The 40,978-nt window shown below is 68.2% G+C and carries 38 protein-coding genes and 2 pseudogenes; 11 read left to right on the top strand and 29 right to left on the bottom strand.

Annotated features, from left to right (window positions below):
• From WS62_RS36390 to WS62_RS38125, 4 genes and pseudogenes are all read right to left on the bottom strand, one after another.
• Positions 1-170, bottom strand: a pseudogene (locus WS62_RS36390) (multidrug transporter); the annotation flags it as partial.
• A 3-nt stretch (positions 171-173) separates the two neighbouring features.
• A complete protein-coding gene (bpeB, locus tag WS62_RS14010) occupies positions 174-3,374 on the bottom strand; it encodes an efflux RND transporter permease BpeB (RefSeq protein WP_066571573.1) in 3,201 nt (1,066 codons plus the stop codon).
• Between the two features lie 15 nt (positions 3,375-3,389).
• A complete protein-coding gene (locus WS62_RS14005) occupies positions 3,390-4,664 on the bottom strand; it encodes an efflux RND transporter periplasmic adaptor subunit (protein ID WP_066571571.1) in 1,275 nt (424 codons plus the stop codon).
• A gap of 19 nt (positions 4,665-4,683) precedes the next feature.
• Positions 4,684-4,822: pseudogene (locus WS62_RS38125) on the bottom strand (chemotaxis protein); the annotation flags it as partial.
• 248 nt (positions 4,823-5,070) lie between these two features.
• Between WS62_RS38125 and bpeR the strand changes: the two are divergent.
• Entirely contained in the window at positions 5,071-5,706 is a 636-nt protein-coding gene (bpeR, locus tag WS62_RS14000; RefSeq protein WP_066571569.1) for a TetR family transcriptional regulator BpeR, read from the top strand.
• Positions 5,707-5,853: 147 nt separating this feature from the next.
• Here the strand turns inward: bpeR and WS62_RS13995 are convergent, their stop codons facing one another.
• From WS62_RS13995 to WS62_RS13970, 6 genes are all read right to left on the bottom strand, one after another.
• Positions 5,854-6,582, bottom strand: coding sequence for a CoxG family protein (locus tag WS62_RS13995; RefSeq protein ID WP_066571567.1), 729 nt, complete (start codon positions 6,580-6,582; stop codon positions 5,854-5,856).
• A 27-nt stretch (positions 6,583-6,609) separates the two neighbouring features.
• Positions 6,610-6,969 (bottom strand): DUF427 domain-containing protein, encoded by a 360-nt coding sequence (locus WS62_RS13990; protein ID WP_066571565.1) that lies wholly within the window; start codon positions 6,967-6,969, stop codon positions 6,610-6,612.
• Between the two features lie 128 nt (positions 6,970-7,097).
• Complete coding sequence (locus WS62_RS13985) at positions 7,098-7,523, bottom strand: carboxypeptidase-like regulatory domain-containing protein (RefSeq protein ID WP_066571563.1); 426 nt, start codon at positions 7,521-7,523, stop codon at positions 7,098-7,100.
• A 141-nt stretch (positions 7,524-7,664) separates the two neighbouring features.
• Positions 7,665-9,152, bottom strand: coding sequence for a DegQ family serine endoprotease (locus WS62_RS13980; protein WP_066571561.1), 1,488 nt, complete (start codon positions 9,150-9,152; stop codon positions 7,665-7,667).
• 284 nt (positions 9,153-9,436) lie between these two features.
• Entirely contained in the window at positions 9,437-10,753 is a 1,317-nt protein-coding gene (locus tag WS62_RS13975; protein ID WP_066571559.1) for an ATP-binding protein, read from the bottom strand.
• Positions 10,754-10,756: 3 nt separating this feature from the next.
• Positions 10,757-11,419: a response regulator gene (locus WS62_RS13970; RefSeq protein WP_004189255.1), complete on the bottom strand. Its 663-nt coding sequence runs from the start codon at positions 11,417-11,419 to the stop codon at positions 10,757-10,759.
• A 174-nt stretch (positions 11,420-11,593) separates the two neighbouring features.
• On the opposite strand from WS62_RS13970, the gene dacB reads away from it, so the two are divergent.
• From dacB to WS62_RS13955, 3 genes are all read left to right on the top strand, one after another.
• The gene (gene dacB, locus WS62_RS13965) at positions 11,594-13,138 is read left to right on the top strand and encodes a D-alanyl-D-alanine carboxypeptidase/D-alanyl-D-alanine endopeptidase (RefSeq protein ID WP_066571558.1); all 1,545 of its coding nucleotides are present in this window, start codon (positions 11,594-11,596) and stop codon (positions 13,136-13,138) included.
• 317 nt (positions 13,139-13,455) lie between these two features.
• On the top strand, positions 13,456-14,373 hold the full coding sequence (locus WS62_RS13960; protein WP_066571556.1) for a sterol desaturase family protein: 918 nt from the start codon (positions 13,456-13,458) through the stop codon (positions 14,371-14,373).
• 84 nt (positions 14,374-14,457) lie between these two features.
• A complete protein-coding gene (locus WS62_RS13955; RefSeq protein WP_066571554.1) occupies positions 14,458-15,594 on the top strand; it encodes an SGNH/GDSL hydrolase family protein in 1,137 nt (378 codons plus the stop codon).
• A gap of 256 nt (positions 15,595-15,850) precedes the next feature.
• Here WS62_RS13955 and WS62_RS13950 read toward each other — a convergent pair whose 3' ends face one another.
• The 9 genes from WS62_RS13950 to WS62_RS13910 all read right to left on the bottom strand — a co-directional run bounded on the left by WS62_RS13950 (position 15,851) and on the right by WS62_RS13910 (position 25,389).
• Positions 15,851-16,876 (bottom strand): L-threonylcarbamoyladenylate synthase, encoded by a 1,026-nt coding sequence (locus WS62_RS13950; protein ID WP_066571552.1) that lies wholly within the window; start codon positions 16,874-16,876, stop codon positions 15,851-15,853.
• A gap of 11 nt (positions 16,877-16,887) precedes the next feature.
• On the bottom strand, positions 16,888-18,084 hold the full coding sequence (locus tag WS62_RS13945; protein ID WP_066571550.1) for a 5-(carboxyamino)imidazole ribonucleotide synthase: 1,197 nt from the start codon (positions 18,082-18,084) through the stop codon (positions 16,888-16,890).
• Between the two features lie 78 nt (positions 18,085-18,162).
• Positions 18,163-18,681: a 5-(carboxyamino)imidazole ribonucleotide mutase gene (gene purE, locus WS62_RS13940; protein WP_066571548.1), complete on the bottom strand. Its 519-nt coding sequence runs from the start codon at positions 18,679-18,681 to the stop codon at positions 18,163-18,165.
• A gap of 35 nt (positions 18,682-18,716) precedes the next feature.
• A complete protein-coding gene (locus WS62_RS13935; protein WP_066571546.1) occupies positions 18,717-19,607 on the bottom strand; it encodes a phosphoribosylaminoimidazolesuccinocarboxamide synthase in 891 nt (296 codons plus the stop codon).
• Between the two features lie 138 nt (positions 19,608-19,745).
• Complete coding sequence (gene fba, locus WS62_RS13930; RefSeq protein ID WP_066493846.1) at positions 19,746-20,810, bottom strand: class II fructose-bisphosphate aldolase; 1,065 nt, start codon at positions 20,808-20,810, stop codon at positions 19,746-19,748.
• A gap of 271 nt (positions 20,811-21,081) precedes the next feature.
• Positions 21,082-22,518 (bottom strand): pyruvate kinase, encoded by a 1,437-nt coding sequence (gene pyk / locus WS62_RS13925; protein WP_066571543.1) that lies wholly within the window; start codon positions 22,516-22,518, stop codon positions 21,082-21,084.
• A gap of 341 nt (positions 22,519-22,859) precedes the next feature.
• Positions 22,860-24,053 carry a phosphoglycerate kinase gene (locus WS62_RS13920; RefSeq protein ID WP_066571541.1) on the bottom strand — a complete coding sequence of 398 codons (1,194 nt, stop codon included), beginning with the start codon at positions 24,051-24,053 and terminating at the stop codon, positions 22,860-22,862.
• A gap of 254 nt (positions 24,054-24,307) precedes the next feature.
• Positions 24,308-24,631, bottom strand: a complete 324-nt coding sequence (locus WS62_RS13915) for an AzlD domain-containing protein (RefSeq protein ID WP_066571539.1) — start codon at positions 24,629-24,631, stop codon at positions 24,308-24,310.
• Complete coding sequence (locus tag WS62_RS13910; protein ID WP_066571537.1) at positions 24,628-25,389, bottom strand: AzlC family ABC transporter permease; 762 nt, start codon at positions 25,387-25,389, stop codon at positions 24,628-24,630. Before WS62_RS13910 ends, WS62_RS13915 begins: the two co-directional genes overlap by 4 nt.
• Before the next feature lie 221 nt (positions 25,390-25,610).
• On the opposite strand from WS62_RS13910, the gene WS62_RS13905 reads away from it, so the two are divergent.
• The 6 genes from WS62_RS13905 (at position 25,611) to WS62_RS13880 (ending at position 30,177) form a co-directional block, all read left to right on the top strand.
• Positions 25,611-26,534: a branched-chain amino acid transaminase gene (locus WS62_RS13905; protein ID WP_082720955.1), complete on the top strand. Its 924-nt coding sequence runs from the start codon at positions 25,611-25,613 to the stop codon at positions 26,532-26,534.
• 61 nt (positions 26,535-26,595) lie between these two features.
• Positions 26,596-26,793, top strand: a complete 198-nt coding sequence (locus tag WS62_RS13900; protein WP_066493840.1) for a zinc-finger domain-containing protein — start codon at positions 26,596-26,598, stop codon at positions 26,791-26,793.
• A gap of 124 nt (positions 26,794-26,917) precedes the next feature.
• Entirely contained in the window at positions 26,918-27,958 is a 1,041-nt protein-coding gene (gene waaF, locus WS62_RS13895) for a lipopolysaccharide heptosyltransferase II (RefSeq protein ID WP_066571534.1), read from the top strand.
• 129 nt (positions 27,959-28,087) lie between these two features.
• Positions 28,088-28,534 (top strand): nuclear transport factor 2 family protein, encoded by a 447-nt coding sequence (locus WS62_RS13890; protein ID WP_066493838.1) that lies wholly within the window; start codon positions 28,088-28,090, stop codon positions 28,532-28,534.
• A gap of 19 nt (positions 28,535-28,553) precedes the next feature.
• Positions 28,554-29,588 carry a hydrolase gene (locus tag WS62_RS13885; RefSeq protein ID WP_066571533.1) on the top strand — a complete coding sequence of 345 codons (1,035 nt, stop codon included), beginning with the start codon at positions 28,554-28,556 and terminating at the stop codon, positions 29,586-29,588.
• Entirely contained in the window at positions 29,581-30,177 is a 597-nt protein-coding gene (locus tag WS62_RS13880; RefSeq protein ID WP_066571532.1) for a DUF2946 family protein, read from the top strand. Before WS62_RS13885 ends, WS62_RS13880 begins: the two co-directional genes overlap by 8 nt.
• Before the next feature lie 107 nt (positions 30,178-30,284).
• Here WS62_RS13880 and WS62_RS13875 read toward each other — a convergent pair whose 3' ends face one another.
• Positions 30,285-32,045 (bottom strand): M48 family metalloprotease, encoded by a 1,761-nt coding sequence (locus tag WS62_RS13875; RefSeq protein WP_066571530.1) that lies wholly within the window; start codon positions 32,043-32,045, stop codon positions 30,285-30,287.
• A 153-nt stretch (positions 32,046-32,198) separates the two neighbouring features.
• Between WS62_RS13875 and moaC the strand changes: the two genes are divergently transcribed.
• Positions 32,199-32,687 carry a cyclic pyranopterin monophosphate synthase MoaC gene (gene moaC / locus WS62_RS13870; protein WP_066571528.1) on the top strand — a complete coding sequence of 163 codons (489 nt, stop codon included), beginning with the start codon at positions 32,199-32,201 and terminating at the stop codon, positions 32,685-32,687.
• A 165-nt stretch (positions 32,688-32,852) separates the two neighbouring features.
• Here the strand turns inward: moaC and WS62_RS13865 are convergent, their stop codons facing one another.
• The 9 genes from WS62_RS13865 to WS62_RS13825 form a co-directional block, all read right to left on the bottom strand.
• Positions 32,853-33,218 carry a TonB family protein gene (locus WS62_RS13865; RefSeq protein ID WP_066571526.1) on the bottom strand — a complete coding sequence of 122 codons (366 nt, stop codon included), beginning with the start codon at positions 33,216-33,218 and terminating at the stop codon, positions 32,853-32,855.
• Between the two features lie 238 nt (positions 33,219-33,456).
• Positions 33,457-33,921, bottom strand: coding sequence for a DUF2501 domain-containing protein (locus WS62_RS13860; protein WP_066571525.1), 465 nt, complete (start codon positions 33,919-33,921; stop codon positions 33,457-33,459).
• A gap of 10 nt (positions 33,922-33,931) precedes the next feature.
• Positions 33,932-34,348 (bottom strand): hypothetical protein, encoded by a 417-nt coding sequence (locus tag WS62_RS13855; protein WP_156440980.1) that lies wholly within the window; start codon positions 34,346-34,348, stop codon positions 33,932-33,934.
• A 6-nt stretch (positions 34,349-34,354) separates the two neighbouring features.
• Positions 34,355-36,142, bottom strand: coding sequence for a PglL family O-oligosaccharyltransferase (locus WS62_RS13850; protein ID WP_066571521.1), 1,788 nt, complete (start codon positions 36,140-36,142; stop codon positions 34,355-34,357).
• A gap of 221 nt (positions 36,143-36,363) precedes the next feature.
• Positions 36,364-36,882: a pilin gene (locus WS62_RS13845; protein ID WP_082720956.1), complete on the bottom strand. Its 519-nt coding sequence runs from the start codon at positions 36,880-36,882 to the stop codon at positions 36,364-36,366.
• A 222-nt stretch (positions 36,883-37,104) separates the two neighbouring features.
• Positions 37,105-37,818 (bottom strand): TerC family protein, encoded by a 714-nt coding sequence (locus tag WS62_RS13840; protein WP_066571519.1) that lies wholly within the window; start codon positions 37,816-37,818, stop codon positions 37,105-37,107.
• Positions 37,819-37,967: 149 nt separating this feature from the next.
• Positions 37,968-38,849: a succinate--CoA ligase subunit alpha gene (gene sucD / locus WS62_RS13835; RefSeq protein WP_010101873.1), complete on the bottom strand. Its 882-nt coding sequence runs from the start codon at positions 38,847-38,849 to the stop codon at positions 37,968-37,970.
• Between the two features lie 143 nt (positions 38,850-38,992).
• Positions 38,993-40,174 carry an ADP-forming succinate--CoA ligase subunit beta gene (gene sucC / locus WS62_RS13830; RefSeq protein WP_269435280.1) on the bottom strand — a complete coding sequence of 394 codons (1,182 nt, stop codon included), beginning with the start codon at positions 40,172-40,174 and terminating at the stop codon, positions 38,993-38,995.
• A gap of 64 nt (positions 40,175-40,238) precedes the next feature.
• Entirely contained in the window at positions 40,239-40,850 is a 612-nt protein-coding gene (locus tag WS62_RS13825) for a DUF2889 domain-containing protein (protein WP_066571516.1), read from the bottom strand.
• Between the last annotated feature and the right edge of the window lie 128 nt (positions 40,851-40,978).

Raw genomic sequence — 40,978 nt, 5'->3', positions numbered from 1 at the left:
ACGTTCGCGCTGCGCGCGCCGGACGCGGCGCCCGGCTGCGCGGCGTAGACGCCGTCGGTCGGGAACGCGCCCGACACGGGCGCGGCCGGACGCTCGTAGCGCGGCGCGAGCGTGCAGCCCGTCGCGAGCAGTGCGACTGCGAGTGCAGTCAAAGCATGTTTTCGCTTCATCACTTATTCCTTCTTGCCAGCGTCGTCGCCGTGCTCCGGCTTTTCGTCACGATGCATATGCTCATGCGCGAGGCGCAATGCTTCGTCGGCATCTTCCTTCTCGCCGCTGAACACCGCCCGCACCTTCACGAAGAACATCGGGATCATGAAGATCGCGAGGAACGTCGCGGTGATCATCCCGCCGATCACGCCGGTGCCGATCGCGTGCTGGCTCGCCGAGCCGGCGCCGTTGCTGATCGCGAGCGGCAGCACGCCGAGAATGAACGCGAGCGACGTCATCAGAATCGGACGCAGCCGCAGCCGCGCCGCTTCGAGCGCCGCCTCGATCGGCCCCATCTTCTCCGACTGCTGCAGATCGCGCGCGAATTCGACGATCAGAATCGCATTCTTCGCGGACAGACCGACGGTCGTCAACAGACCGACCTGGAAGAACACGTCGTTCTCGAGCCCGCGCAGCGTCGCGGCGAGCAGCGCGCCGATCACGCCGAGCGGCACGACCATGATCACCGAGAACGGAATCGACCAGCTCTCGTACAGCGCCGCGAGACACAGGAACACGACGAGGATCGAGATCGCATACAGGATCGGCGCCTGCGAACCCGACTGGATTTCCTGGAACGACAGCCCCGTCCACGAATAGCCGATGCCGTTCGGCAGCTGCTTCGCGAGCGATTCCATCGCCGTCATCGCCTGGCCGGTACTCTTGCCCGGCGCGGCCTGGCCCTGGATTTCCAGCGCCGAAACGCCGTTGTAGCGCTCGAGCTTCGGCGAACCGTAGGTCCAGTGGCCGGTCGAGAACGCCGAGAACGGCACCATCCCGCCCGAACCGTTGCGCACGTACCAGATGTTCATGTCGTCCGGCGTCATCCGGAACGGCGCGTCGGACTGCACGTACACCTTCTTGATCCGGCCGTCGGTGTCGAGGAAGTTGTTCACGTAGCTGGACGCCCATGCGATCGAGAACGTCTGGTCGATCGCCGATGCCGTGACGCCGAGCGCGTTCGCCTTCTCGCGATCGATATCCACCTTGTACTGCGGCGTGTCATTCAGGCCGTTCGGGCGCACGCCCTGCAGCGTCGGATCCTTCGCGGCCAGCATTAGCAGCTGGTTACGCGCCGCCATCAGCGCGTCGTGGCCGTGGCCCGCGTTGTCCGTCAGCTCGAAGTCGAAGCCGGCGGCCGTGCCGAGTTCCGGAATCGACGGCGGGTTGAACGGAATCACGAGCGCGTCCTTGTAGCCCGCGTAGCGCCCGAACATCCGGCCGATCAGCGCCTGCACCTTCTGGTTCGCGTGCTGACGCTGCGCGTAGTCCTTCAGCCTGACGAACACGAGACCCGAGTTCTGGCCGCGGCCCGCGAAGCTGAAGCCGTTGACCGTGAACGCCGATTCGACGATCTCCTTCTCGTCGTTCAGCAGGTAGTCCGAGATGTTCGCGAGCGTCTTCGCGGTCGTTTCCTGCGTCGAGCCGGACGGCGTCTGTACGATCACGAACATCAGGCCCTGGTCCTCATCCGGCAGGAACGACTTCGGCAGGCGCACGAACAGCAGGCCGACCGCGACGATCACGACCAGGTAGATGATGAGCCAGCGGCCCGAACGCTTGATCACGTGGTGCACGCCGACGTGATACTTGTCGCGGCTCGCGTTGAAGTTCCGGTTGAACCACCCGAAGAAGCCCTTCTTCTCTTCGTGATGGCCCTGCGGGATCGGCTTGAGGATCGTCGCGCACAGCGCCGGCGTCAGAATCAACGCGACGAGCACCGACAGCACCATCGCCGTCACGATCGTCAGCGAGAACTGACGATAGATCGCACCGACCGAACCGCCCGAGAACGCGACCGGCACGAACACCGCCGACAGCACGAGCGCCACGCCCACCAGCGCGCCGGTAATCTGCCCCATCGCCTTGCGGGTCGCTTCCCTCGGCGATAGCCCTTCTTCCGCCATCACCCGCTCGACGTTCTCGACCACCACGATCGCATCGTCCACCAATAGGCCGATCGCGAGCACGAGACCGAACATCGATAGCGTGTTGATCGAGAAGCCCACCATCGACATGATCGCGAACGTGCCGAGCAGCACGACCGGCACCGCGATCGTCGGGATGATCGTCGCCCGCAGGTTCTGCAGGAACAGATACATCACGAGGAACACGAGCACGATACCCTCGAGCAGCGTCTTGACCACTTCCTCGATCGACAGGCGCACGAACGGCGTCGTGTCATACGGATACTTGACGACGAGGCCGTGCGGGAAGTACGTCGACAGATCGTCGATCTTCGCGCGCACTGCCTTCGCGGTCGCGAGCGCGTTCGCGTTGGTCGCGAGCTGGATACCCAGCGCCGCGGTCGGCTGGCCGTTGTACTTCGTGTCGAAGCTGTAGTTCTCGCCGCCGAGGCTGACCTTCGCGACGTCCTTCAGGCGCACCTGCGAGCCGTCCTGATTGACCTTCAGCAGGATGTTGCCGAACTGCTCGGGCGTCTGCAGCAGCGTCGACTCGGTGATCGTCGCCTGCAGCACGGTGCCCGGCACGGCCGGCGTACCGCCGATCTGGCCGCCCGCGATCTGCACGTTCTGCTGCGTGATCGCAGTCGTGACGTCCACCGGCGTGAGGCCGTAGTTCGTCAGGCGGTTCGGGTCGAGCCAGATCCGCATCGCGTACTGCGAGCCGAACAGCGTGACGGTGCCGACGCCGTTGATCCGGCTGATCGGGTCCTTCACGTGCGACGCCACGTAGTTCGCGAGGTCGTACTTGTTCATGCTGCCGTCTTCGGAGTTGAAGGCGAGCACGAGCAGGAAGCTGCTGCTCGACTTCGTCACCGACAGGCCGAGCTGCTGAACCACCTGCGGCAGGATCGGCGTCGCGAGCGACAGCTTGTTCTGCACCTGCACCTGCGCGATATCGGCGTTGGTGCCCGGCGCGAACGTCAGCGTAATGGTGGCGTTGCCCGAGTCGTCACTCGTCGACGACATGTACAGGAAGTTGTCGAGGCCGCTCATCTGCTGCTCGATCACCTGCGTGACCGTGTCTTCCACCGTCTTCGCGGAAGCGCCCGGGTAGCTCGCGGTGATCTGGATCGACGGCGGCGCGATCGTCGGATACTGCGAGATCGGCAGCGTGAAGATCGCGGCGATACCGGCCAGCATCAGGATGATGGCGATCACCCATGCGAAGATCGGGCGATCGATAAAAAACTTTGCCATGAAACAGGCCCCCTGTTATTGCGCGCTCGACGCTGCGGCGGCACTCGCTGCCGTGCTCGACGACGCGGCGCCCGATGCGGCCGCGCTCGCTGCCGCGGCCTGAGCCGGCGCGGCGCCGGCGGGCGATGCCCCCGACGACGCGGCGGCCGCGGCCGGCAGTTGCGCGGCGGCGGTCTTCACCGTCATGCCCGGACGCACCTTGTCGATGCCCTGCACGATCACGCGGTCGCCCGCCTGCAGGCCGCCTTCGATGACCCAGTCCTGGCCTCGCATGCCGCTCGTCGTGAGGACGCGCGGCTCGACCTTGCCCTTCGCGTCGACGATCATCGAGATCGCCTGGCCCTTCGAATCGTGCGTGACGCCGATTTGCGGGACGAGGAACGCGTTGTCGTTGACACCCTCTTCGATGCGCGCACGCACGAACATGCCCGGCAGCAGCACGCGCTGCTTGTTCGGGAAGATCGCGCGGATCGTGACCGAGCCCGTCGTCTGGTCGACCGTCACGTCGCTGAACTGCAGCTTGCCCTGCTCCGAATACGGCTTGCCGTCTTCGAGGATCAGCGTGACCTTCGCCGCGCCCGGACCTTCCGTCTTGATGCGCCCGCTCTGGATGTCCTGACGCAGCTTGAGGCCCTCGAGGCTCGACTGCGTGAGGTCGACATACACCGGATCGAGCTGCTGGACGGTCGACATCAGCGTCGCCTGGCTCGCCTGCACGTAGGCGCCCGGCGTGACCTGCGAGATGCCGACGCGGCCCGAGATCGGCGACACCACGTCGGTGTAGCCGAGGTTGATCTGCGCGGTCTCGACCGCGGCCTTGCCGGACGCGACGTCGGCGGACGCCTGCCCTTGCGCGGCGAGCGCGTCGTCGTATTGCTGCTTGCTGACCGCGTTCGCGGCGACGAGCACCTTGTAGCGCGCGACGAGCGCGTTCTGCGTGGCGAGGTTCGCCTGCGCCTTCGCGAGCGTCGCCTTCGCGCTGTTCAACGCCGCGATGTACGGCGCGGGATCGATCTTGTAGAGACGCTGGCCGGCCTTGACGTCACTGCCTTCGGTGAACTCGCGCCGCAGCACGATGCCGTCGACCCGCGCCCGCACCTGCGCGACGAGGTACGCGCTCGTGCGGCCCGGCAGTTCGGAGACGACCGGCACGGATTGCGGCTGGACTGTGACGACGCCGACTTCCGGCGTTTGAGGGGGCGGAGCCGATTCTTTTTTTCCGCACGCGGCCAGAAAAACGGCAGCCGTCGCGACAGTGATTAAGCGGTATGGAACCCGTTCGACGCGCATGGAGCGACCTCGTTTGTAACTAGATGAAATAAGTGCCGGCCCTCGAGGACACAACACGAACGCGCCTTGCGGCGCGGATCGGACAACTGAATTGCTTGACTGCGAATACAACGGCGGCACGCGACTGCCGTGCCGGGATGCCGCCGCGCGGTACGCGCGGAACAACAATGGGGAGGGAAATCAGCAGAGACGGATATTAACCGATTGCCTCGAAGGCCATTCGGCCGTAAGCTGGCATTGTATATACATTCGCGAATGTATGTAAAAGTCCTTCATGCACCGCACAATTTCTTACACATTACCAAGGTTTACAAGACGTCGAACGGGGCCACTCACGTGCGGCACCCATGATACAACCCTTATTATTCACGCAATGACCTCGACCTTGCATACGATGAGCTCCTGAATGGCCAGACGCACGAAGGAAGAAGCGCTCGCGACACGCGACCGCATCCTCGACGCCGCCGAGCACGTCTTCTTCGAAAAAGGCGTGTCGCACACGTCGCTCGCCGACATCGCCCAGCACGCGGGCGTCACGCGCGGCGCGATCTATTGGCACTTCGCGAGCAAGAGCGAACTCTTCGACGCGATGTTCGACCGCGTGCTCTTGCCGATCGACGAGCTGAAGGCCGGCGCGGACGCGCCGCACGCCGATCCGCTCGGCCGGATCCGCGAAATCCTGATCTGGTGCCTGCTCGGCGTCGCACGCGACCCGCAACTGCGGCGCGTGTTCAGCATCCTGTTCATGAAGTGCGAGTACGTCGCGGACATGGGGCCGCTCCTCCAGCGCAACCGCGAAGGAATGCGCGACGCGCTGCGCAACATCGAAGCGGATCTCGCGCAAGGCGTCGCGAACGGCCAGTTGCCGGCGGATCTCGATACGTGGCGCGCGACGCTGATGCTGCATACGCTCGTCAGCGGCTTCGTGCGCGACATGCTGATGCTGCCGGGCGAGATCGATGCGGAGCGGCACGCGGAAAGGCTCGTCGACGGCTGCTTCGACATGCTGCGCACGAGCCCCGCGATGCGCAAGGACGACTGAGCCGGCCGGGCGACCGGATCGAGCCCGCACGCGATGAACGGCCGCCATTCAGCGGCGAATCGGAAGGGAAATCGGAAAATCCACGACGCGGCTTGCCGGGCGAGGCGCCGTGCCCGGCAAGCGGCGTCGCGGCAAAAGCCGCGCGGCTCAGCCGCCGTTGAACCAGCGCGCCGCATAGAGCAGCAGCGCGACGAAGACGATCATCGCGGCCCACGCCCACAACGGCACCGGGTTCGATTCTCGATGGTGGAGCGCGCTCGCCGCGCGCCCGGTCAGCGCGCCGCCCAGGTGCTGCGCGTGCGCGCGGCGCGCGACGCCCTTGAATCCCGCGGGCCGCAGGAACACGTGCTGCCGCTGCGGCACGCCATCTCGCGCGCGGTTCGGCGCAAGCCCGTGCTTCGCCTGCACGACCGCGCAGAACTCGGTGAAGAAATCGTCCGCGAGCTCGTGCAGCGCGTTCCGGATCTGGCGGCCCGGCAGTTCGGCGAGCGGGCCGGACGCCGTCGCCCACACCGCGTATTCGACGCGCGTCGCGGGGACGCCGCGGCCGGCGTCCGATGCGTCGCCGGCCGGCGCGAGCACGACGTCGATCTGCCCGCGCAGCGCGCCGATGCCGTCTGCGCGGGCCCGGAAGTTCAGCGTGCGCCTCGTGTGCTCCGGTTCGTCGCTGCGCTCGCTGACGACGTGCGCGCGCACGTCGTAATGCGCCCGCAACGGGCCGAGCGGCACCGTCAGTGCGAGCGTGTACTCGCCGCGCGCGAGCCGCGAAAACGACTCGCAATGATCGAGGCTCGCGCGCACGAGCGCGAGATCCTGCAGCGCGTCCCGGACGACGGACGGCGCGAGCGGAATGAACAACGCGTCGCTCAGTTCCATGATCGCCTCCCCCGATGAACCGCCGCGTCAGGACGTCACGTCGATGCGGTCGACGCACGCGGCATCGAACGCGACATATTGCCGGATCGCTTCCGCGACCGCCAGCGGCGCCTCGTAACTCCACGCGGCGTTCTCGATGACGCCGTTTTCAGTATGCAGATGAAAATAGGTCGCCTGCCCCTTTTGCTCGCAGTACGTCACGTGATCGGACGGCGTGAGCCGCGACATGTTGACGTCGCCGCGCGGCAGGTATTGGACGTGGGGCAGGTCCGGTTCTTTCAGCGTATAGGCGGCATGCGAATCGGCATAGGTGATCCCCTGGTGGATCACGCGAACGCGATGGCGATTCGGCTCGATTTCGATGCGATGACCTGCGGCGTCGGACATCGGTTTCCCCTGCGGCCGCCGCGCGCACGCGCCGGCCGGAAATAAGCATGGCCGCGGCGAAACGCCGCTTATAGTCGCATTATCGGCCAAACCGCCGCAAATTGCGCGGCGTCATCGTCGCAGCGGGGTCACTGCGCCTTCCACGAGAACGCGGCCTTCACGCCGCCCTTCGCCGGCACCGTGACCGCATGGGTCTGCTCGTTGCCGTTGTAGCTCGCATGCACGGTGTAGCGCCCCGGCTGCAGCCTGACGAGCATGTAGGGGCCGCGCGCGTCGGTCTTCAGCACTTCGCCGCCGTGCGCATCGAGCACGGACACGTGGACGTCGGCGAGATACTCGCCGCCCGCGCCCGTGAAGCGCAGCGCGAGCGGCCAACTGCTTTCGCTGCGCTGGAACGCGGTGGATTCGTCCTGCCCCACCCCGCCCGACACGAAGCTGACGTCGCCTTGCTGCTGCGCGTCCGGCAAGCCGGGCTGCGCACTCGCGGCGCCCGCGAGGCCGAAGGCCAGCGCCGCCGCGATCAGGTACTTCTTGGAAACGGTTGGCTGTCGCATGATTCGCTCCTTGAATCTGTCCGCCGGGTACCGGAGGCCCAGTATGGACGACCGGCGAAGGTGACGGACGACGGCAAGCGGCGGGAGGCGGCCGCCAAGCCGCCGAGCCGGCCCGCCCGCCACGCCGGGATCGACCCCGGCTCAGCCCAGATCGACCGGCACGAAGATCTGGGCGTCGTCGCGCTGGATCAGGAGCGCAAGGCTGTTGCCCGCGCGCTTGACCGCATCGCGCAATTGCTCCGCGCTCGTGACCGGCCGGCCGTTCACCGCGAGGATCACGTCACCCGGCTGGATGCCCGCGTTCGCGGCCGGGCCCGTCGACTGCTGGACGACGAGGCCGTGCGTGAGCGACGAGCCGTTGCGCTCGCGCGGCGAAAGCGGCCGCACCGCGACGCCGAGACGCCCTTGCTCGACGGGCTCGTCGACGCCCGCCTTCGCCTGGTCGTCGGTCAGCGACGCGAGTGTCACCGACACGGTCTTCTTCGACTTGTCGCGCCAGACCTGCAGATCGGCCTTCGTTCCGGGCTTCATGCTCGCGATCTGCGCGGGCAGCGTCGTCGAATCCTGCACCGGCACACCGTCGACCGACAGGATCACGTCGCCCGGCTGCAGCCCCGCCTTCGCGGCCGGCCCCTTCGGATCGACCGAGCTGACGAGCGCGCCGTCGGGCTTTTGCAGACCGAACGAGCTCGCGAGCGTCTGGTTGAGCCCCTGCACGGCGACACCGAGCCGGCCGCGGCTCACGTGGCCCGTCTTCACGAGCTCGTCCTTCACCTTCATCGCCTCGTTGATCGGGATCGCGAACGACAGACCCTGGAAGCCGCCCGTCTGCGAGTAGATCATCGAGTTGATGCCGATCACCTCGCCGTTCAGGTTGAAGAGCGGACCGCCCGAGTTGCCGGGGTTCACCGGCACGTCGGTCTGGATGAACGGCGTGTAATTCTCGTCGGGCAGCGCGCGCGACTTCGCGCTGATGATGCCCGACGTGACCGTGTTGTCGAACCCGTACGGCGAGCCGATCGCGACGACCCACTGGCCGACCTTGCTCTGCGCCGGATCGCCGATCTTCACCGTCGGCAGGCTCGACGCGTCGATCTTCAGCACCGCGACGTCCGACTGCTTGTCGGCGCCGACGACCTTCGCCTTGTACTCGCGCTTGTCGGTGAGCTTCACGGTGACGACGTTCGCACCGTCGATCACGTGCGCGTTAGTCAGGATATACCCGTCCGGGCTGATGATGAACCCGGAGCCGAGGCTCGTGCTCGGCTGGTCATCCGGCTGCTGCTGGCCGCCGCCCATCCCCGGCACCTGCCCGTAGAAATGTCGGAAGAATTGGTAGAACGGATCGTCCGGGTCGATCGGCAACTGCGGCGCCGCGCGGCGCTGCGCGGTGCGCTGCACGACGTGCTTCGCGCTGATGTTCACGACGGCGGGCCCGTAGGTCTCGACCAGCCCGGAAAAGTCGGGAATGCCGGTCTTCGCGGCCGCTTCGGCCGGCATCAGCGCGGCGACGGCCGGCGTGATGATCTGCGGCGGCTCCGCACGACGGGTGCCCGCCACGTACCCCGCCGACAACGCCGCGGCGACGGCCACGGCAACTGCGCCACGCGCAAGGATTCGGGTAGTCATCGATCGTTCTCCTCGTCTAATGGTTCGCAGCGTAGCGACCCTGTCTTAAAGCAGGCTTAATCGGTTTCAGGAACCATTAAACGGACGAAAACGAAGCAAATCCGGGGCCCGCGTCGGGCCCGGCGCGCGGATCGGGCGGATCGGGCGGATCAGCGGATCAGCGGATCAGCGGCCGCGGGACTGGCGGGCGGCCGCGGCATGGCGACGCCGCGCGCCGCGGCAAGCAATGAGGCGAATGATGCGCGGCCCTCAGTCGCGCATCCGGCACGCATCCGTCACGACCGTCACGCTTCGGCCGCGCACGGCAGCGCGACGCTGACGAGCAGCCCGCCCGCCGGCGCTTCGCCGAGCGTCAAGGTCGCGCGCTGCTGCGCGGCCACCCGCTTGACGATCGCGAGGCCGAGGCCGCTGCCCGACACGTCGGTGCGCGCCCGCGCGGACGTGTCGCGGTAGAAGCGGTCGAACACGCGCTCGCGCTCGCCCGCCGGAATGCCGGGGCCGCTGTCGCCGATCTGCACGCAGGCGCGCGCGCCGTCGCCACGCGTGAGCGACACGTCGATGCGCCCGCCGTCCGGCGTGTACTTCACCGCGTTGTCGAGCAGGTTGTTGAACATCACGCGCAGCGCGGCGGGATCGGCGAGCACGGCCGCGTCCTCGACTTGCTCGAAGCCGAGATCGATGTTGCGCCGCTGCGCGATCGGCGCATGCGAGGCGACGCATTCCTCGACGATCGCGCGCAGATCGACGCGCTCGCGCACCGTCGAGTCGCCCGGCTCCGCGCGCGCGAGCGCGAGCAGTTGTTCGGCGAGACGCGTCGCGCGCGTGACGCCGCTCTGCAGATCGACGATCGCCTCGCGCCGCGACGCGTCGTCCTGCGCGCGCGCGACGAGCTGCGCCTGGATCTGCACGGCCGCGAGCGGCGTGCGCAGCTCGTGCGCGGCGTCCGCGACGAACGCCTTTTGCGTGTCGAGCGCGGCGGACAGCCGCGCGAGCAGCCCGTTCAGCGCGCGCACGAGCGGACGCACTTCGAGCGGCAGCGGCCAGTCGGGCAGCGGATCGAGCGCCTCGGGCCGGCGCGCCTCGACCGCGCGGGTCACGCGCTGCAGCGGCGCGAGCCCACGCCCGACGATCATCCAGACGGCCGCACCGAGGAACGGCAGCAGCACGATGAGCGGCCACAGCGTGCGCAGCGCGACGCTCGCGGCGAGCCGGTTGCGCACCGACAGCGGCTGCGCGAGCTGCACGACGTTGTCGCCGACGATCGCGCCGTACACGCGCCATGCGCCGCGCTCGGTGCGCTCGGTCGAGAAACCGAGCTCGGCTCGGGGCGCGATCGGCGCGCGCGGATGCGAGAAGTACATCAGCACGCCGTTGCGGTTCCAGATCTGGATCACGATCCCTTCGTCGCCGTTCGTCTGCGAGCCGAGCACCTGCGAGAACGGTTCGGACGGCAGCGCGGCCGCGATCTGCTGCAACTGGTAGTCGAACAGCTCGTTCGCGGCGGCGAGCGCCTGCCGATAGATCATCCAGCCGGCGAGCCCCACCCCGGCCACGACGATCGCGAGCAGCCAGATCAGCAATTGATGGCGAATCGACCTCACGCGCTACGCTTCCTTCACGACCATGTAGCCGAGGCCCCGGACGTTGCGGATCAGGTCCGAGCCGAGCTTCTTGCGTAGCGCGTGGATATAGACTTCGACGGTGTTGCTGCCGATCTCCTCGCCCCAGCCATACATCTTTTCTTCGAGCTGGCTCTTCGACAGCACCGCGCCCGGACGCGCGAGCAGCGCCTCGAGCAGCGCGAATTCGCGCGCGGACAGCGCGACGGGCGCGCCGTCGAGCGTCACCTGGTGCGACGCCGGATCGAGCGTCAGCGCGCCGTGGCGGATCATCGATTCGCTGCGCCCCGACTGGCGGCGGATCAGCGCGCGCATCCGTGCGGCGAGCTCGTCGAGATCGAACGGCTTGACGAGATAGTCGTCCGCGCCCGCGTCGAGGCCCTTCACGCGATCGGCGACCGCGTCGCGCGCGGTCAGGATCAGCACGGGCAGCGCGAGCCCGCGCGCGCGCAGCGTGCGCAGCACGTCAATGCCGTCGCGCTTCGGCAGCCCGAGGTCGAGCAGCAGCAGGTCGTACGCCTCGCCGCCGAGCGCGGTCAGCGCGGCATCGCCGTCCTGCACCCAATCGACCGCGCAGCCGTCGGCCTTCAGCGCCTTGCGCACCCCTTCGGCGATCATCCGATCGTCTTCGACTAGCAATATCCGCATCCTGAAAAACGTCCGTCGCCTGCGTTCGAGATGGCGGACATTGTAGCGCCGCCTCGTGCGCGAGCGGACCTTCGCAGATTTCGACGCTGCGCGCGCCATTTTCTCTACAATGTCCGGCTTGCGCCGCCGCGCGCAAGTCAATCGCTCACGTCGCCTTCCGTTCCGTATTCGTCGATGAATCACAACGCCCGCAGCATCGCCGCTTCGCCTCGCCCGACACGCCCCGCCGCCTGCACGCCGCGCGCCGTCCTGCGCTGCGCGGCGCTCATCACGGCGTGCGCCGCGCTCGCGTTCGCCGCGCCCGCCGACGCCCGCAGGAAACCGCCGCGCTACCCGGCTGCGGTCTCGACCGCGCACAACGTACTGCCGGCGTCGGTGCTCGCCGCGCTGCAGCGCGCGCGCGTGCCGGCGTCGAACCTGAGCGTCGTCATCGAGCGGATCGGCGACCGGACGCCCGTCGTCGCGTGGAACGCGAGCCGGCCGATGCAGCCCGCCTCGACGATGAAGCTCGTCACGACCTACACCGGGCTGTCGATGCTCGGCGCCGACTACCGCTGGCGCACGAGCGCGTACGCGGACGGCGCCGTCGACGAGAACGGCACGCTGCACGGCACGCTGTACGTGAAGGGCACGGGCGATCCGAAGCTCGTGCCGGAGGAACTGATCGATCTCGTCAACAAGATCCGCCGCGCGGGCATCGTCAACGTCGACGGCGCGCTCGTGCTCGACAAGACCTTCTTCGCGCCCGAGACGCGCGATCTGCCGCCGCTCGACGACGACGCCACCGCGCCGTACAACGTCGGCCCCGACCCGCTCCTTTACGCGTTCAAGGCGCTGTCGTTCACGGTGACGCCGACCGACAACGGCGCGGTCGCGATCGACGTCGTGCCGCCGCTCGCGAACCTGAACGTCGACAACCAGCTCGTCGAAGGCGCGGGCTCGTGCGCCGCCGCGGCGGCGGCCGCGCGGCCCGCGCTCATGACCGACGCGACCGGCGACCTCACCGCGTCGTTTGCCGGCGACTACCCGCTGCGCTGCGGCCCGACGACGACCAATCTCGCCGTGCTGAACCACTCTGCGTTCTTCGCGCGCGGCTTCCTCGCGCTGTGGCGCCAGACGGGCGGCGCGTTCTCCGGCACGGTCGCCGAAGGCAAGGTGCCGGGACGCGCGCGGCTCGTTGCGGCGCACCATGGCCCGGTGCTGTCGAGCGTCGTGCACGACATCAACAAGTTCAGCAACAACGTGATGGCGCGCAACCTGTTCCTCACGATCGGCGCGGTCGAGCACCGGCCGCCCGCGACGCCCGCGCAATCGGCGGATACGATCCGCGCGTTTCTCGCGCACAGCGGGCTGCCGACCGAAGGGCTCGCGCTCGAGAACGGCTCCGGGCTGTCGCGCGACGAGCGCGTGAGCGCGCTGTCGCTCGCCGACATGCTGCAGGCGGCAAACGCGAGCCCCGTCGCGCAGGCGTTCGTCGACTCGCTGCCGATCGCGGGCGTCGACGGCACGATGAAGAACCGGCTGACGAACGCGCCCGTCGGCGGCAACGCGCACATCAAGACGGGCACGCTGCGCGACGTGCGCGCGATCGCGGGTTACGTCGCGTCGGCGGACGGGTCGAGCTATGTGGTCGTCAGCTTCATCAACGACGATCGCGCATCGGCCGCGCGCGCGGCGCACGACGCACTGCTCGAATGGGTGTACGAGGGGCCGCGCTAATCTGATCGGCGCCTGAATCGCCGCGGCACGCGTGGCGCGCCGCTGCGAGCCGGCCGGAACCGATTCCGCCTCGCCGTTTGCCAGTCGGGCTCCGCGAAGGCCGCCCGCAACCGTGCGTTTTCGCCCACCGCCGCAACGCGGCGGCCTCGCCCGCCGTCCCACGCCCCGCCCGTCGAAGACTCCCTCTACGAAACACGCTCGCGCCCGGTACGCTGATTGCGTACCCTTTTAGCTGCAATTGACGCCACCGAGCCGAGCATGCGGGCCGCACGCCGCATGCGCCGCATCGCTCGAGCCACAACAAGGGGGAGACACTCATGCAATTCAACGTCGAATTGCTTCTGCTCGCGCTCGCGCCCGTCTTCCTGCTCTGCATCGGCTGGGAAGCGTGGCACCTCGCACGCACGCGCCCCGGCGAGCACGTCTACAACCTGCGCGATACGCTGTGCAACGCGGCGCTCGCGCTGATGCACCAGGGCGCGGACAAGGTCGCGTGGCTCTTCGTGATTCCGATCTATGCGTACTGCTACACGCATTACCGGCTCTTCACGTGGGAGAACACGTGGGTGTCGTTCGCCGTGCTGTTCGTCGCGCAGGACCTGCTCTACTACGTGTTCCACCGCTGCAGCCATCGCGTGCGCTGGCTGTGGGCCGCGCACGTCGTTCACCATTCGTCCGAACGCCTGAATTTCTCCACCGCGATGCGGCAAAGCCTGATGTATCCGATCGCCGGAATGTGGGCGTTCTGGCTGCCGCTCGCGTTCCTCGGCTTTCCGCCGCAGCAAGTCGTCGGCATCGTGCTCATCAACCTCGCATTCCAGTTCTTCGTCCACACGCAGACGATCCCGAAGCTCGGCTGGCTCGAGTACGTGCTGAACACGCCGTCGATCCACCGCGCGCACCACGCGCGCAATCCGCGCTACATCGACCGCAACTACGCAGGCGTGCTCGTGATCTGGGACCGCCTGTTCGGCAGCTTCGTCGAAGAGGACCCGCGCGATCCGCCCGAATACGGAATCGTCGAGCCGCTCGACTCGAACAACCCGCTCGTCGCGACGTTCCACGAATGGCGGTCGATGGCGGTCGACGCGTTCGGCGTCGAAGGCTGGCGCAACAAGCTGCGAGCGGTTTTCGGTCCGCCCGAATGGGCGAGCGCTTATCATGCTCGGGTTGCGAACGCGCGCGCGCAGCCGCACGAGCCGCCCGCGCTCGCCGCCGCGCCGCGCGAACGATAACGAGACACGGACTCACAACATCGCGCCAAGCCGCGGCACGGCGCAGGCCATGCAACACAAGCATATCTACGAGGAGAGACCCGCATGAATCAGCTGCAACGACAACAACAACCCGCCCGCACCGCACGCCGCCTGTGGCGCGGCGCGCAAATCGCGCTCGCGAGTGCCGCGTTCGCCATCCTCGCTGCGTGCGGCGGCGGCGATGGCAATGGCTCGTCGCAGCCGAGCGCCGGCGTGAACATGCAGGTCGTGTCGTTCGGCGACAGCCTGTCGGACACCGGCACTTACTCGCCGCAAATCCTGATCGGCTTCGGCGGCGGCCGCTTCACGACGAACCCGGGCCAGGTGTGGACGCAGGACGTCGCCACGTATTACGGCGGCACGCTCACGCCCGCGTTCGAAGGCGGCTTCGGCGTGCCGCTGCAAGCCGCGGGCGGCCTGGGCTACGCGCAGGGCGGCTCGCGCGTCACGCAGCAGCCGGGCATCGGCCACGCCGATCCGAGCGTGGCGAACGCCGACTACGCGCAAGCGACGACCGTGCCCGTCGCGACGCAGATCCAGCAATACCTGCAGCAGCACGGCAGCTTCAACGCGAACCAGATCGTGCTGATCAACGGCGGCGCAAACGACATTTTCTATCAGGTGCAGGTCGCGCAGGCGTCGGGCAACACGCCGGCCGCGCAGCTCGCCGCCGCGCAGCAGATCGGCCTTGCGGCGCAGCAGCTCGCGGGGATCGTCCAGCAGATCGTCGCCGCGGGCGCGACGCACGTGTTCGTGTCGAACGTGCCGGATATCGGCGGCACGCCGCTCGCGGTGTCGACGGGCCAGCAGGCCGCGCTCACGCAGCTTTCGACGGTCTTCAACAGCACGCTCGCCGCGGCGCTGAAGGCGCTCAACGTCGATCCGGCGAAGGCCGTGCTGATCGACGCGTTCACGTGGCAGGACGGCATCACCGCGAACTACCAGACGAACGGCTTCTCGGTGTCGAACACGGGCACCGCGTGCAACCTGCAGTCGATGATCGCCGCCGCGACGAAGTCGGGCGTGTCGAACCCGACCGCGTTCGGCTCGTCGCTGTTCTGCTCGCCGCAGATGTACACGGTCGCGAACGCCGACCAGACCTACATGTTCGCCGATACGGTCCACCCGACGACGCATCTGCACGCGCTGTTCGCGCAGTACGTCGAGCAGCAGATCGCGAAGACGGGCGTCGGCAAGTAAGCCGGCGGGCGGCGGGCTCGGGTTCGCCGTGCCCGCCGCCCGCGGCTCGACGACGATCCGCGCTTCGAACGAAAACGCCCGGTTCGCGTGACGCGAACCGGGCGTTTCTCATCGGGATCGGGTGTTTTTGAGTGATTCGGCGCTTCGGCGCTTCGGCGCTTCGGCGCTTCGGCGCTTCGGCGCTTCGGCGCTTCGGCGACAAGAGCATAACGAAGCCGCGTGGTTTCCGCCTGTCAACCGCCCGAACGCACGACGCTCATTCGTGCGCGTCGAACGCGGCCGCCGCGCGGCCGAGCCGGTCGTTCACCGCGATCCATTCGACCGTATCCGGCAGCTTCTCGACGAGGATGCGCGCGACCTGCGCGCGATCGAGCGCGCGCAGCAGCCCGTAGAGCTCGCGCGCGTAGACCTGCGGATCCTCGGGCGCCGCGACGAAATGCACGCCGTCCGCGTGCGCCCACGCGCCGGCGCGCGACGCGCGCGCGACGAGCGCGACCCGCTCGCCCGCGTCGCGCGCGGCGGACAGGAACCGCTCGAGCCGCTCGAACGGCGCGAGCGTGAGCGGCGTGCGCGGCGCGTAATGCGCTTTCAGCGTGCCGGACGCGCGCGGCGCGGTTGCATCGCCGCCGTCGGGCAGACGCGGCGCGACGCCGAGCACGTCGGCGATCTGCCGCGGCGTCACGCGGCCGGGGCGCAGCAGGGCCGGAAAGCCGCGCGACAGATCGAGGATCGTCGACTCGATCCCGACGTCGGACGCGCCGCCGTCGAGCACGTGGACGGAATCGCCGAACTCGTCGCGCACGTGCTGCGCGGTTGTCGGGCTCACGTGGCCGAAGCGGTTCGCCGACGGTGCGGCGACGCCGCCATGCCCGCCTCGGCGCGCGTCGAACGCGCGCAACAGCGCCTGCGCGACCGGATGCGACGGGCAGCGCAACCCGACCGAGTCCTGCCCGCCGCTCACCGCGTCCGGAATGTGCGCGGCGCGCTTCAGGATCAGCGTGAGCGGGCCCGGCCAGAACGCGTCGATCAGCTTGTTCGCATCGGCGGGCAGTTCATCGACCCAATAGCCCGGATCGCTGCCCGGCGCGAGGTGGACGATCACCGGATGGTTCGCCGGACGCCCTTTCGCCGCGTAGATCCGCGCGACGGCCGCCGGACTCTGCGCATCGCCGCCGAGGCCGTAGACGGTCTCGGTCGGAAACGCGACGAGCTCGCCCGCGTCGAGCAACGCGGCTGCTTCGTCGATTTGCGCGGCGGCCGGGAACGGTCGATCGTTCGACATCGTGCGTCCCGTCAGTCGAGCGGAATGCGCAGGAGCCGCGCGCAAGCGGTCGCGCCCGCGACCGCATCGTCGAGCGTCGCCGCGGTAAAGTTCACGTGCCCCATCTTGCGGCCGACGCGCGCCTCCTCCTTGCCGTACAGATGCAGCCGCGCGGTCGGCATCGCGGCGACCTGGTCCCACGGCGGCGCGACGGATTCGCTCGACGCGCCGTTCGCGAACCATACGTCGCCGAGCACGTTGAGCATCGCGGCGGGCGAATGCTGGCGCGTGCTGCCGAGCGGCAGCCGCGTCATCGCGCGGACCTGCTGCTCGAACTGGCTCGTCTCGCACGCGTCGACCGTGTAGTGGCCGGAGTTGTGCGGCCGCGGCGCCATTTCGTTCGCGACGAGCGAGCCGTCTTCGAGCACGAAGAACTCGACGCACAGCACGCCGACGTAATCGAGCGAATCGGCGATCCGCACGGCCGCCTGCTGCGCTTCGCGCATGAGCGCGTCGCTCGCCGCGGGCGCGGGCACGACGGTCAGCGACAGGATGCCGCCGTGATGCGCGTTCTGCGCGAGCGGGAATACGGCAGACGCGCCGTTCGCGCCGCGCGCGATCAGCGCCGACACCTCGTACTTGAGCGGCAGGCGCTTTTCGAGCACACACGGCACGCCGCCCAGCGACGCGTACGCGTCGCGCGCTTCCTGCACGGTCGCGACGCGCACCTGCCCCTTGCCGTCGTAGCCGAGGCGCGCGGTCTTCAGGATGCCGGGCAGCACCGCGGCGAGCTCGGCGTCGGCGAGCGCCGCGAGCTGCGCAGCCGATTCGATCACGACGTGCGGCGCGATGGGCACGCCGGATGCCGCGATGAAGCGTTTCTCGGCGATCCGGTCCTGCGCGATCGCGACGCAGCGGCCGGCGGGCGCGACGAACGTCGATTGCGCGAGGAAATCGAGGCTCGCGGCGGGCACGTTCTCGAACTCGGTCGACACGGCGTCGCACACTTGCGCGAGCTCGGCGAGCGCGGCCTCGTCGTCGTACGCGGCGCGCAGATGCTTGTCGGCGACGGCGCCCGCGGGGCTCGTCGGATCGGGATCGAGCACGGCGACGCGATAGCCCATCGCCTGCGCGGCAAAGCAGAACATGCGGCCGAGTTGGCCGCCGCCGACCATGCCGAGCCAGGCGCCGGGCAGGATCGGGGAAATCGGGGGGGGGAGTGCAGTCATGTCTAGGGTCGGTGGCGGCGGGCGGCTGCGCCCGCCGCGGTCAGGACGATCGAGGTCGCCGGCGGCTGCGCGGCGGCCTCACAGCGGCGGCAGCACCATCGCGTGCGCGGCTTCGTTCTGCCGCACGCGGAACGCGGCGAGCCGGTTCGCGTAATCGGTCGACGTGCCGGCCAGGATCGACACCGCGAACAGCGCCGCGTTCGCCGCGCCGGCCTCGCCGATCGCGAACGTCGCGACGGGCACGCCCTTCGGCATCTGCACGATCGAATGCAGCGAATCGACGCCCTTCAGGTACTTGCTCGCGACCGGCACGCCCAGCACGGGCACCGTCGTCTTCGCGGCCAGCATGCCGGGCAGGTGCGCCGCGCCGCCCGCGCCCGCGATGATCGCGCGCAGGCCGCGCTCGCGCGCCTTCTCCGCGTAGTCGAACATCTCATCGGGCATCCGGTGCGCGGACACGACCTTGGCCTCGTACGGTACGTCGAACGCCTGCAGGATCGCGACGGCATGCTGCATCACGTCCCAATCGGAACTGGAACCCATCAGCACGCCGACGAGCGGCGCGCTGTGCGTGTGGGCGGTCTGGACTTCGCTCATCGTGCGCTTCCTTGTTTCGGTGAATCGAACGATGATCAGTCGAGCGTCTTGCCCGTGATCCGCTTGAGCGCTTCCTGGTACTTCGCGCTCGTCTTCGCGATCACGTCGTCGGGCAGCTTCGGCGCGGGCGGCTCCTTGTTCCAGTCCTGCGCCTCGAGCCAGTCGCGGACGAACTGCTTGTCGAACGACGGCGGGTTCGTGCCGACCTGGTACTCGCCGGCCGGCCAGAAGCGCGACGAGTCGGCCGTCAGCGCTTCGTCCATCAGGAACAGCTTGCCGTGCTCGTCGAGGCCGAACTCGAACTTGGTGTCGGCGATGATGATGCCGCGCGTCGCCGCGTAGTCGGCGGCTTCGTTGTACAGCTTGATCGAGATGTCGCGGATCGTCGCGGCAAGCTCGGTGCCGATGCGGCGCTCGGTTTCCTCGAACGAGATGTTCTCGTCGTGATGGCCCATCTCCGCCTTGGCCGCGGGCGTGAAGATCGGCTCGGGGAGCTTCTGCGCGTTCGAGAGGCCGGCCGGCAGCTCGACGCCGCACACCTTGCCCGTCGCCTGGTAGTCTTTCCAGCCGCTGCCCGCGAGATAGCCGCGCACGACCGCCTCGACGAGGATCGGCTCGAGACGCTTGACGACGACGCCGCGCCCCTTCACCTGCTCGACCTCGTCAGCCGCGACGACCGTTTCCGGCGCGACGCCCGTCAGGTGGTTCGGGACGATGTGCGCGAGCTTGTCGAACCAGAAGTTCGCCATCTGATTCAGGACGCGCCCCTTGTTCGGAATCGGCTCGCCCATGATGACGTCGAACGCCGACAGGCGATCGGTCGTGACGATCAGGAGCTTGTCGTTGCCGACCGCGTAGTTGTCGCGGACCTTGCCGCGACCGAGGAGCGGCAGCGAGCGCAGCGTGGATTCGTAAAGGGTAGACATCGTCTTTTCGCAGAATTAAGAGCCAAACAAAAAGGGAAACGCCGTTCCCGTCGGCACGCGGGAACGGCGGTCTTGCAACCTGCCCGCGGCCGGGCGGCGAAGGGCGGCGCCCTCTTCCGTCCGGCCGCGCGGCACCATTTAACGCACCACTTGCGCGAGGTCGCCGGCCTTGTACTTCTCGGCTATCTTGTCGAGCGCAACCGGCTTGATCTTCGCCGCCTGGCCTTCGCAGCCGAACGCCAGATAGCGCGCGACGCAGATCTTCTTCGCCGCTTCGCGCGCGGGCTTCAGGTAGTCGCGCGGGTCGAACTTCGACGGATTCTCGAACATGTAGCGGCGGATCGCGCCCGTGATCGCGAGACGCAGGTCGGTGTCGATGTTGACCTTGCGCACGCCGTGCTTGATGCCTTCCTGGATCTCCTCGACGGGCACGCCGTAGGTTTCCTTCATGTCGCCGCCGAACTCGCGGATTTCCGCGAGCAGGTCCTGCGGCACCGACGACGAACCGTGCATCACGAGGTGCGTGTTCGGAATGCGCGCGTGGATTTCCTTGATCCGCTGGATCGACAGGATGTCGCCCGTCGGCTTCTTCGTGAACTTGTACGCGCCGTGCGACGTACCGATTGCGATCGCAAGCGCGTCGCACTGCGTGAGCTTGACGAAGTCGGCAGCCTGCTCGGGATCCGTCAGCAACTGCTCGCGGGTCATCGTGCCTTCCGCGCCGTGGCCGTCTTCCTTGTCGCCCTTCATCGTCTCGAGCGAGCCGAGCACGCCGAGTTCGGCCTCGACCGTCACGCCGATCGAGTGCGCCATCTCGACGACCTTCTTCGACACGTCGACGTTGTATTCGTACGATGCGACCGTCTTGCCGTCGGCCTGCAGCGAGCCGTCCATCATCACGCTCGTGAAGCCGCTGCGGATGGCCGTCAGACACACCGCCGGCGACTGGCCGTGGTCCTGGTGCATCACGACGGGAATGTGCGGGTACGACTCGACCGCCGCTTCGATCAGGTGGCGCAGGAACGGCTCGCCCGCGTACTTCCGGGCGCCCGCCGACGCCTGCATGATCACGGGCGCGCCGACTTCGTCGGCTGCCGCCATGATCGCCTGCACCTGCTCCAGGTTGTTCACGTTGAATGCGGGCAGGCCGTAGCCGTTTTCCGCCGCGTGATCCAGCAGTTGACGCATTGATACGAGAGGCATTGTGGTACTCCTTGAATGAAAACCTTGCGCCCTACGCGGCGTCTTACGGCCCGCCCCGACGGAAGACGGGAGGACCGGCGCGGCCGAGCGTCGAATAGCCGCATTTTATCGCGAAGCGCCCCCGATTCAGACCAAATGGCGGATTCGCTGGCAATTTGTTACGTCTTTCAGACCGCCTTCAAGCAAAAAAGCCGCGGGGGCATCCGACCCCACGCGGCTTGTTCCAGGCGCAAGCGGCACGCCCGGCGGGCGTCCCGCACCCGGCCCGGTATCAGTAATGCTCGCCGACGCGCACGATCTTCAGCGTGTTCGTGCCGCCCGCCTGCCCCATCGGCTCGCCAACCGTCAGCACGACCATGTCGCCGTGCGCGACGTACCCGCGCCGCACGATCAGCTCGAGCGCCTGCTGCAGTGCGGAATCGCGGTCGCTGTCGAAATCGACGTGCAGCGGCGTCACGTTGCGGAAAAGGGCCATCGCGCGCTCGCTGCCGACCCGCGGCGTCAGCGCGAAGATCGGCACGTGCGTGTAGTGGCGCGACATCCAGAGCGCCGTCGCGCCCGATTCGGTCAGCGCGACGATTGCCTTCGCGCCCAGGTGGTACGCGGTGAACAGCGCGCCCATCGCGATCGACTGGTCGATCCGCGTAAACGTGCGGTCGAGGAAATCCTTGTCGAGCTCGACATGCTCGGACTTCTCCGCCTCGACGCAGACGGCCGCCATCGCCTCGATCGTGACGCTCGGGTACTTGCCCGTCGCGGTCTCGGCGGACAGCATCACCGCGTCGGTGCCGTCGAGCACCGCGTTCGCGACGTCCGACACCTCCGCGCGGGTCGGCACGGGCGCATGGATCATCGACTCCATCATCTGCGTCGCGGTGATCACGAGCTTGTTCGATTCGCGCGCCATCCGGATCATCCGCTTCTGCAGCGCGGGCACCGCCGCGTTGCCGACCTCGACGGCCAGGTCGCCGCGCGCGACCATGATGCCGTCCGACGCGTCGAGGATCTCCTGCAGCGCGGGAATCGCCTCCGCGCGCTCGATCTTCGCGATCATCTTCGGCTTGATGCCGTAAGGCGCGCCCGCGATGTTCGCGAGCTGGCGCGCCATCTCCATGTCGGTCGCGTTCTTCGGGAACGACACGGCGACGAGATCCGCGCCGAGCGACATCGCGGTGCGGATGTCCTCCATGTCCTTCGCTGTCAGCGCGGGCGCCGACAGCCCGCCGCCCTGCCGGTTGATCCCCTTGTTGTTCGACAGGTCGCCGCCCACCTTGACGGTCGTGTGGATCTCGTCGCCGAGCACGCGCTCGACCGTCAGCACGATGAGGCCGTCGTTCAGGAGCAGCACGTCGCCCGGCTTCAGGTCGCGCGGCAGATCCTTGTAGTCGAGGCCGACCCGCTCGCCGTTGCCGAGCTCGCACGTCGCGTCGAGGATGAACGACTGGCCGGGCGCGAGCGTCGTCTTGCCCGCCTCGAACTTGCCGACGCGGATCTTCGGCCCCTGCAGGTCCGCCATGATCGCGATTTCCCGGCCGACCCGCCGCGCGGCCTCGCGGACCAGCTCGGCGCGTTCGCGGTGATCGTCGGCGGTGCCATGCGAGAAATTGAGCCGCACGACGTCGAGACCCGCGTGCATCATCTGCAACAGGACCTCCGGCGAACTGGATGCCGGACCGATCGTGGCGACTATCTTGGTGGCGCGATGCATGAATCTCCTCGTTTGACTGAGTGAAAGCGCTGGATGTAGGGCCGCGAGAGCCGAAAGCCGCGCGGCCCAGCCGCCGCCGCTCCGGAACACGCGCCGGTGCATGCTGCGCCCGGCGTCGCTTTGTCCGCGGGCGCCGGCGTTGGCAGCCGGCGCCGCGTCGTCGTATCGAGTTCGGCAGGACCGCTCGCGCGGCCCGCCAGGCAGGCGGCCGACTGCCGCCGCTCCGGCGCCGGGCGCAATCCGCATGCCCGCCGCCGTCGCGCGGGCGGCCGGCATGGCCGGCCGCGCTTCATACTTCATGCCGCGCGCGAAGCGGATGCGACGCGCGCCGCGTCACGCGCTTACGCGCGCGTTTCGAGCACTTCGACGGCGGGCAGCTTCTTGCCCTCGAGGAATTCAAGGAACGCGCCGCCGCCCGTCGAGATATAGCTGACCTTGTCGTGGATTCCGTACTTCGCGATCGCGGCGAGCGTGTCGCCGCCGCCCGCGATCGAGAACGCGGCCGAGTTCGCGATCGCATCGGCGAGCGTCTTCGTGCCGTGGCCGAACTGGTCGAATTCGAACACGCCGACGGGGCCGTTCCAGACGATCGTGCCCGCCTTCTCGAGCTGGCCGGCGAGCGCCTTCGCGGTTTCCGGCCCGATGTCGAGGATCATGTCGTCGGCTTCGATATCGGCGACGTTCTTCACGGTGGCCGCGGCCGTCGGCGAGAATTCCTTCGCGACGACGACGTCGGTCGGGATCGGCACCGACGCGCCGAGCTTGCGGGCTTCGTCGATGATCGCCTTCGCCTCGTCGACGAGATCGGCTTCCGCGAGCGACTCGCCGATCGGCAGGCCGGCCGCAAGCATGAACGTGTTCGCGATGCCGCCGCCGACGATCAGCTGATCGACCTTCGCCGCGAGCGAGTTCAGGATCGTCAGCTTCGTCGACACCTTCGAGCCGGCGACGATCGCGACGAGCGGGCGCTTCGGGTTGCCGAGCGCCTTGCCGAGCGCGTCGAGCTCGGCCGCCAGCAGCGGGCCCGCGCAGGCGATGGGCGCATACTTCGCGATGCCGTGCGTCGTGGCTTCCGCGCGGTGCGCGGTGCCGAACGCGTCGTTCACGTAGACGTCGCAGAGCTTCGCCATCTTCTGCGCGAGTTCGTCCGAATTCTTCTTCTCGCCCTTGTTCACGCGGCAGTTCTCGAGCAGCGCGACCTGGCCCGGCGCGACCGAAACGCCGTTCTCGACCCAGTTCGCGACGAGCGGCACGTCGCGGCCGAGCAGCTCGGCCAGGCGCTTCGCGACGGGCGCGAGCGAATCCTCGGGCTTGAACTCGCCTTCCGTCGGGCGGCCGAGGTGCGACGTGACCATCACGGCCGCGCCCGCGTCGAGCGCCGCCTGGATCGCGGGCACCGACGCGCGGATGCGCGTGTCTTCGGTGATGTTGCCATGATCGTCCTGCGGCACGTTCAGATCGGCGCGGATGAACACACGTTTGCCGGAGAGCTTGCCTTCGGCGATCAGGTCGGTAAGACGCTTTACTTGGCTCATGGGACTGATGAAGGTTGATGAAGGAAAGCGGTACGACGCGCGCGCGGGCTGCCGACCCGGGCGCCTCGCGCGGCCCGCCGGCGTCGCACGGCAAGGCCCGCGCGACGCGCGCGCGAAAAATTCCGGAAGGGGTCATTCTAGCCGATCCGCCCGGCGCGCTACCCCGCGCGGCGGCGAATTCCTGCTATTTGGCGGCGACGTGCGCCGTTGGGTCGCGCCCGCTCGGCGGCCGCGAGACGCGCGGCGGCGTCGCGTCAGAACAGGATTCGCAGCGCGGTGAACACGAGCATCCCGACGACGATCGTGCCGAGCATGCTGCGACGCCACAGGAACCACGCGAGGCCCGCCGCGGCCGCGTAGAAATCGTGGTTCGACAGCGCGAACGAGATGCCCGCGGGCGTCTCGAGCACGTCTGGCAGGACGACCGCGACAAGCGCGGCGGCGGGCGCGTAGCGCAGCGAGCGCTGGACGCGCTCGTGCAGCACCGTCCGCTCGCCGCCAACGAGAAAGAGCGCGCGCGTGACCGCGGTGACGAGCGTCATCCCGGCGATCGCGAGCCAGATCTGCCAGTCGCTCATTCGACGTCCTCCGAGTGCGTCGCGCGGCCCGCTGCGCGGATGCGCCGCCAGTCGGCGCGTTCGACGAACCAGTCGGCGACGCTGCCCGCCGCGAGCGCCGCGCACACCGCGAGCGGCAGCGCGAGCCGGTACGGCAGCTCGAACGCGACAAGCGACACGATCCCGGCGATCGCGACGGCCGCGAGCGTCGAGCGGTTCGAGATCGCGGACACCATGATCGGAATCAGCGCGAGCGTGCCGGCGAGCGCGAGCCCCCAGCTGTCGGGAAATACGCTCGCGAGCGCGATGCCGACGAGCGACGACGCCTGCCAAGCGAACCAGCTCGTGAGCGCCATCCCCCAGAAATAGGCTTCCTTGCCGGGCACATGGCCCGTCGCGAAGCCCTGCTTCTGGAACAGCAGATAGATCACGTCGCCGTTGAAATAGCCGATTGCGAGGCGCCGCCACAGCGGCAGATACGAGAAATGGGGCGCGAGCCCTGCGCTGAAGATCACGAAGCGCATGTTGACCATCGCGGCGGTGAGCAGGATCGTCCAGACGGGCAGCTTCGCGGCGAAGAGGGGCAGCACCGCGAGCTGCGACGAGCCTGCGTAGACGAGGACCGACATGCCGACCGCCTGCCCCGTCGACAGCACCGACTTGCTCATCGCGATGCCGGTGACGAGCCCCCACGACAGGATCGCCATCAGCGTCGGAGAAAAGTCGCGGAAGCCCTGGACGAGGGCGAAGCGGTCGGAGGCGGAGAAGCGAGCGAGCATCGGGGAAGCGCCGCGAAGGCGGAAAGCCGGGCCGCTCGCGCGCGTCGCGCGCCGCCGCCCGTTATTTTTCACGCAGGTTGCGCGTCGATTATAGCGCCGGACCCCGCCGTACCGACCGTTGCCCGCACAAAAACGCTAAAATGAGCGTCTTTGCGACGCGGCGCCGTTTCGAGCCGCCGCGCGCTGCTTCTGCGCACCCCGCATCCACTAGGAGAAGACCTATGTCAATGGCCGATCGCGACGGCAAGATTTGGATGGACGGCAAGCTGATCGACTGGCGCGACGCCAAGATCCACGTGCTGACTCACACGCTGCACTACGGCATGGGCGTCTTCGAGGGCGTGCGCGCATACAAGACGGCCGACGGCGGCACGGCGATCTTCCGCCTGAAGGAGCACACGAAGCGCCTGCTGAACTCGGCGAAGATCTTCCAGATGGACGTGCCGTTCGACCAGGAAACGCTCGAAGCGGCGCAGCGCGACGTCGTCCGCGAGAACAAGCTCGAGTCGTGCTACCTGCGCCCGATCATCTGGATCGGCTCGGAAAAGCTCGGCGTGTCGGCGAAGGGCAACACGATCCACGTCGCGATCGCGGCCTGGCCGTGGGGCGCGTACCTCGGCGAGGAAGGCCTCGCGAAGGGCATCCGCGTGAAGACGTCGTCGTTCACCCGCCATCACGTGAACGTGTCGATGGTGCGCGCGAAGGCGTCGGGCTGGTACGTGAACTCGATCCTCGCGAACCAGGAAGCGACGGCCGACGGCTACGACGAGGCGCTCCTCCTCGACGTCGACGGCTACGTGTCCGAAGGCTCCGGCGAGAACTTCTTCCTCGTGAACCGCGGCAAGCTCTACACGCCCGATCTGGCGTCGTGCCTCGACGGCATCACGCGCGACACGGTCATCACGCTCGCGAAGGAAGCCGGCATCGAAGTGATCGAGAAGCGCATCACGCGCGACGAGGTCTATACGGCCGACGAAGCGTTCTTCACCGGCACCGCGGCCGAAGTCACGCCGATCCGCGAGCTCGACAACCGCACGATCGGCAGCGGCGCGCGCGGCCCGATCACCGAGACGCTGCAGAGCGCGTTCTTCGACGTCGTGAACGGCAAGAGCGCGAAGCACGCGGACTGGCTCACCCAGATTTGAGCGCGCCGCGCGCCCGACACCGGGCGCACGCCGCTCGCCATCGCCATAACGAGAAAGCCCCATGAGTGAAATCAAGGAAATGCCGCTCATCGAACTGACGGCCAACGATCTGCCCGCCTACTGCCCGAACCCCGCGATGCCGCGCTGGAGCGCGCATCCGCGCGTGTTCATCGACGTCTCGCACGGCGAAGCGCGCTGCCCGTACTGCGGCACGCGCTACAAGCTGCGCGAAGGCGAAATCGTCCGCGGCCATCATTGAGCGCGCGGCGGCTGTTCCGCCCGACGCGGCGCGGCCGGCCCGACCGGCACGCGCCGCCCCTCCCCCGCAACCCGAGCGCGGCGCATGAGCGTCGCGCTTCATTACGACATCGGAAATCGACCTGATGCGTCGCGCGTTGGTTATCGCACCGAACTGGATCGGTGACGCATTGATGGCGCAGCCGCTTTTCGCGCTGCTGAAGAAACTGCATCCCCGCGTCGTCATCGACGCCGTGGCCCCGACGTGGGTCGCGCCCGCGCTCGAGCGGATGCCCGAGATACACGATGTCCACGCGACCGACCTCGCACACGGCAAGCTGCAGATGCTGCGCCGCTGGCAGCTCGCGAGCGATCTGCGCGACCTCGGCTACGACGCCGCGTACGTGCTGCCGAACTCGCTGAAGTCCGCGCTGATTCCGTGGCTCGCCGGCATTCCGCTGAGGATCGGCTACACGGGCGAGCATCGCTACGCGCTCCTCAACGTGCGCCACGCGAATCCGAGCAAGGCGCGCGACGAGCGCGCGCCGATGGTCCAACATTACGCGACGCTTGCATACGCGCCCGGCGCGAAGCTGCCCGAGTCGTTCAAGACGCTGCCGCCACCGCGGCTCGAAGCGGACCTGAACGAGACGGCGCGCGTGTCCGCGCGCTTCAACCTCGATACGCGCAAGCCGCTCGTCGTGTTCTGCCCGGGCGCCGAGTACGGCCCGGCGAAGCGCTGGCCGCCCGAGCACTTCGCGGCGCTCGCGCAGAGCGTGAGTCAGTCCTTTCCCTATACGCAGATCGTCGCACTCGGCTCGCCGAAGGACGCGACGGCCGCGCAGGCGATCGCCGAGCGCGCGCCGAACGTGCGCAACCTCTGCGGCCAGACTTCGCTCACCGAGGCGTGCGCGCTGATCGCGCGCGCGAACGCGGTCGTCACGAACGATTCCGGGCTGATGCACGTCGCGGCAGCGCTGCGCCGGCCGCTCGTCGCGCTCTACGGGTCGACGGATCCGCGTCATACCCCCCCGCTGTCGGACCTGGCAAAGGTACAATGGCTGCATCTCGAATGCAGTCCCTGCTTCGCACGCGAATGCCCGCTCGGCCACCTGAAGTGCCTGCGCGAGTTGAGCCCGGAGCAGGTGTTCGGCGATTTGCGCGGGATGCTCGTCGGACAGCGCTGACGCCACGGCCGCAAGGCCATCCGTCACGCGCCGCGCACCCGCACCCGACTCACCGGTAAGCGGGCGGCCTTGCTCATGCATGGGCCGCCTTGATGAAACGGCGCGCGCCGCGCGCGAGAGATAGACCCGATGCCACGTTTTGCCCGCCTCTTCGAAGCCGCCGCCGATACGCTGAACGCCTACTATCAGGCAATCGCCGACGCCAACCTCGACGCGCTGATGGTCCTCTGGATCGACGAGGATTTCGCCAGCTGTATCTGGGCAGACGGCGCGCATCTGCACGGCCTCGAGCAGATCAGGAGCGGGTTCGCGCAACGGCTGTCGACCCAGCCCGTCACGATCGAGCCGCTCGACATCCGCGTCTACGACAGCCTCGGCACCGTCGTCTACACGGTCGCGGAGGCGCACCAGCAGGCCGATCTCACAGCCGAGCCGCAGATGGTGTTCACGACTTACGTGATGATCCACGAGCGCGGCGAATGGCGGATCGCACACATCCACGCGAGCCCGATCCCCGAGCAGACGGCGACTCAGTTCGCCGCGAAGATCCGCCACGCTCAGGGGCCGCTCCACTAAGCACAAGGCGTTTGCAGCGATGAGCACCGCGCTTCCTCCGCTTCCCGCTGCCGACGAGACCGCCCGCCCGGCAGCCTCGTCCCTCTACCGCGCGCCGCTCTGGCTGCCTACGAGCCACGCGCAGACGATCGTCCCCGCGCTCTTCGCGCGCCGGCCGGACGTCGGATACCGGCGCGAGCGCTGGGACACGCCCGACGGCGACTTCATCGACATCGACTGGCTCGCCTATCCGGACGGTGCGGCGCCCGAGCCGAACGCGCCGCTCGCCGTGCTGTTCCACGGCCTCGAAGGCAACTCCGATTCACATTACGCACGCGTGCTGATGGCGGCCGCGCGCGCGCGCGGCTGGCACGGCGTCGTCCCGCATTTCCGCAGTTGCAGCGGCGAAATGAACCGGATGCCGCGCTTCTATCACCTCGCCGACAGCGCCGAAGTCGACTGGATCCTGCGGCGGCTCGCGAAAAGCCATCGCGGACCGATCGTCGCGGTCGGCGTATCGCTCGGCGGCAACGTGCTGCTGCGCTGGCTCGGCGAGCGGCGCGGCGATACGTCGATCGTCACGGCGGCCGCGGCGGTCTCGACGCCGATCGACATCCACGCGGGCGGCCGCGCGCTGTCGCAAGGCTTCTCGATGGTCTACACGCACAGCTTCCTGAAGACGCTGAAGCTGAAGGCGCTCCTCAAGCTCGAGCAATACCCGAGGCTCTTCGACAAGGAGACGATGCTCGCCGCGCGCACGATGCACGACTTCGACGACGTCGTGACCGCGCCGCTGCACGGCTTCGTCGACGCGAACGACTACTGGACGCGGGCGACGACGCGCCCGCTCCTCGCGGCGATCGACGTGCCGACGCTGATCCTCAATGCGCGCAACGATCCGTTCCTGCCGGCGTCGGCGCTGCCCGGCCCGCGCGACGTGTCGCGCGCGGTCATGCTCGACCAGCCCGAGCACGGCGGCCACGCGGGCTTCATGACGGGCCCGTTTCCGGGACGCATCGACTGGCTGCCGACCCGCATCTTCGATTTCTGCTCAGGCTTCACCGATCATGGATGACATCGTCAAACAGGCACTCGCCAAGTGGCCCAACGTCCCGCACTGCACCGGATGGCTGTTGCTCGACCGGCGCGGCGACTGGCGGATGCTCGACGACGCGGCGCAAGCGGCGGGCGCGCTCGGCTCGCCTGTCCGGCACCCGGCGCTGATCGACTTCATCGCCCGCAACTACGAACGCGACGCCGACGGGCAGTGGTTCTTCCAGAACGGACCGCAGCGCGTATACGTCGAGCTCGCGTACACGCCGTGGATCGTCCGGCTCGCGGCCGATCGCGACGATCCGGCGCGCATCGCGCTCACCGACCATACGGGCCGCGCATTCGAGCCGGCGCGCGCGTGGCTCGACGACGCGGGCGGCGTGCTGTTCGCCGACGCGTCGACGCCGCCGCGCGCCGCCGCGCTGCACGATCACGATCTCGGGCTCTTCGCCGATCATGCGGACCTCGACGACGACGGCGCACACGGCGTGCTGCACCTCGGCGGCGGCGTCGACCTGCCGCTCGAGCCGATCCGGCGCGACGACGTCGCGCGGCGGTTCCGGTTCGTCGCGAGCCCGGCCGCGCGCGTGGGCGGTCAGGCGGCGGACTGACGCGCGGGAAGATTCGGGTCCGCGCGCGGCGCGTCGTTCGACGTCGCCGGGAAAAGAGGCCCGGTTGTAGGGGCGGACGCCCGGCGGGCCGGCCGCGGCGCCGCGCGTCAGCCGCGCTTGCTGTCCTTGTCTTCTTCCCGCTCTTCCTTGTAGCGCGCCTCGAACTCGTGCAGCCGCGCGCTGATGATCGACTGCTCGTAGAAACTGGCCGACTTGATGTCGCGCGCCTCGCGCAGTTGCCGGATCGCCGACGGCCACGCGCCTTCGAGCGCGAATTTCTCCGCGAGCGCACGGCGCTGCGTCACCGCATCGCCGTTGCCGAGGCTAGCCTGCGCGAGATAATTCCACCAATCCGGCTGGCCGGAATCGGCGCTCGCTTCGGACTGCGCGAGCGTCTGCGCCTGCGCGTAGCGACGCGCGGCAAGGAGCGCCTGCAGATGCGCGGCGATCGCCGCGTGCGAGCCCGGCCAGCGCCGCTGCGCGGCGGCGGCGAGTTGCACCGCGTCGTCGGTGCGGCCCGCGCGGCGCGCGATCTCCGCCGCGAGCACGTCGAGGCTTGGCGAGCTGCGCGCCGAGTCGCCCTCGCGGGCGGCCATGCGCGTGAACGCGTCGCGCGCCGCCGCGAGCGCGCGGTCCGCGTCGTCGTAGCGGCTGCCCAGCATCTCGCCCAGCGCGATCCCGTACCAATTCGCCGCGACGTTCGGCGCGATCCTGTCGTCGAGCTCGGCGCGCATCCGCCGCACCTCGTTCGCGTAATCGGTCGGCGAGCGGTTCTGCAGCATCCGCAGACGCGCGCGCACGAAGCCGTACTCCGGCGACTGCCGCGGCTGCTTGTACGGCGCGCGGCGCGCGCGATCGTCCATGTCGGCGATCCGCTCGCCCGTCAGCGGATGCGTGCGCGCGTACGCGGGCACGCCCGCGTCGCCCATCGACGCGCGTTCGAGCCGTTCGAAGAAGCCCGGCATCCCGTACGGATCGTAGCCGGCGCCCGCGAGCAGCTGAAAGCCGACGCGGTCCGCTTCGCGCTCGGCCGTGCGCGAGAACCGCAACTGGCTGTCGACCGCGAACGCCTGACCGCCCATCGCGATCGCGCCGCCGAGATCGCCGCTGCGCGCGAGGATGCCCGCGAGCACGCCGAACAGCATCGTCGCGAGCGCCGCGTAGCCGCTCTTCTCGCTTGCCACGATCATCCGCGCGATATGCCGCTGCAGCACGTGCCCCATCTCGTGGCCGATCACCGACGCGAGTTCGGATTCCGTCTGCGTCGTCGCGGCGAGCCCGCTGTTGATGCCGATGAAACCGCCCGGCAGCGAAAACGCGTTGATCTGCGGGTCGCGCATCGCGAACAGATCGAAGTCGGGCATGTAGCCGCCGATGAACTGCGCGGCGGCCGCCGCCGACAGCTTCGCCGCGACCGAATTCAGGTAGTCGCGCACGAGCCAGTCGTCGAGATAGTCGGGATCGCGCCGCACCTCGCGCATCACGCGCTCGCCGAGACGGCGCTCTGCCTGCGGCGTCAGCGATCCGCCCGAGCCGTCGCCGAGATCCGGCAGTTGCAGCGATCGAAGCGGCGCGCGCAAACTGGGCGTGCCGGACGCCGGATCGGACAGCCGGCTCTCCGCGCCGCCGTACGTGCCGAACACGCCGGGCGCGATGCCGGACGGCACGGTCGAGATCGCGTCGGGCGCGAACGGCACGGCCTCGGCGGTGGCGGTGGCGGTGGCGGTGGCGGTGGCGGTGGCGGTGGCGGTGGCGGTGGCGGGAGCGGATTCGAGCGGCGGAGCATCGGCGCGCGGCTGAGCGTAGCCGCCGGACGGCAGGGCGAGCGCCGCGGACAGCGACATGACGAGCAACGGTTTGACGCGCATGGACAAGGATCAGGGCGGCCGTGGCGTAATGATCGATGGAGCTGCATCATTGTAACGGCGCACCGGCCGCCGTTCGCGCGACGCCGACGCACACCGCTCGAATCGCTCGACGAGCCGCGCTGCTATGATAGGCGCCCTCTAACGGAGCACGACATGTCTGGATTCACACACTTCGACGCTGCCGGCCACGCGCACATGGTCGACGTCGGCGACAAGCAGGAAACGAAGCGCATCGCGGTGGCGCGCGGCGCGATCCGGATGCTGCCCGACACGCTCGCGCTGATTCGCGAAGGACGTGCGAAGAAAGGCGACGTGCTCGGCGTCGCGCGGATCGCGGCGATCCAGGGGGCGAAGCGCACCGCCGATCTGATTCCGCTCTGCCACCCGCTCGCGCTCACTCGCGTCGCGGTCGAGTTCGAGTTCGACGACGCGCTGCCCGGCGTGCGCTGCAGCGCGCAGGTCGAGACGTTCGGACGCACGGGCGTCGAGATGGAGGCGCTGAGCGCAGTGCAGGTCGGGCTGCTGACTGTCTACGACATGTGCAAGGCAGTCGATCGCGGGATGACGATCACCGACGTGAGCGTCAGGGAGAAACGCGGCGGGAAGTCGGGGGACTGGAAGGCTGGCGAGGCCGGCGCGTAACACCGGCCTGCCTGCCGCAAAACCGTTAGCTAGCGCACCGCCGAATTCGGGTGGATGCGCGTCACGCAGCGATCGAGGCTTCGCTCGACAAGGCGCTTCGGGTTGGAACAGCGACGCGCAACGAGGCATGCCCGTCGCCGCCCGCGACGGCGCACTCGATGCGCGTCACCGCGCGGCCTTCGCCGTCGGCTCGAATACGAACGGCCGCGTCAGCGTAAACGGATAGGGCTCGCCGCCGCGCGCGGGCGTCTGCGAGCACGCGACCTTCGACATCGCTTCCACGGCCGCACGGTCCGCGGCGGCATTCCGGCTGCTCGTCGTGACCGTGACGTTCTCCGCATTGCCAGACGCCGTGATCATCGCGCGCACGAGCACGGTCGCCCGGCGCTCGAGCGGCTTCGCGCTGCCCGGATACACTGCGACGGGCATCGTGCATTCGAGCTTCGCCGTGTCCCGCGGCGCGAACGCCGCGCAGCCGGCGAGCAGCGACGCGGCAAGAGGAAGCGTCAGGTACGTCGAATAAGTCTTCATGTTCGTTCTGGTTCTGGTCAGTCCGCGCCGTCGATTGCGTCATTCGTCAGCGCCCGCGTTACGCACGCCGCGCGATTCCGCACCCCGCTTCTTATCCATTCTTATCCATGCTTCATTCGCACCAGCGCCCAATACCGAGCGCCGCGCGCGATTCCGGGCGTTCGCCGACGCGCATCGCGTCGGCAGCGCGCCTCGATCGCGGGCCACCCGCTCCGGCGACACGGCGCCGGCGTCCCGCTTACAGCAGCGACTTCGCCTGCGACAGCACCTTGTCGCAGACCTGCTTCGTCAACTGCTGCTTGAAGCTCTGCCCGCCGCTCAGGTCGAGCGTGCGACCGTTGCCGGCGTCGACAATCCCGTTCGCGCCGCTCGCGTAGCGGCTGTCCGACGTGACGCCGCCACCCAGCTTGCTCATCAGCGCGTCCTTGACCGACGACGCACCGCCGTCGCCGAGATAGTTGTTCTTGATGCAGAACTGCAGCAAGCCCGCGACGTTGCCGGTGCTGCCGGGTGACAGCAGCGAGCCGGCCGACGCGGCGCCGCCCGCGCCGCCGAGATTGCCGAGCGCGCTCGCGACGCCGCCCGCGCCGCTGTCGGTGCCTTGCTTCAGCAAGTCGCCGAGTTGCGCGTGCGCGGTCGAGAACGACGCGATGCTGGCAATCAGGATGCCTGCCGCGGCAATATGATGGGTACGCGTTTTCATGGGCTTCCTCTCAGGGCAAGGATTCATTCCAGTCGATGAAATACCGCGCCCAAGCATACCCGAACGATGCGACGCGCATCCGCTCGTGCCGGCTCGTCGTGCGCGAATGCGGCGCGATTTGACACTGCTTAACGTCGCCTGTCAGGGCGTGGCGGGGAAAGCAGCTGCTCGCGGCGGTTTCTTGCGGCGGTTTCTTGTAACGGCGGCTTGCTTCGTCTGCGCATGCATCGGCGAAGCGACGTCGACGCATGCCTTGCACACGGTGCGATGCCGCGGCGACGCAACGCGCCTCGTGCCGCCCGCATGACGAAATGCCGGCGCGCGCATCGCGCCCGCCGCATCGTTCGATCACGACGCCGGCGTGCCCTCCCAATAAAAACCGCCGCAAAAAGCGGCGGTTTCTTCGATCGTTCCGTTTCGCGCCCACCCGCGATCAATCGTCGCTGTCGTCTTCCTCGTCCTCGGCGGACATGTTGGCGGCCGGCGTCCCGTACTTCGACACGAGCGACGCCTTGAAAGGCTTCAGCGACGGCTGGTCGTCAAGCAGCTTGTACAACGCCGCGAGCTGCACCGGCCAGTCGCGCAGCTCTTGCGCGAACACGCGCAGCCGTTCGACCGTGTCGAGCGCGTCGGCTTCGCGGCCGTCGAGCGCCTGCAGCACCGCGTAGCGGCGCAGCACGGTCTCGCCCGGCAAGAGCGCGATCGCCCGTTCGTGCGCGGCGAGCTTCGCCTGCAGGTTGTCGCGCGAAATCGTCAGCAGCGTCGCCGCGCCATAGTCGCCCCACGCGCCGAACAGGAATGACGGATCGTCGCGGTACTGCTCGGCCGGATTCGTGCCGTAGTACAGCACTTCCGCGCGCTGGTAGTCGCGCATCACCGGGTACAGCGACGCGAGCCCCGCAACCGACAGCGCAGCGAACAGCGCGAACGCCGCACGGCTCGGCAGCACGCGGAGCGGCTTCGTCTCGAGCAGGCCGACCACGAACATCACGGGCAGCAGGAAAAACGTGTACTGCTGCGGGTACTCGACGAGCGCGTGCATCAGCAAAATGCCGACGAGCGCGAAGCCGAACACGCGGCTCTCGGTATGCGGCACGCGCAGCGCGCGCACGAACCACGCGACGAGCGCGACGACCAGCACGCCGAGGCCGAGCAAGCCGGACTTCGCGAGCAGATCGATGAAGATGTCGTGCGAGTTGTTCGCGATCTCGACGCCGCCCAGCTTGCGCACGAGCTCGAACTGATGGATCGGGAATTCGCCCCAGCCGACGCCGAGCAGCGGATGCTCGCGGAACATCGTCAGGCCGTACTTCCAGAGCGCGAGGCGCGGCGCGATCTGGCCGGCGTCGCGCATGCGGTCGGCGGCCGACTCGGCAAGGCCGAGGTGGTAGTGCACGTTCACCCAGCGCACGGCGACATTGACCGCGACGAACAACGCGCCGAGCACGACCGGAATCGCCCATGCGCGCATGCGGCTCGTGGCCGGATCGCGCCGCGCCTGCGCGAACGCCACCCAGAAGCCGGCGACGACCATCACGCCGACCTGCAGCCACGGCCCGCGCGACACGGTGAGCGCGAGCCCGACGGACAGGAACGCCGACAGCACCGCCCACGCGAACACCGGCATGCGGCGCGTCTGCACGAGATACAGCGCGCCCGCGAGCGCGAACGCGATGTAGGTCGCGAGGTGGTTCGCCTGCGCCATGTTGCCGTACGGCCGGCGATCGACGGTCACGCCGTATGACACGACGAACGGCGAGAACGTCGTCTCCAGATGGAACAGCTGCACGAACTGGCAGGCGACGGCGAAGACGCCGCCGACGATCGTCGCGCCCGCGATCATTCTCGCGACCATGTCGACCATGTTCGCGCGCGCGAGCGCATAGCCCGACTGCATCGCGACGAGCGCGCCGAGCAGGTAGCCCGTCGCGAGCCAGTTCATCGAAGGCTGACGCAACGGCAGCAGCGCGACCTGCGCGAGCAGCACCGCACCGAAGCCGAGCGGCGCGACGAGCGCCGCCGGCACCGCGAACGGCTGCGCGGACCGCTCGGCTTTCACGAGCAGGACGACGGTCGCGCCGAGCACCCAATACATCGCGAACGCGGCGAATTCGGAATAGAACGTCGGAATCGGATACGTGTGGTTCGTGACCGCATACGGCAGAATCAGAGCGACTGCAAGCGCGATCAGCGACAAAGAACGCAGAAAAGAGGAAGGCATGAGCGAACCGGGTGTCAGCAACCGGCGCACTATACAAAAAAAACCTCCCGCTGTGCGGGCGCGGGGCGCCAGTTGCGCACGGCCGTCATGCTACGCACCATCGCGGTGCACGAATGCCGGACAGTTCGTCGTCGTCCGGCAGCCGTGCTCCAGCACACCCCGCGCCCGCCCCGGCACTTCGCCGCTACTCGCCGCTACTCGCCACTATTCGCCGCCGAACGTCACGCTCGGCACTCCGGCGGCGCGAGCTTGCCGGCCAGCGTCGGCGCATCGCTCGGCATCGGCCCGGCGCCCGGCGCGGGCAGCGACGACGACGTCTTGCCGTCGACAAAGCACTCCCACGTGATCGCCCCCACCTGGACGGCGCCTTTCGACAGCGCGACGCGCGCCGTCGGCGTCTCCGCCTGATCCGGCGCCGACGGCACGAGCACGAGCGTATTCGCGCCCGACGCCGCGACACGCGACGTAAACGCGACGACGATCTGCCCGGTGTCGTCGTCGACGCGAATCGACTCGACGTTGCGCGTGCCCGGCGGCGACACGTAGCCGCCCGAAAAACCGCTGCCGCTCGCCGCGTTTTCCGCGACCGCGAGCCGCGCGGACGCGGCCAGCGCAAGCCCCTCGCCGACCCGGCTGCGCGCGAGATAGTCCTGATACGCGGGAATCGCGTACGCAGCGACGACGCCGACGATCGCGAGCACGATCATCAATTCGATCAGCGTGAAACCGCGCCCGCGCACCGCACGCTTCGACGCGCGCCACACCCGGCGCAGGCCGCGCGCGCCATCCGCTCGCGGCAGCATCAGCGACGCAAACGGCGATAAAACGGAAAAAAATTCGTTCATGACAGGCTCCGAAAACGAAACACGCCCGCCGAAAGCGGCAGGCGTGTCGATCGTAGCCAGCGGGCGGCAACGCGGGCAGTCGGCCGAACGGCCGACGCCGCGAAGCGCCGGTGTCAGTCAGTGCGAATTCGCCGCCCCGGACATCGCGCGGCGCTTCTTCAGCGCATACCCGGCGATCACGACGAAGAGCGCGCCCGCCAGGCTCGCGCCGTAGATCGCGGCAGGCGTGTCGAGAAGCGGCCAGCGATCGCCTGCCGGATCGTTGACCATCAGCCCGCCCGCGATCCAGCCGAGGAGCGCCGCGCCGAGCGTGATGAAGATCGGGAAACGGTCGAGCAGTTTGAGGACGAGCGTGCTGCCCCAGACGATGATCGGAATGCTGACGATCAGGCCGAAGATCACGAGCGCGATCCGGTGTCCCGGATCCGCCTGCTCGGCCGCGCCCGCAATCGCGATCACGTTGTCGAGGCTCATCACCGCGTCGGCGATCACGATCGTCTTCACCGCCTCCCACAGCTTGTCGGCGGGCTTGATGTTGTCGTGCGCGTCGGCGGCGGGCGCCATCAGCCGCACGCCGATCCACAGCAGCAGCACGCCGCCCGCGAACTTGAGGAGCGGCACGTCGAGCAGCAGCACCGCGAACGCGATCAGCACGACGCGCAGCACGATCGCACCGGCCGTCCCCCACAGCACGCCGCGCACGCGCTGTTGCGCGGGCAGGTTGCGGCAAGCGAGCGCGATCACGACCGCGTTGTCGCCGCCGAGCAGGATATCGATGACGATGATCTGGACGACAGCGCCCCAATGGAGCGAGGCGAAGAATTCGAGCATGAGAGCGAAGCAAAGGAAGTGAGACGGGCGGGCGAACGCGTGCGTTCCGATCGCGCCCGGCCGTCCGGGCGGGGCTTACGAAACGATTGCGCGAGCATAACAAAAAACGCCGGCAGAACCGGCGTTTTTCGTGGCGATGAAACCGATGCTTACAGTGCTGCCTTCAGCAGGCGGCCCATCTCCGACGGATTGCGCGTGACCGTGATGCCGCACGCTTCCATGATTTCCAGCTTCGCTTCGGCCGTGTCCGCACCGCCCGAGATCAGCGCGCCGGCGTGGCCCATGCGCTTGCCCGGAGGCGCCGTGACGCCCGCGATGAAACCGACGACCGGCTTCTTCATGTTGTCCTTGATCCACTGAGCCGCGTTGGCTTCGTCCGGACCGCCGATTTCACCGATCATCACGACCGCATCCGTATCCGGATCGTCGTTGAACATCTTCATCACGTCGATGTGCTTCAAACCGTTGATCGGATCGCCGCCGATGCCGACTGCCGACGATTGGCCGAGGCCGAGCGCCGTCAGTTGCGCAACCGCTTCGTACGTCAGCGTGCCCGAACGCGACACGACGCCGATGCGGCCCTTGCGGTGGATGTGGCCCGGCATGATGCCGATCTTCAGCTCATCCGGCGTGATCGTGCCCGGGCAGTTCGGCCCGAGCAGGAGCGTCTTGCGGCCTTCGCGGCGCATGCGGTCCTTCACTTCGATCATGTCGCGGACGGGGATGCCTTCCGTGATGCAGATCGCGAGATCGAGATCGGCTTCGACCGCTTCCCAGATCGCCGCAGCGGCGCCCGCGGGCGGCACGTAGATGACCGACACGGTCGCGCCGGTTTCGGCCTTCGCTTCCTTGACGCTCGCGTAGATCGGAATGCCTTCGAAATCTTCGCCGGCGCGCTTCGGGTTCACGCCCGCGACGAACGCTTCGCGGCCGTTTGCGTATTCACGGCAGGCGCGCGTGTGGAACTGGCCGGTCTTGCCGGTGATGCCCTGCGTGATGACCTTCGTGTCTTTGTTGATCAGAATCGACATGTATTGACCTCTGTTCGATCGGCGTCGCGAGAGAAACCGCGCCGCCATGCGTTTCAATGATGCGCTCAAGAAAACGCCGGGCTGCCCCGCGTTTTCTTGCCCCCATCGGGGGCCCGGCGCGCAGCGCCAGGTGCGGGCGCTCGTTACTTGCCCGCAGCCGCGGCGACGACCTTCTGCGCCGCTTCTTCCATGCTGTCCGCCGAGATGATCGGCAGGCCGGATTCGGCGAGCATCTTCTTGCCGAGGTCTTCGTTCGTGCCCTTCATGCGCACGACGAGCGGCACGTTCAGGTTCACGGCCTTCGAGCCGGCGATCACGCCTTCCGCGATCACGTCGCAGCGCATGATGCCGCCGAAGATGTTCACGAGGATCGCCTTCAGGCCCGGGTTCGTCAGCATCAGCTTGAACGCTTCGGTGACCTTCTCGGTCGTCGCGCCGCCGCCGACGTCGAGGAAGTTGGCCGGCTCGCCGCCGAACAGCTTGATCGTGTCCATCGTCGCCATCGCGAGACCCGCGCCGTTCACGAGGCAGCCGATGTTGCCGTCGAGCGAGATGTATGCGAGGTCGAACTTCGACGCTTCGATTTCAGCCGGATCTTCTTCGTCCAGATCGCGGTACGCAACGATTTCCGGATGGCGGAACAGCGCGTTCGAATCGAAGTTGAACTTCGCGTCGAGCGCGATCACCTTGCCGTCGCCCGTCAGCACGAGCGGGTTGATTTCGGCGAGCGACGCGTCCGTTTCCCAGAACGACTTGTACAGGCCCTTCAGGATTTCGCGCGCTTGCGGGATCGATGCGTCCGGCACGCCGATTTTCTTCGCGAGATCGTCGGCTTGCGCATCCTGCAGGCCCGTCGACGGCTCGACGGCGACCTTGTGGATCGCTTCCGGCGTCTTTTCCGCGACTTCCTCGATGTCCATGCCGCCTTCGCTCGACGCCATCACGACGACCTTCTGCGACACGCGGTCGATCACGATGCCGACATACAGCTCCTTCTTGATGTCCGCGCCTTCTTCGATCAGCAGACGGTTGACCTTCTGGCCTTCCGGACCGGTCTGGTGCGTCTTCAGCTGCATGCCGAGGATCTGGTTCGCGTATTCGCGCACTTGCTCGAGCGACTTCGCGACCTTCACGCCGCCGCCCTTGCCGCGGCCGCCCGCATGAATCTGGGCCTTGACGACCCAGACCGGGCCGCCCAGCTCTTCCGCCACCTTGACGGCCTCGTCCACCGAGAACGCCGGCTTGCCGCGCGGTACCGCGACTCCGAATTTCCGCAGGATTTCCTTGCCCTGGTACTCGTGAATCTTCATGCGTGATTCCTTCAGTCTGTGAGTTGGCTAAAAAAAGTCGATTGACGATCGCTTCTTCTTACGATTTAAGCGTCCGCTCTCATTCCTTCGCACCGTCCGAGCCTTCGCGCGCGGAGCGGCTCGCGCCGTACCAACGCGGATAGAACTGCCGAACCGCTTCTCCGTCGAACCGCAGCGCGTGACAGCGGCCGAGCTGGAACGGCGGCTCGGCCGCCGCGCGATCGCGCCCGTCGGCTTCGCCGCCCAACTGCTCGCGCACATCCCATACGTCGCCCGCGAACGCCTGGATCACGGCCGTCGGCAACACCCCGCACAGCTCGGTCAGGTGCGAGCAGCCGGCAACGCCCGACAGCAGCCGGGAGACGTCGCGACGGAAATGGCGGAAGAGATTGAGTCCGATGAGGACGCGGTAGGCGGGTTTGGCGGTTTCGCATTGACCGGAATAGGGCACCCAGTCCGACGACGCGTCGGCGTCGACGATGTTGAGTTCGCGATCGATCGTCACGCGCAACCAGAGTTCGTGGATCGGCAGGCCGTCCGGCCTGACGCCCGACGCCAGCGTGACGTCACGCGGCTTGTGATCGGTCAGGCAGGCTTCGATGTCCCACAAGCCGTCGGCGCGCTCGTAGGCTTCCGCTCGAATTGCGCGGCGATGGCGCAACTGTCGGGGTACGGGCTCGGGTAGCGGCATGCGGAAAGGTGAAGCCGAAGAGGGAAACTTGTGGATTCTAACATACCGGCCACACGGGCCCGGTCTGGCCCCGCGCGGGGTTTCGGGGGATTTTGAGGGGCTGGATTGGGGTGGTCGGGGGTCGGGGG

This window comes from Burkholderia sp. ABCPW 14 (genome assembly GCF_001523835.1).
GTDB classification, from domain to species: Bacteria; Pseudomonadota; Gammaproteobacteria; order Burkholderiales; family Burkholderiaceae; genus Burkholderia; species Burkholderia mayonis.
Note: the sequence above shows the minus strand (reverse complement) of the source record. Positions and strands in the feature narration are given on the sequence as shown.

Bases quoted from the DNA above. Each gene is read 5' to 3' on its own strand.
- bpeB (WP_066571573.1), bottom strand. From the start codon at position 3,374: ATGGCAAAGTTTTTTATCGATCGCCCGATCTTCGCATGGGTGATCGCC.
- WS62_RS14005 (WP_066571571.1), bottom strand. From the start codon at position 4,664: ATGCGCGTCGAACGGGTTCCATACCGCTTAATCACTGTCGCGACGGCT.
- bpeR (WP_066571569.1), top strand. From the start codon at position 5,071: ATGGCCAGACGCACGAAGGAAGAAGCGCTCGCGACACGCGACCGCATC.
- WS62_RS13995 (WP_066571567.1), bottom strand. From the start codon at position 6,582: ATGGAACTGAGCGACGCGTTGTTCATTCCGCTCGCGCCGTCCGTCGTC.
- WS62_RS13990 (WP_066571565.1), bottom strand. From the start codon at position 6,969: ATGTCCGACGCCGCAGGTCATCGCATCGAAATCGAGCCGAATCGCCAT.
- WS62_RS13985 (WP_066571563.1), bottom strand. From the start codon at position 7,523: ATGCGACAGCCAACCGTTTCCAAGAAGTACCTGATCGCGGCGGCGCTG.
- WS62_RS13980 (WP_066571561.1), bottom strand. From the start codon at position 9,152: ATGACTACCCGAATCCTTGCGCGTGGCGCAGTTGCCGTGGCCGTCGCC.
- WS62_RS13970 (WP_004189255.1), bottom strand. From the start codon at position 11,419: ATGCGGATATTGCTAGTCGAAGACGATCGGATGATCGCCGAAGGGGTG.
- dacB (WP_066571558.1), top strand. From the start codon at position 11,594: ATGAATCACAACGCCCGCAGCATCGCCGCTTCGCCTCGCCCGACACGC.
- WS62_RS13960 (WP_066571556.1), top strand. From the start codon at position 13,456: ATGCAATTCAACGTCGAATTGCTTCTGCTCGCGCTCGCGCCCGTCTTC.
- WS62_RS13955 (WP_066571554.1), top strand. From the start codon at position 14,458: ATGAATCAGCTGCAACGACAACAACAACCCGCCCGCACCGCACGCCGC.
- WS62_RS13950 (WP_066571552.1), bottom strand. From the start codon at position 16,876: ATGTCGAACGATCGACCGTTCCCGGCCGCCGCGCAAATCGACGAAGCA.
- WS62_RS13945 (WP_066571550.1), bottom strand. From the start codon at position 18,084: ATGACTGCACTCCCCCCCCCGATTTCCCCGATCCTGCCCGGCGCCTGG.
- purE (WP_066571548.1), bottom strand. From the start codon at position 18,681: ATGAGCGAAGTCCAGACCGCCCACACGCACAGCGCGCCGCTCGTCGGC.
- WS62_RS13935 (WP_066571546.1), bottom strand. From the start codon at position 19,607: ATGTCTACCCTTTACGAATCCACGCTGCGCTCGCTGCCGCTCCTCGGT.
- fba (WP_066493846.1), bottom strand. From the start codon at position 20,810: ATGCCTCTCGTATCAATGCGTCAACTGCTGGATCACGCGGCGGAAAAC.
- pyk (WP_066571543.1), bottom strand. From the start codon at position 22,518: ATGCATCGCGCCACCAAGATAGTCGCCACGATCGGTCCGGCATCCAGT.
- WS62_RS13920 (WP_066571541.1), bottom strand. From the start codon at position 24,053: ATGAGCCAAGTAAAGCGTCTTACCGACCTGATCGCCGAAGGCAAGCTC.
- WS62_RS13915 (WP_066571539.1), bottom strand. From the start codon at position 24,631: ATGAGCGACTGGCAGATCTGGCTCGCGATCGCCGGGATGACGCTCGTC.
- WS62_RS13910 (WP_066571537.1), bottom strand. From the start codon at position 25,389: ATGCTCGCTCGCTTCTCCGCCTCCGACCGCTTCGCCCTCGTCCAGGGC.
- WS62_RS13905 (WP_082720955.1), top strand. From the start codon at position 25,611: ATGTCAATGGCCGATCGCGACGGCAAGATTTGGATGGACGGCAAGCTG.
- WS62_RS13900 (WP_066493840.1), top strand. From the start codon at position 26,596: ATGAGTGAAATCAAGGAAATGCCGCTCATCGAACTGACGGCCAACGAT.
- waaF (WP_066571534.1), top strand. From the start codon at position 26,918: ATGCGTCGCGCGTTGGTTATCGCACCGAACTGGATCGGTGACGCATTG.
- WS62_RS13890 (WP_066493838.1), top strand. From the start codon at position 28,088: ATGCCACGTTTTGCCCGCCTCTTCGAAGCCGCCGCCGATACGCTGAAC.
- WS62_RS13885 (WP_066571533.1), top strand. From the start codon at position 28,554: ATGAGCACCGCGCTTCCTCCGCTTCCCGCTGCCGACGAGACCGCCCGC.
- WS62_RS13880 (WP_066571532.1), top strand. From the start codon at position 29,581: ATGGATGACATCGTCAAACAGGCACTCGCCAAGTGGCCCAACGTCCCG.
- WS62_RS13875 (WP_066571530.1), bottom strand. From the start codon at position 32,045: ATGCGCGTCAAACCGTTGCTCGTCATGTCGCTGTCCGCGGCGCTCGCC.
- moaC (WP_066571528.1), top strand. From the start codon at position 32,199: ATGTCTGGATTCACACACTTCGACGCTGCCGGCCACGCGCACATGGTC.
- WS62_RS13865 (WP_066571526.1), bottom strand. From the start codon at position 33,218: ATGAAGACTTATTCGACGTACCTGACGCTTCCTCTTGCCGCGTCGCTG.
- WS62_RS13860 (WP_066571525.1), bottom strand. From the start codon at position 33,921: ATGAAAACGCGTACCCATCATATTGCCGCGGCAGGCATCCTGATTGCC.
- WS62_RS13850 (WP_066571521.1), bottom strand. From the start codon at position 36,142: ATGCCTTCCTCTTTTCTGCGTTCTTTGTCGCTGATCGCGCTTGCAGTC.
- WS62_RS13840 (WP_066571519.1), bottom strand. From the start codon at position 37,818: ATGCTCGAATTCTTCGCCTCGCTCCATTGGGGCGCTGTCGTCCAGATC.
- sucD (WP_010101873.1), bottom strand. From the start codon at position 38,849: ATGTCGATTCTGATCAACAAAGACACGAAGGTCATCACGCAGGGCATC.
- WS62_RS13825 (WP_066571516.1), bottom strand. From the start codon at position 40,850: ATGCCGCTACCCGAGCCCGTACCCCGACAGTTGCGCCATCGCCGCGCA.